This window comes from Sorangium sp. So ce1014 (assembly GCF_051521505.1).
Lineage (GTDB): Bacteria > Myxococcota_A > Polyangia > Polyangiales > Polyangiaceae > Sorangium.
In genome coordinates this window covers 6,267,914-6,325,584 of record NZ_CP150356.1, presented here as the reverse complement: position 1 = coordinate 6,325,584, position 57,671 = coordinate 6,267,914, and the positions used below count along the sequence as shown (strand labels likewise).

At 70.8% G+C, this 57,671-nt stretch carries 41 protein-coding genes and 2 tRNA genes (2 of these 43 running past the window's edge); 20 read left to right on the top strand and 23 right to left on the bottom strand.

Annotated features, from left to right (window positions below; translation table 11 throughout):
- On the top strand, positions 1-413 hold the end of the coding sequence (locus WME75_RS23805; RefSeq protein WP_437475614.1) for a serine/threonine protein kinase. 1,147 nt of this gene lie to the left of the window's left edge; only the last 413 of its 1,560 coding nucleotides appear in the window; its start codon lies off the left edge, out of view; its stop codon occupies positions 411-413.
- Positions 414-578: 165 nt separating this feature from the next.
- On the opposite strand, the gene infC is transcribed toward WME75_RS23805, so the two are convergent.
- The 3 genes from infC to WME75_RS23790 form a co-directional block, all read right to left on the bottom strand.
- A complete protein-coding gene (gene infC, locus WME75_RS23800) occupies positions 579-1,307 on the bottom strand; it encodes a translation initiation factor IF-3 (protein ID WP_437475613.1) in 729 nt (242 codons plus the stop codon).
- Positions 1,308-1,545: 238 nt separating this feature from the next.
- The gene (gene thrS, locus WME75_RS23795) at positions 1,546-3,612 is read right to left on the bottom strand and encodes a threonine--tRNA ligase (protein ID WP_437475611.1); all 2,067 of its coding nucleotides are present in this window, start codon (positions 3,610-3,612) and stop codon (positions 1,546-1,548) included.
- A gap of 33 nt (positions 3,613-3,645) precedes the next feature.
- Positions 3,646-3,717 (bottom strand) — tRNA-Val (locus WME75_RS23790).
- A 466-nt stretch (positions 3,718-4,183) separates the two neighbouring features.
- On the opposite strand from WME75_RS23790, the gene WME75_RS23785 reads away from it, so the two are divergent.
- The 9 genes from WME75_RS23785 to WME75_RS23745 all read left to right on the top strand — a co-directional run bounded on the left by WME75_RS23785 (position 4,184) and on the right by WME75_RS23745 (position 15,222).
- The gene (locus tag WME75_RS23785) at positions 4,184-5,326 is read left to right on the top strand and encodes a transketolase (protein WP_437475609.1); all 1,143 of its coding nucleotides are present in this window, start codon (positions 4,184-4,186) and stop codon (positions 5,324-5,326) included.
- Positions 5,327-5,537: 211 nt separating this feature from the next.
- Complete coding sequence (gene yajC / locus WME75_RS23780; protein WP_437475607.1) at positions 5,538-5,972, top strand: preprotein translocase subunit YajC; 435 nt, start codon at positions 5,538-5,540, stop codon at positions 5,970-5,972.
- Positions 5,973-6,027: 55 nt separating this feature from the next.
- Positions 6,028-8,181, top strand: coding sequence for a protein translocase subunit SecD (secD, locus tag WME75_RS23775; RefSeq protein WP_437475605.1), 2,154 nt, complete (start codon positions 6,028-6,030; stop codon positions 8,179-8,181).
- A gap of 73 nt (positions 8,182-8,254) precedes the next feature.
- Complete coding sequence (secF, locus tag WME75_RS23770) at positions 8,255-9,496, top strand: protein translocase subunit SecF (RefSeq protein WP_437475603.1); 1,242 nt, start codon at positions 8,255-8,257, stop codon at positions 9,494-9,496.
- 84 nt (positions 9,497-9,580) lie between these two features.
- Positions 9,581-11,356 carry a single-stranded-DNA-specific exonuclease RecJ gene (recJ, locus tag WME75_RS23765; RefSeq protein WP_437475601.1) on the top strand — a complete coding sequence of 592 codons (1,776 nt, stop codon included), beginning with the start codon at positions 9,581-9,583 and terminating at the stop codon, positions 11,354-11,356.
- Between the two features lie 40 nt (positions 11,357-11,396).
- Positions 11,397-12,176 (top strand): ABC transporter ATP-binding protein, encoded by a 780-nt coding sequence (locus WME75_RS23760; protein ID WP_437475599.1) that lies wholly within the window; start codon positions 11,397-11,399, stop codon positions 12,174-12,176.
- A gap of 35 nt (positions 12,177-12,211) precedes the next feature.
- The gene (locus tag WME75_RS23755) at positions 12,212-13,327 is read left to right on the top strand and encodes an MlaD family protein (protein WP_437475597.1); all 1,116 of its coding nucleotides are present in this window, start codon (positions 12,212-12,214) and stop codon (positions 13,325-13,327) included.
- 237 nt (positions 13,328-13,564) lie between these two features.
- On the top strand, positions 13,565-14,764 hold the full coding sequence (locus WME75_RS23750) for a pyridoxal phosphate-dependent aminotransferase (RefSeq protein WP_437475596.1): 1,200 nt from the start codon (positions 13,565-13,567) through the stop codon (positions 14,762-14,764).
- A gap of 386 nt (positions 14,765-15,150) precedes the next feature.
- Positions 15,151-15,222, top strand: a tRNA-Val gene (locus WME75_RS23745).
- A 264-nt stretch (positions 15,223-15,486) separates the two neighbouring features.
- Here the strand turns inward: WME75_RS23745 and WME75_RS23740 are convergent.
- Both WME75_RS23740 and WME75_RS23735 read right to left on the bottom strand, forming a co-directional pair.
- A complete protein-coding gene (locus tag WME75_RS23740) occupies positions 15,487-16,452 on the bottom strand; it encodes a hypothetical protein (RefSeq protein WP_437475594.1) in 966 nt (321 codons plus the stop codon).
- Positions 16,453-16,491: 39 nt separating this feature from the next.
- Positions 16,492-18,063, bottom strand: coding sequence for a TIGR02266 family protein (locus WME75_RS23735; RefSeq protein WP_437475593.1), 1,572 nt, complete (start codon positions 18,061-18,063; stop codon positions 16,492-16,494).
- 252 nt (positions 18,064-18,315) lie between these two features.
- Between WME75_RS23735 and WME75_RS23730 the strand changes: the two genes are divergently transcribed.
- Positions 18,316-18,681, top strand: coding sequence for a PilZ domain-containing protein (locus tag WME75_RS23730; protein WP_437475591.1), 366 nt, complete (start codon positions 18,316-18,318; stop codon positions 18,679-18,681).
- Between the two features lie 92 nt (positions 18,682-18,773).
- Here the strand turns inward: WME75_RS23730 and WME75_RS23725 are convergent, their stop codons facing one another.
- The 6 genes from WME75_RS23725 to pilB all read right to left on the bottom strand — a co-directional run bounded on the left by WME75_RS23725 (position 18,774) and on the right by pilB (position 25,966).
- Complete coding sequence (locus WME75_RS23725; RefSeq protein ID WP_437475589.1) at positions 18,774-20,384, bottom strand: hypothetical protein; 1,611 nt, start codon at positions 20,382-20,384, stop codon at positions 18,774-18,776.
- Between the two features lie 246 nt (positions 20,385-20,630).
- Positions 20,631-21,785 (bottom strand): OmpA family protein, encoded by a 1,155-nt coding sequence (locus WME75_RS23720; RefSeq protein WP_437475588.1) that lies wholly within the window; start codon positions 21,783-21,785, stop codon positions 20,631-20,633.
- Between the two features lie 8 nt (positions 21,786-21,793).
- Positions 21,794-22,072 carry a DUF4398 domain-containing protein gene (locus tag WME75_RS23715; protein ID WP_437302040.1) on the bottom strand — a complete coding sequence of 93 codons (279 nt, stop codon included), beginning with the start codon at positions 22,070-22,072 and terminating at the stop codon, positions 21,794-21,796.
- A 153-nt stretch (positions 22,073-22,225) separates the two neighbouring features.
- Entirely contained in the window at positions 22,226-22,918 is a 693-nt protein-coding gene (gene lexA / locus WME75_RS23710) for a transcriptional repressor LexA (protein ID WP_437475586.1), read from the bottom strand.
- A gap of 204 nt (positions 22,919-23,122) precedes the next feature.
- On the bottom strand, positions 23,123-24,262 hold the full coding sequence (locus tag WME75_RS23705) for a type IV pilus twitching motility protein PilT (protein WP_437475583.1): 1,140 nt from the start codon (positions 24,260-24,262) through the stop codon (positions 23,123-23,125).
- Positions 24,263-24,265: 3 nt separating this feature from the next.
- Positions 24,266-25,966, bottom strand: coding sequence for a type IV-A pilus assembly ATPase PilB (pilB, locus tag WME75_RS23700; protein ID WP_437475580.1), 1,701 nt, complete (start codon positions 25,964-25,966; stop codon positions 24,266-24,268).
- Between the two features lie 105 nt (positions 25,967-26,071).
- On the opposite strand from pilB, the gene WME75_RS23695 reads away from it, so the two are divergent.
- Both WME75_RS23695 and WME75_RS23690 read left to right on the top strand, forming a co-directional pair.
- Entirely contained in the window at positions 26,072-27,298 is a 1,227-nt protein-coding gene (locus tag WME75_RS23695) for an FHA domain-containing protein (RefSeq protein WP_437475577.1), read from the top strand.
- Entirely contained in the window at positions 27,295-28,629 is a 1,335-nt protein-coding gene (locus tag WME75_RS23690) for a serine/threonine-protein kinase (protein WP_437475574.1), read from the top strand. Before WME75_RS23695 ends, WME75_RS23690 begins: the two co-directional genes overlap by 4 nt.
- A gap of 13 nt (positions 28,630-28,642) precedes the next feature.
- Here the strand turns inward: WME75_RS23690 and WME75_RS23685 are convergent, their stop codons facing one another.
- Positions 28,643-28,939 carry a hypothetical protein gene (locus WME75_RS23685; protein WP_437475571.1) on the bottom strand — a complete coding sequence of 99 codons (297 nt, stop codon included), beginning with the start codon at positions 28,937-28,939 and terminating at the stop codon, positions 28,643-28,645.
- A gap of 150 nt (positions 28,940-29,089) precedes the next feature.
- Here WME75_RS23685 and WME75_RS23680 point away from each other — a divergent pair, with 150 nt between their 5' ends.
- Positions 29,090-31,891, top strand: a complete 2,802-nt coding sequence (locus tag WME75_RS23680) for a tetratricopeptide repeat protein (protein WP_437475569.1) — start codon at positions 29,090-29,092, stop codon at positions 31,889-31,891.
- Between the two features lie 61 nt (positions 31,892-31,952).
- Here WME75_RS23680 and WME75_RS23675 read toward each other — a convergent pair whose 3' ends face one another.
- Both WME75_RS23675 and WME75_RS23670 read right to left on the bottom strand, forming a co-directional pair.
- Positions 31,953-34,103 carry a M3 family metallopeptidase gene (locus WME75_RS23675; protein WP_437475566.1) on the bottom strand — a complete coding sequence of 717 codons (2,151 nt, stop codon included), beginning with the start codon at positions 34,101-34,103 and terminating at the stop codon, positions 31,953-31,955.
- A 234-nt stretch (positions 34,104-34,337) separates the two neighbouring features.
- Complete coding sequence (locus tag WME75_RS23670) at positions 34,338-35,870, bottom strand: hypothetical protein (RefSeq protein ID WP_437475563.1); 1,533 nt, start codon at positions 35,868-35,870, stop codon at positions 34,338-34,340.
- Positions 35,871-36,311: 441 nt separating this feature from the next.
- On the opposite strand from WME75_RS23670, the gene WME75_RS23665 reads away from it, so the two are divergent.
- A complete protein-coding gene (locus WME75_RS23665) occupies positions 36,312-36,584 on the top strand; it encodes a hypothetical protein (RefSeq protein ID WP_437475560.1) in 273 nt (90 codons plus the stop codon).
- 86 nt (positions 36,585-36,670) lie between these two features.
- Here WME75_RS23665 and pruA read toward each other — a convergent pair whose 3' ends face one another.
- Positions 36,671-38,311: an L-glutamate gamma-semialdehyde dehydrogenase gene (gene pruA, locus WME75_RS23660; protein WP_437475557.1), complete on the bottom strand. Its 1,641-nt coding sequence runs from the start codon at positions 38,309-38,311 to the stop codon at positions 36,671-36,673.
- 170 nt (positions 38,312-38,481) lie between these two features.
- On the opposite strand from pruA, the gene WME75_RS23655 reads away from it, so the two are divergent.
- The gene (locus WME75_RS23655) at positions 38,482-39,486 is read left to right on the top strand and encodes a DUF2804 domain-containing protein (protein WP_437475554.1); all 1,005 of its coding nucleotides are present in this window, start codon (positions 38,482-38,484) and stop codon (positions 39,484-39,486) included.
- Between the two features lie 18 nt (positions 39,487-39,504).
- Here WME75_RS23655 and ligA read toward each other — a convergent pair whose 3' ends face one another.
- Together ligA and WME75_RS23645 are read right to left on the bottom strand one after the other, a co-directional pair.
- Complete coding sequence (gene ligA, locus WME75_RS23650) at positions 39,505-41,523, bottom strand: NAD-dependent DNA ligase LigA (RefSeq protein WP_437475551.1); 2,019 nt, start codon at positions 41,521-41,523, stop codon at positions 39,505-39,507.
- Between the two features lie 13 nt (positions 41,524-41,536).
- Positions 41,537-42,022: an NUDIX hydrolase gene (locus WME75_RS23645; protein WP_437475548.1), complete on the bottom strand. Its 486-nt coding sequence runs from the start codon at positions 42,020-42,022 to the stop codon at positions 41,537-41,539.
- Positions 42,023-42,173: 151 nt separating this feature from the next.
- Between WME75_RS23645 and WME75_RS23640 the strand changes: the two genes are divergently transcribed.
- Positions 42,174-42,875, top strand: a complete 702-nt coding sequence (locus WME75_RS23640; protein WP_437475545.1) for a hypothetical protein — start codon at positions 42,174-42,176, stop codon at positions 42,873-42,875.
- Positions 42,876-42,934: 59 nt separating this feature from the next.
- Positions 42,935-43,753 carry a carbon-nitrogen hydrolase family protein gene (locus WME75_RS23635; protein ID WP_437475543.1) on the top strand — a complete coding sequence of 273 codons (819 nt, stop codon included), beginning with the start codon at positions 42,935-42,937 and terminating at the stop codon, positions 43,751-43,753.
- 183 nt (positions 43,754-43,936) lie between these two features.
- Here WME75_RS23635 and WME75_RS23630 read toward each other — a convergent pair whose 3' ends face one another.
- The 3 genes from WME75_RS23630 to WME75_RS23620 form a co-directional block, all read right to left on the bottom strand.
- On the bottom strand, positions 43,937-44,533 hold the full coding sequence (locus WME75_RS23630; RefSeq protein WP_437475540.1) for a helix-turn-helix domain-containing protein: 597 nt from the start codon (positions 44,531-44,533) through the stop codon (positions 43,937-43,939).
- 403 nt (positions 44,534-44,936) lie between these two features.
- The gene (locus tag WME75_RS23625) at positions 44,937-46,874 is read right to left on the bottom strand and encodes a DNA gyrase/topoisomerase IV subunit B (RefSeq protein WP_437475538.1); all 1,938 of its coding nucleotides are present in this window, start codon (positions 46,872-46,874) and stop codon (positions 44,937-44,939) included.
- 2 nt (positions 46,875-46,876) lie between these two features.
- Complete coding sequence (locus tag WME75_RS23620; RefSeq protein WP_437475535.1) at positions 46,877-49,279, bottom strand: DNA gyrase/topoisomerase IV subunit A; 2,403 nt, start codon at positions 49,277-49,279, stop codon at positions 46,877-46,879.
- Between the two features lie 623 nt (positions 49,280-49,902).
- On the opposite strand from WME75_RS23620, the gene bamA reads away from it, so the two are divergent.
- Both bamA and WME75_RS23610 read left to right on the top strand, forming a co-directional pair.
- The gene (gene bamA / locus WME75_RS23615) at positions 49,903-52,239 is read left to right on the top strand and encodes an outer membrane protein assembly factor BamA (protein WP_437475532.1); all 2,337 of its coding nucleotides are present in this window, start codon (positions 49,903-49,905) and stop codon (positions 52,237-52,239) included.
- 263 nt (positions 52,240-52,502) lie between these two features.
- Complete coding sequence (locus WME75_RS23610; protein ID WP_437475530.1) at positions 52,503-53,264, top strand: rhomboid family intramembrane serine protease; 762 nt, start codon at positions 52,503-52,505, stop codon at positions 53,262-53,264.
- Positions 53,265-53,315: 51 nt separating this feature from the next.
- On the opposite strand, the gene WME75_RS23605 is transcribed toward WME75_RS23610, so the two are convergent.
- From WME75_RS23605 to dnaG, 3 genes are all read right to left on the bottom strand, one after another.
- Complete coding sequence (locus tag WME75_RS23605) at positions 53,316-53,540, bottom strand: hypothetical protein (protein ID WP_437475527.1); 225 nt, start codon at positions 53,538-53,540, stop codon at positions 53,316-53,318.
- 213 nt (positions 53,541-53,753) lie between these two features.
- On the bottom strand, positions 53,754-55,673 hold the full coding sequence (gene rpoD / locus WME75_RS23600; protein ID WP_437475524.1) for an RNA polymerase sigma factor RpoD: 1,920 nt from the start codon (positions 55,671-55,673) through the stop codon (positions 53,754-53,756).
- A 118-nt stretch (positions 55,674-55,791) separates the two neighbouring features.
- Positions 55,792-57,671 carry the 3' portion of a DNA primase gene (gene dnaG, locus WME75_RS23595; RefSeq protein WP_437475521.1) on the bottom strand. 70 nt of this gene lie beyond the right edge of the window, so the window shows 1,880 of its 1,950 coding nt (coding positions 71-1,950); its start codon lies off the right edge, out of view; the stop codon is at positions 55,792-55,794.

The following is a 57,671-nucleotide window of genomic DNA, read 5'->3' as shown; positions in this document are numbered from 1 at the left end:
CGGTCGAGGCGGGCAACCTCGCCGCGCTCGAGGAGCCCGAGGAACCCGAGGAGGCCGAGGAGCCCGAGGAGGTCGCTTCACCCGCCACGCTGCCCGCGTACTCGGCCGCGGAGCTGCCGCACGCGCCGCCGCTCCCCGTGCGTCAGCCGCACGCGCCGCCGCTCCCCGCGCGTCAGCCGCTCGAGAGGAGGGCCGAGCCGACCCTGGCCTCTCCGCAGCCCGTGCCTGCGCCACAGCCCCCTGCGCCGCCCGCGCGCGTGCTGGCGCCGCCCGCCACGGCCGCGCCGCGCGACCTGGAGCCGGAGCTCCGTCCACTCAGGACAGGGGGAGGCGCGGTGAAGGCTGTGCTGCTCGTCGCCGCGCTGGCGGTCCTCGCCGCGGGGGCGTGGCTCGGCGGCTTGATCCCGCACTGAGCCGGCGGCGCGCGAGCGCCTCGCCGCGCCCGCGGCCGTTCGAGGGAGAGGCCGCGCCCCCGCGACGCAGAAGGGAGCGCGGCACGCGAGCACCCGCCGCGCGGCGCGATGCGCGCCCCGCCGCAGCCGCGGCCGCCGTCGTGGCGCGCGCTCTCCCCGGGCGGGTTACCCGGTCGCTCCCTCGGCCTCGTCGTCGTCGTCGTCGTCGTCTTGCTCTTCGAGCTGCCTCTCGAGCTTCTCGATCTCCTCGTCCTCTTCGTCCCCGGCGGGAGCGGCGCGCCCTTCCTGGAGCGCCTTCTGGCGGGCCCTCTCCGCGGCGACGCGGGCCTGGGCCACCTTCTGCAGGATGGCGGGCTTGGGCGCCATCATCAGCGTCATCGTGCGCTGCTCCATCATCGGGCGCACCTCGACGTTCGCGATCTCCTCGCAGTGCTGGACGATCCAGTCGAGCTGCTCCTGCGCCTTCTCCGGGTGCGTGATCTCGCGGCCGCGAAAGCGGACCGTGAACTTCACCTTGTGACCTGCGCCGAGGAACCGATGCGCAGCCCGGGTCTTGAACTCGAGATCGTGGTCGTCCGTCTTGGGACGGAGCTTGATCTCCTTGATCTCCACCACACTCTGCTTGCGCTTCGCCTCGCGGGCCTTCTTCTTCTCGTCGTACTTGTACTTGCCGAAGTCGAGGATCTTGCAGACCGGAGGATCCGCCTTCGGGTTGACCTCGACGAGGTCGAGCCCCTTCTCCTGTGCTCGGCGCAGCGCCTCGTGGGTCTGCATGATGCCGAGCATCTCGCCATCATCGCCGATGACGCGGATTTCCGGGACGCGGATGCGCTGGTTGATGCGGATCTGCGGCCCCCGCTGGGCCTGCCGAGGGTCGAAGCGTCTCATCGCCATGTGGTATTTCGCTGCCTCCTTGTGTTCTGTGATTCTGAAAGCGACGGACCGCCGCTTCGCGACCGAAGGTAGTCGCGGCGACCATCACCACGCCAATGTCGCCTGACTCCGCGCCGCAGGCAACGGCAGCAAGCACGACGGCCGCCGCCGCGCAGGGGCGCTCGGGAGCCCTGAGCTGTCGGGCTCGACGGGGGTAGGGAAGGGCCTGCCGGCGAGAAGGGCCAGCCGGAACGGCTGGTCACGAAGCGGAGGCGCTCACCGCGAGGCGAGGAGGCTTCGACTCCGCGGCGAGCCGGTCGGCGAAGTCCTCGAGCGGCATCGCCCCGAGGTCCTTGTTGAGGTCGCGCGACCGGGGGGCGACCTTGCGGCCCTCGGCCTCCTTGTCGCCGACCACGACCACGTACGGGACGCGCGTCAGCCGCGCCGCCCGGATCTTGGCGCCGAGCTTGTCGGAGCTGAGGTCGGCCCTCGCCCGGAGCCCGCGGCCCCGGAGGTGCGCCACAACTTCCTGTGCGTAGGCGGCCTGCTTCTCGCTGACCGTGACGATGACCGCCTGCTCCGGGGCCAGCCAGGCCGGGAAGGCGCCCCCGATGTGCTCGAGGTACACCGAGAAGAACCGCTCGAGCGAGCCGAGGATCGCCCGGTGGAGCATCACCGGGCGGTGGGCGCCGCCGTCGGCGCCTGTGTACTCGAGCTCGAAGCGGTCGGGCAGCGCGTAGTCCACCTGGATCGTGCCGAGCTGCCAGCTCCGGCGCAGCGCGTCCTCGACGTGGAACTCGAGCTTCGGGCCGTAGAACGCGCCCTCCTCGGGCGCGATCTCGAAGGGGAGGCCGGCTTGCTTCAGCGCCTCCGCGAGCGCGCCCTCCGCGGCGTCCCACTGCGCGTCGGTGCCGATGCGCTTCTTGGGCCGGGTCGCGAGCTTGATGTCGATCTTGGCGAACCGGAACGCGGCGTACACCTCGAGCAGGAGCCGCAGGAACGCCTGGATCTCGCCCTGCATCTGCTCCGGAGCGCAGAAGATGTGGGCGTCGTCCTGGCAGAAGCTCCGCACCCGGGCGAGGCCGTGGACGACGCCGCCGCGCTCGTACCGGTGGAGCCGCCCGAAGTCGGCGAGCCGCCACGGCAGCTCGCGGTAGCTGCGCCGCCGCTGGCCGAAGATGAGGCAGTGGCTCGGGCAGTTCATCGGCTTCTGGGCGAGCCGCTCGAGCTCCGCGAGCTGCTCCAGGACCGCGGCGTCGCGCTTCTTGTCCGCTTCCTTGTAGATCGCCGCGTCCGCCTCCCCCGGAGAGACCCCGAGACGGAGCGCGAGCCGCGCCGCGTCCAGGTGCTCCGCCGTGACGGGGAGGTACATGTTCTCGCGGTAGTTCGGCAGGTGCCCGCTCGTCTCGAACAGGCGCTTGTCGAAGATCTGCGGCGTGATGACCTCCTCGTACCCGTAGTCGACGTAGAGGTCGCGCATGTACTGGACGAGCGCGTTGTAGACGTGGGCGCCGCGCGGCAGGAGGAACGGCATGGCCGGCGCGATCTCGTGGAACATGAAGAGCTCGAGCTCTTTCCCGAGCTTCCTGTGGTCGCGCTCCTTGGCCTCCGCGAGCAGCTTCATGTGCTCGTCGAGCGCCGCCTGGCTCGGGAACGCCGTGCCGTAGATGCGCTGGAGCATCGGGTTGCGCTCGTCGCCGCGCCAGTAGGCGCCGGCCACGCTGACCAGCTTGATGGCCTGGAGCAGCGAGGCGTCCGGCACGTGCGGGCCCTCGCAGAGGTCGACCCACTCGCGCTCGCCGTCGCTGTGCCGGTAGAGCGAGACGTCCTCGCCCGCCGGGATCGCGTCGATGATCTCGCGCTTGTACGTCTCGCCCATCTGCGCGAAGAGCTCGTGGGCCGCCTCGCGGTTCACCACGTCGCGCCGGAACGGGCGGCCCGCGGCGATGATCTCGCGCATCTTCGCCTCGATCTTGGCGAGATCCTCGTCCGTGAAGGGGCCGCTCGGCTTGTCGAAATCGTAGTAGAAGCCCGCGTCGATGGCGGGGCCGATCGTGACCTTCGTCCCCGGGAAGAGGCGCTGCACGGCGTCGGCCATGATGTGCGCCGTCGAGTGCCGGATGATGCGCAGGCCCTCCGGATCGCTCGTCCGCACCGGCTCGATCCGGGTCGAGCTGTCGCGCTGAAATGGGGTGTGGAGATCGACGAGGCGCCCGTTGACGCGGGCGCCGATGACGGTGCGGTCCTTGGCGATGTCGTCGGCGAGAGCCTCGCGCACCGTGGTGCGGGCCGCCGGGGCGGCCTGGGCTGTCTGATCGAGGGCCATGAAACCTCGCAGGCTAGGTCTCCTGCTGATTTGTAGGCGCGGCCGGTTTCGAACCGGCGACCCCTACCGTGTCAAGGTAGTGCTCTACCACTGAGCTACGCGCCTATGTCCCGCTCGCTCGACGCGATGCCGACGAAACGGAGAGCGCCTCCTAGCAAGGGCCTGAGGGTCCGTCAAGCGATCTGTTTTTCGGGATCGCTTTTCTCGGGAGCGCAATCGGTCGTGATGCCCCTGCGCGGAGGCCTCCCGCGTCCGTGCGCCAGGTCGATGCGCCAGGTCGGTGCGGCGTCATCAGGTCGGTGCGCCGTCATCAGGCCGGTGCGGCGTCATCAGGCCGGTGCGCCGGGCCGAGCGCGCGGGGCAGCCACGATGGAGGCTGAGCTTGGCCAGGCGACCCCGCTCGACGGCCGCGTGAGACAGGAGCTTCACCTCGAGATGAAAGCCCCCTTTCTCGGAGTTACGTCCAGACATGGATGAGCGCGATCGCTGCACCGCTTCGGTCCGGTCGTCGCGCGCAATCCGATCGCGCTCGCGCTTGACCTCGCGTGCGGCTCGGGCGACGAACGGCTGGATGGCAGGGCCTGACGGTCTAGGGTCGCCGCCGGATCCGGCGGCGGTGATCGCACATGTCGAGGTGGCCGCGGGGAGCGCGCTCTTCGCCGCGCACGCGGCGGTGCCCGGCGATCTGCCGATCGAGCGCGCCGCGTCCGCGGCCGAGGCGATCCGCGGCGCCGCGGCCCGCACGCGCGCCGGGCAGCGGGCCAGCGTGGTGCTGGGCGCCCACGAGCTCGTCGGGGCGCTCGCCGCGCTCGGCGAGGCGGCGGCGGTGCGGACGCCGGTCACCGTGCACGTCATCGAGCGCCGCGGCGGGCTCGCCGTGGGGCGCGATGAGCTCGCGCCGGCGCTCGACGTCGGCGCGGGGGTGCTCGTCACCTGGAGCAGCCAGGAGGCGGCCGACGTGGCGCTCGTGGCGCGGCGCGCCGCCGAGGACAGCGAGACGCCGTTCCTGCACGTCGTGGACGCGCTGCCCTCGGACGTGTCCGCCCTCGGCGCCACGCGCGATCTCGCCGCGCGCTTCCTCGGTCCGGAGCGGAGCGTGCCGACCTTCACCGACGCGGCGCCGGGCGAGAGCGACGGCGACGGGGGCCCGCGCCCGCAGGGCCGCGGCGTCGTGCGGAAGCGGGCCGAGCGGAGCTTCTGCGCGCGCGTGCCGTTCGCGCTCGCCAGCGCGATGCGGGAGCTCTGCGAGCTGACCGGGAGGCCGCTCGGCGCGATCGAGCGCGTCGACACCGCCGACGCGGAGGAGATCATGGTCGTCGTGGGCTGCGCGTTCCCGGCCGCCCGGGAGGTCGTGCGCAGCCTGCGCGCGCAGGGCCGGCGCGTCGGGCTCGTGGGCGTGCGCGCGCTGCGGCCGTTCTACGGCGCGGACGTGGTGAAGACCCTCGGGCGGGCCAAGGCCATCGTGGTGCTCGAGCCGCTCGACGTGCCCCTCGCGCCGCAGGGGCACGTCGCCGCCCTGGTGAAGGCCGCGTTCGCGGACGCGCTCACGTGGGCCCCAGGCTTCCCGGGCGTCGGGCGCATCCCGCCGATCCTCTCCGCGACGTTCGCGACGATCGACGGCACGATCACCGAGCGTGACGTGCGCCTGTCGCTCGCCGAGATCGCGAGCGGCGAGCGGGCCCGCCGGCACATGGTGTTCGGGAGCGACGGCTGATCTCGGCCCTCTGGGTACCGCGTCCCGCACGGCGGGGTGGGGCGGGACCGGAAAAGGTCATAAGGCGGCATTCCCGGCGTGCCCGGGTGAGGCTGCCCGCCTAGCTCCTTGCGCGACCCTTGGATCCTGGGTATGGAGGCGGGCCCCGGGGGGTTGGGAGAGGCCTGCAATTTGCGGGCAAGCCCGTCGGGGCCCGGAGACACGCGTCACCTTGGCAAGCTCAAACTCGTTCCAGCCGAACGCCGCCCCCGGGCGCGCGGGCAATGCGCCCGCGACGCCGGTTGAAGGTCAACCGCCGCCGCCGTCCGGGGGGCAGGAGGCGCAACCTGCGCCGTTCGGCGGAGGGGCCTTCTCGTTCCTCATCCTGGCGCTGCCGCTGCTGCTCATCTTCGTGATGACGCGGAGCCAGAAGAAGAAGCAGCAGCAGATCGAGTCGAACCTCAAGGTGGGCGACCGGGTCGTCACCCAGGCCGGGCTCCTCGGCAAGATCACCGACATCAGCCCGAACTCGGCCCGGGTGAAGCTGGAGATCGCCCCCGGCGTGAACGTGCAGATCCTGAAGAGCGTGATCCAGGGCCACGACCCGGGCGAGGTTGCGGCGGCGGACGCCAAGGTCGCCGACGCCGCGAAGGACAAGAAGTCGTAGGCCGGCGCTCGGCCCAACAGGAAGCTCTTTACCGCCCCTCGCGGCGCCCCACTCCATGCTCCTAAACATCTTCCAGTACGGGTTCGCCGGCGTCGCCGGTCTGTGCCTCCTCGGCGCGTGGCTCAGCCGTTCGCGGCGCAGCGTCTTCGCCTGGGCGGCGCTCTCCGCCGGCGCCGCCGCGTTCGCGGCCCACTACCAAGTGTTCTGGGCCCTCGCGACGTTCGGCCTGATGGTGCCGTGGGCGCTGCTCTGCACCGGGCCGTGGATCGATTTTGCGTGGCGGGCGAAGACGGGCTTCGTGCTGTTCCTCGCGCTCGGCGCCGCGCTCTGCATCTACCCGACCTACCACGACGAGCGGTTCGGCCGCCCCGATCACACCGGCGTCCCGTCGGAGGAGCTGTCGGAGCAGGAGACCCAGGCGAAGCGGGGAGAGCTCGGGTTCAGCCGCTTCCTGACCTCGAACATCCCGTTCCGGCTCGTGCGCGGGCTCGATCTGAAGGGCGGCCTCCGCCTGGTCTACACGGTCGACGTCGACGAGGCGATCAGCGACAAGCGCGACCGGTACTACGACGACCTGCGCGCGGCGCTCGCGACGTCGTTCGGGTTCCACGAGGGCGACAAGCCGCCGACGATCGAGGAGATGCAGAAGCTCCAGACGAAGCTCCGCATCGAGAAGTCGCGCGAGCAGGCCGACACGATTGTGATCACCTTCAACGACCCGGCGGACGCCGAGAAGATCAACAGCGATTTCCTCGCGAAGTTCCTCGGAGAGATGCAGCTCCAGCGCTCGGCGGACCGCAACGTCGCGAGATTCCGGATCCGCGACGAGGTCGCGAGCAGCATCCGCGAGCGCGCGGTGACGCAGGCCAAGGAGACGGTGCTCCGCCGCGTCGACGGCCTCGGCCTCAAGGAGGCGAGCGTCTCGGCGCGCGACGAGGACGTGATCATCGAGGTCCCCGGCGACGACGAGAGCTCCTTCAACACGATCCGCGAGATCATCAGCCAGACGGCGCGGCTCGAGTTCAAGATGGTCGACGACGACCAGGACTTCTTCGAGCCGATCGCGAAGAGCGCCAAGGAGGAGGATCTCCCGAAGGGCCTGACGTTCTCGATCGAGAACGCGCCGGTCGGCCCCGGGAAGACCAAGCCGGTCCACTTTGCCCGGATGGTGCGCGCCGAGCACGAGGAGCTGCGCGACACGCTGAAGCGGCTGCGCGAGTGGGTCGGGACGCTCCAGGTCCCGGCGGACAACGAGGTCGGCTACGGCAAGCTGTACGAGTACAACGAGGAGAAGGACGTCATCGAGGAGATCGGCTGGCGGACGTACTTCCTCTTCAGCAAGGCCGAGGTCACGGGCGACATGGTGCGCGACGCGCAGGCGCTCCCGGATCAGAGCGAGGGCGGCCTCGGCGGCTGGTACGTGTCGATGGAGTTCACCCCGACCGGCGCCGACCGGTTCGAGGACATCACCGGCCGGAACGTCAAGCGGCGGTTCGCCATCATCCTCGACGAGAAGGTCGAGAGCGCGCCGGTCATCCAGACGAAGATCGGCGGCGGCCGCGCGCAGATCACGATGGGCTCGCAGAACCCCGACCAGCAGCTCCAGGACGCGCGCAAGCTCGAGCTTGTGCTCCGGTCGGGCGCGCTGCCGGCCCCGATCTCCCCGTCGAACGAGCAGCGCATCGGCCCGTCGCTGGGCAAGGACGCCATCCAGCAGAGCATGAAGGGCGCGATCGCGAGCGGGCTGCTCGTGGTCGTGTTCATGGTGGTGATCTACAGCCGCGCCGGGCTCATCGCGGACGCCGCCGTCATCTTCAACCTCTTCCTGCAGATCGCGGTCCTCGCGATGTTCGGCGCGTCGATGACGCTGCCCGGCATCGCCGGCCTCGTGCTCACCATGGGCATCGCGGTCGACGCCAACGTGCTGATCAACGAGCGCATCCGGGAGGAGCTCAGGAACGGCAAGAGCCCGCGCGCCGCGGTCGACGTCGGCTACGACAAGGCGTTCAGCGCCATCCTCGACGGCCACGTGACCACGCTGATCTCCGGGCTCATCCTCGCGCAGTACGGCACCGGCCCGATCAAGGGCTTCGCGATCACGCTGATCGTCGGCATCGCCATCAGCTTGTTCACCGGGGTCGTGTGCACTCGCCTGATGTTCGACTGGGCCGTCCGCGGCCGGAAGATCAAGACGCTCTCGCTCGGCTGACAACGGGGCCGCGAGAGCGGATCTCCGACCTTTGAGGGAGAACGCGAGAGCGGTCTCCGATTGAGACACGACGATGGAACTCATCAAACCTGGCCGTCAGTTCGACTTCATGAGCAAGCGCTGGCTCTTCATCGGGCTCAGCGGGGTGCTGCTCCTCCTGTCGATCATCTCGTTCATCGTGCCGGGGCCGAAGCTCGGGACCGATTTCAAGGGCGGCACCGAGATCGAGGTCGCCTTCAAGGCTCCGGTCTCCAGCGCCGAGGTGCGCGAGGCCGTCTCGAAGTCGGGCTTCGACTCCCCGGACATCGTGTCCGTCGCGGACCAGTCCAACCCGAACCGCTACCTCATCCGGGTCCACGAGGTCTCCGCGCTGTCGGAGCCGCAGAAGGCGGCGGTGCGCGAGCGGATGTGCCTGGCGCCCGAGGACGGCTCCGTCCCAGAGGACCGCTGCCCGCAGGCGGTGCGCGCCACCGAGGTCAAGTTCAGCCCCGGCGGCGACAAGATCTCCGCCCGCTACGACGTCGCGCCCGACCTGGAGGGCCTCAAGAAGCAGCTCGAGGGCATCGAGGGGGTCGATCTCAGGCCCAGCGCGAACAACCCGCTCGTCGTGAGCGAGCGCGACAACAAGGTCGAGCTCTACCTGAAGTCCAAGGGCGACCAGCTGATGGACGGCCTCCGGGAGCACCTTGGCGCGGACAAGGTGCCCGACCAGGCGCTCCGGGTCGAGTGGATCGGGCCGAAGGCCGGCGCGCAGCTGCGGGACGCGGCCATCAAGAGCGTCCTCATCACGATCTTCTTCATCATGGCGTACATCGCGTTCCGGTTCGACATCCGGTTCGCGCCCGGCGGCATCCTCGCGCTGGTGCACGATGTCGGCATCGCGCTCGGCGCGATGGTGATCACGCAGCGGGAGATCACCCTCTCCACCGTCGCCGCGCTGCTCACGATCGTCGGCTACTCGATCACGGACACGGTCGTCGTCTACGACCGGATCCGCGAGAACCTGGGGAAGCACCGCGACATGAGCTTCGCCGCCGTCATCAACTTCTCGCTCTCCGAGATGCTCGGGCGCACCATCCTCGTGTCGTTCACGACGTTCCTGTCGCTCGTCATGTTCCTCTTCTACGGAACGGGCGTCATCCGGGACTTCGCGTTCACGCTCGTCGTCGGCATCGTCGTCGGGACGTACTCCTCCATCTACGTCGCCGCGCCGCTCACCGAGTGGATCGACCGCAAGTTCTTCGGCTCGAACTCCAGCAAGCGCAAGAAGGTCAACCGCGTCCGCACGCAGAAGCGCGCCGACGCGGTCGTCTGAGCGCCTCGCCGTGATCGCGGCCGCTCGCGCAGCCCGGACCCAGGCCGTGGACGCCGCCATGGCGCCGATGTACCGCCTCTGACGATGACGAGCACCTCCACGGAAGCCTGGAAGGAGCTCCCCGAGCGCGAGGCGCCGTCCCCCGCCTCGCGCGCGGCGCGGGACGGCGCGGGCGCGTCCGAGCGCATCGCGGACCCGGGCGAGGCGTCGCCCGAGGCGCTCGCGATGGCGCGCGAGCTCGGGCTGTCGATCACGGTGGCGGACATCCTGCACCGGGCGGGCCGGGCTCCTGACGAGGCGACCCGGCGCTTCCTCGATCCGCGGCTCTCGCACCTCACGCCGCCCGACGCCATGGCCGATCGCGAGGCGAGCGCCGACCGGATCGCGCGCGCCGTGCGCGCCGGCGAGCGGATCGCCGTCTTCGGCGACTACGACTGCGACGGGATCACCGCGACCGCCATCATGACGGGCGCGCTGCGCGCCCTCTCCGGCCAGGTCGTGCCGCTCCTCGCGACGCGCGCCGAGGGCAGCTACGGCCTCTCGGCGCCCGCGCTCGAGCGCGTGATGCGCGCCGGCCCCACGCTGCTCATCACGTGCGACTGCGGCTCCAGCGATCACGAGCGGCTGGCCGCCGCGCGCGCGGCCGGCATCGACTGCGTCGTCATCGACCACCACCTCGTGCCGGCCGAGCCGCTCCCCGCGCTCGCGTTCCTGAACCCGCACCGCGCCGACTGCGGCTTCCCGTACAAGGGGCTCGCGTCGTGCGGGCTCGCGCTCACGCTGCTCGCCGCCGTGCGCAAGAAGCTCGGCTCGTCGCTCGATCTCCGCCCCTACCTCGACCTCGTGGCCATCGGCACCGTCGCCGACGTCGCGCCGCTGACCGGTGACAACCGCGCGCTCGTGCGGGCCGGCCTCGGCGTGCTCCAGACCGGACCCCGGCCCGGGCTGCGCGCGCTCGCGGCGCTCGCCAACCTCGATCTCGGGCGCGGCGCCTCTGCCGAGGACGTCGCTTTCCGGATCGCGCCTCGCCTCAACGCGCCCGGCCGGCTCGGCGATCCCGACATCTCGCTGGAGCTCCTGCTCGCGCACGACAGCGTGACCGCCTCGGCGCTCGCCGCCACGGTGGAGCAGGCGCAGATGAAGCGGCGCGCCATCCAGGACGAGATGCTCGTGTCCGCGCTCGCCGAGATCGAGCGCGCCGGCTTCGAGCGGGATCCCGCGATCGTCATCGCGCGGGAGGGCTTTCACCCCGGCGTGGTCGGCATCGTCGCGGGCAGGGTCACCTCCCGCTTCGGCAAGCCCACGATCGTCATCGCCCTCGAGGGCGCGAAGGGGCGCGGCTCGGTCCGCGGTCCAGCCGGCGCGCGGCTCCACGACGCGCTCTCTCTTTGCCGCGCCGAGCTCGTCGGCTTCGGCGGCCACCAGGCGGCGGCCGGCGTCGAGGTGCGCGCCGACCGCGTCGAGGCGCTCCGGGCGGCGTGGTGCGACGCCTTCCGTGAGCAGGACCTCCCCGCCGCCTCGGCGCTCGCGGCCGCCCACGTCCGGCTCGACGATCGCGACGACCTGGCGGCCGTGGCGCGCGATCTCGAGAGGCTCGAGCCGTGCGGCGAGGGGAACCGCCCGGCGTACGTCCTCCTGCCGGGCGCGGCCGTGCGCTCGGCGAGGAACCTGAAGGGCCACCTCAAGCTGGAGCTCACCTTCGCCCGCCGCGAGATCTCGTGCTTCGGGTTCGAGCTGGGCGAGCTCGCGCCGCGGTTCACCGGCCGGAGCGTCGATGTGGTGGGCCGCCTGCGGCGCGACGCCTGGCGCGGCGGGGACGCCGTCGAGATCAGGATCGAGCATGTCGCCGCGGCCGACTGAGCGTTCGCGGCGGGCCTCGGCGGCGTGCTAGCGTGGGCGCGTGGCTGAGCCGCTGATCCGGTTCTCGCGTGTGCGCAAGGCCTTCGGTCCGAAGGTCATCTACCGCGACCTGAACCTCGATGTGTATCCGGGCGAGACGCTCACCATCATGGGCGGCTCGGGCGTCGGCAAGAGCGTCATGCTCAAGCTGCTCATCCGACTGCTCGACGTGGACGATGGATCTATCCAGTTCCACGGTGAAGAGATCACGCGCGTGAGCGAGGCGCGCATCTCCGGGGTGCGCCAGCGCATCGCGATGCTGTTCCAGGGGGGCGCCCTGTTCGACTCGATCTCGGTCGGCGGGAACGTCGCTTACGGTCTGCACGAGCACTTCCGCAAGGAGATGACCGAGGCGCAGATCGCCGACCGGGTGAACTGGGCGCTGTCGCTCGTCGGCCTGCCCGGTATCGAGCAGATGCGCCCGGGGGACCTGTCCGGCGGCATGAAGAAGCGCGTCGGCCTCGCGCGCGCCATCGCGGTGCAGCCCGAGGTGCTGCTCTACGACGAGCCGACGACGGGCCTCGATCCGATCAACACCGAGCGCATCAACCACCTCATCAAGGGGCTCAAGCAGGCCCTCAACGTCACGAGCATCGTGGTGACGCACGACATGAAGAGCGCGTTCTCGATCTCGGATCGGATGGCGATGATCTACCGCGGGGAGGTCATCGCGACCGGCACGCCGGACGAGTTCCGGGCGTCCAGAGATCCGCATGTCGCCGATTTCATCACCGGGACCGCCCCGGTGAATGAGGACGTCCAGACGCTTCTCGGCACGTGACGATCCCTCCAAGATCGCGCAAGATGCCCGTCTGCATGGGCAGAGCGCGTGATCTGAAGGTCGGACTCTTTGTGCTGGCGGGCCTTGTGATGTCCGCCGTCGTCATTTTCCTGATAGGCGACGAGCGGCGGCTCTTCGACGCCTCCGTCGAGTTCACGACGAACTTCGGCGATGTGCAGGGTCTGAAGCCGGGCGCGCCCATCCGCATGGGCGGCATCGACATCGGTCACGTCGCCGAGGTCGCCTACGGCCCGGACCCGAAGGACACAAAGATCTATGTGAAGCTCGAGGTCGTCGAGAGCGAGTCGAGCCGGATCAAGACCGACAGCGTGGCCCAGATCGCGAACAAGGGCCTGCTCGGCGACAAGATGCTGGAGCTCACGAAGGGGCAGAGCCCCGATTCGGTGCCGCCGGGGGGCCACATCCCGGGCGAGGTCCCGACCGACGTGATGGGGAAGGTGACCGGGATGGCCGAGAAGGCCGAGGCGACGCTCGACAACATCCAGAAGGTCTCGGAGAGCATCGCCGACGAGCGGCTGCACAAGGACCTCCGCGAGACGGTCGCCTCGGCGAACACGCTGATGAAGCAGGTGACCGAGGGGGAGGGGTATCCCCACCGCCTCCTGACCGATCCCGAGGAGGCCGAGCGCATCTCGCGCACCCTGCAGAGCCTCGACCGCGTCGGCACGGAGCTCGCGAGCACGCTGCGCGAGGTGAGGGGGGTCGTCTCGCGCGTCAAGGAGGGGCCGGGGTTCGCGCACGACGTCATCTACGGCGACGGCCCGCAGAAGCAGGTCCAGCAGTTCGGGAACGCCGCGGACGAGGTCGCCATGACGCTGCGGGGGATCCGCGAGAGCGACAGCCTCGCGCACGACGCGCTCTACGGCGGCAAGGGCGACGGCGCCGAGGCGCTCGCCAACGTCACGGCGATGACCGGCGACCTTCGGGCGATCGTGCACGACATGAGGGCGGGCAAGGGGACCCTCGGCGCGCTCCTCGTGGATCCGTCGATCTACGAGGACATGAAGAGCCTCCTCGGCAATGTGCAGCGCAACGACGTGCTCCGCGCGCTCGTGCGCTACTCGATCAAGCAGGACGAGCAGAAGCCTGCAGTCCAGGTCGGCGGCGCCACGCCGGCACCCTCTCCCTAGGGCCGCGCGTCAGGCGTCCGGCCGTGCGTGGCCGGGCTGCTGCGCCGCTTCGCGGCGGCTCGTTCGCCGGCTCTTCCGGGAGGCGTCGAGCGCCGCGCCTGTCGCGTGGCGCGCGACGCTCGGGGCGCACGGCGGCGGAGCCCGCGCGGCGCGAGGCACATCCGGGCCGCCTGCGCAACCGCCAGGGGGGTAGCGCCTTGCGTTGTTCCGGGCCCCCCTTTATTCCTCATTGTCCCCATGCCCACGAAGCTCGCTGACCGTCTGTCGGCCGTCGCGCCCAGTGCAACGCTCGCCATGGCGGCGAGGGCCGCGCGGCTCCGCGCCGAGGGACACGAGGTCTACTCCTTCGGCGTGGGCGAGCCGGACTTCGACACGCCCGAGCCGATTCGCAGCGCGGCGAAGGCCGCGCTCGACGCCGGCGCCACCCATTACACGGCCGTGTCCGGTACAGCCGAGCTGAAGTCGGCGATCTGCGCCGCGACCGAGCAGCACCGCGGATGGCGGCCGCTGCCGAGCCAGATCACCGTGAGCTGCGGCGCGAAGCATGCGCTGTTCAACCTCGCCGCCGCGCTCTTCGATCCGGGGGACGAGGTCGTCATCCCGGCGCCTTACTGGGTGAGCTATCCCGAGCAGGTGCGCCTGTTCGGCGCCACGCCGGTCATCGTCGAGACCACCGAGGCGACGGGCTTCCGCCTCACGGCGGACGCGCTCCAGGCCGCGCTGTCGCCGCGGGTGAAGGCGCTCGTCCTGTGCACGCCCTCGAACCCGACCGGCTCGGCGTACGCGGAGGAGCACCTGCTCCCGTTGGCCTCCGTGCTGCGGCGCCACGACTGCTGGATCATCATCGACGAGATCTACGCCGACCTCACGTACGACGGCTTCCAGCACGTGTCGCTCCCCGCGCTCGCGGAGGACCTCGCCCCGCGCGTGATCGTCGTCGACGGGGTCAGCAAGACCTTCGCCATGACCGGCTGGCGCGTCGGCTGGAGCATCGCGCCGACCGAGGTCGCGAGGGCGCTCGACGTGGTCCAGGGCCAGAGCACCACGAACGCAGCCGCCGTGTCCCAGGCCGCCGCCGTCGCCGCCCTGAACGGCCCGCGCGACGCTGTGTTCGCGATGCGCGCGGCCTTCGCCCGGCGGCGCTCGCTCATGGTCGAGGGCCTCAACGCGGTCCCAGGGGTGCGCTGCCGGATGCCGGAGGGGGCCTTCTACGCGTTCGCCGACGTACGGGGGCTCTGCGGGCGCTCTTTCCAGGGGAAGACGCTCGCGAGCGACGAGGACGTGGCGACGTGGATGCTGGAGCAAGCGCACGTGGCCGCGGTCGCCGGCACCCCCTTCGGTGCGCCCGGCTATCTTCGGTTCTCCTACGCCTGCGACGAGGACCACATCGACGCGGGCCTCGCCGCGCTCCGTCGCGCCGTCGCGGCGCTCGATTGACGGATCGCGGACCCCTGGGCCGACCCCCGGGGCGCGGCTTCGAAGCTGTGGCGCCGGCCTCGCCCGATCGAGGGCGCGACCGAGCAGGGGCGCGGTCGAGGGGGTGGGATCATTTGAACATGAAGGCGGGAAGGCGGGAAGAAAATCATGAATGATCTCCATGTCTTCTCGCCTTCCCGCCTTCATGTGAAACCTCTCTGGGCAAATGCCCCGCCACCCGGCCGAGCCTCTCGCCGGAGCCGTAAGGGGCGGCCCGCTGGCGCCCGGTTCGCCGAGCACCGCGAGGAAGTTCGCTGTCGGCAGCGAGTTCTTCTTGTCGAACGCCGATGTCTGGGTTAAAAGCGCCACGTCTTTCCGAAACGGCCGGGTGACAACCGGCTGGCATCGGGCGCATAACTCAGCGGTAGAGTGCGTCCTTCACACGGACGAAGTCGCAGGTTCAAGTCCTGCTGCGCCCACCCCGATTCGCCCCCCGCGCGAGCTGGTCCAACGCATCGAGTCGCCCGCGCGACGGTGCCGCCAGCGGCAGGCGCTGGGCAGCTGGGCCGATGCGTCGTGTCGAGCGTGGTGCGGCACGCGCCATGGGCCTCCCGTTCGCGCCGGGGGACGTGCCGTCGCGACCCGTCGCGCGTTGCCAGGCGACGCCCCTGGCTGTCGTCGCGACCTCGGCGACGACAAGGCCCGCAGGCCGACGCCCGTGTGCCCGAGGCGAGGCGCAGACGTCAGGGCGCAGGGGTCGCCGCGGGCGGGGTTGCTGCCGCCTTGTCGTTCTTGCGCCTCTCGATGACGCCGGCCGTGGCGCGCAGCTCCTTGGCGATGGCGCCGCACTTGATGCAGCGGCGCGCCCGCTGGCCCGCGCAGCGCTGCGGGGTGAGCAGCTGCTTGATGTAATGGAGCGAGCGGACATCGCCCTCCTCGCGCATCCTGGCGATCAGCGCCTTGGTGGGGCACCCCGTGAGCCGGCGCAGGTCGTCCGCGACGAGCAGCGCCGGCGACGCGAGCTGACGCACGCTGCTGTCGAGCAGCAGCGTGCTCGCGTGGTCCCTGGGCCAATCGCCGAACTTCGGCGCGGTCACCACCTCGTAGAGCAGGTCGGGCCCGCGGCCTCCCATGTGCTTGGCCATCAGATCGAGCGCCGTGAGGGCGACGTCCGGGGTGCCGTTCGCGGCCCTCAGGATGACCTGCTTGAGCTCGTCGTTCCCGGTCTCCTCGGGGGCGATCTCGAACAGCCGCGTCGCCGTGAGCAGCGCGGCCGCCACCGTCGACTTCTCGCGCCCTTGCGCGAGCGCGAGCGCCCGGAGGACCGCGGGGTCTTCCGGATACCGCTGCGCGAGCGCGCCGAGCGCAGCGACCCCCGTGGCCTGGGCGCGCTCGAGCTCCGCGGGCTGCGCGCGGGCGGGCTCCGCCTTCGCGGGGGCCTCGGGCTCCGCAGGATCGAGCGCGGCCGCCGGCTCGGGCGCCGGTACGCTGGCGCGGCCGCTGCCGCTGGGGGCGGCGGTCGGCACGGGTCTCCGCGCACCGCTGAGCTCCCCTTCGAGCACCGTCACGGCCGTCGGGTTGCGGAGCGCGACCGCGCCGCAGACGAGGCCGGTGGCGGCCAGCAGGCCCAGCGCGGCCAGGGGGGCGGCCGCCTTCGGGCGACCCAGCCCCGGCCCCGGTTCATCGACGTGACTGCCCGAGCCGCTCATTGCCGCCGCCTCTCCCGCGGGTGACCCACGGCCTCGTCCTCAACCGTAGGGATCGTCGTTCTTCGGCGGCTTCGGCGCGGCCGGCCTCGGCCTGGGCGCCGGCCTGGGCGCCGGCGTGGCCGCCGGCTTGGGGGCGGCGGGCTCTGGGGTCGCCGTGGGCGCTGCCGGCTCTGGGGTCGCCGTGGGCGCTGCCGGCTCGGCGGTCGCCGTGGGCGCCGCCGTCGCCTTGGTGGGGGCCTCGACGGTGGGCGTGGGTGTAGGCGCCGCAGTCACCTCGGGGGTCGCTGCGGGCGCAGCCGGCGCCGTGGGCGCGCTCGTGTCTGTTGCTGCGGGCACGAGCTCGGTCGGCCGTGGCTTCTCCTCCGGAACCTCGGGCTTCGCCGCGGGCTGCTCCGGCGCGGGCGCGGCCGGCGCGGGTGCGGTCGGCTTGGGGTCGCTCTGGCCGAACACGAGCCAAAGCGCGCCGCAGAGCGCCGCCGCGACAAGCAGGATCGTGAGCAGCCGTCCGGTTCCGCTGCTCTCCTCTTCCTGCGCGAGCGGGGCCTTGCCCGTGGCTGCGGCCTTGGCGGCGACCGCCTTGTCGTCCTTCGGCTTGGCGGCCACAGGCTTTGCCCTGGCCGGCTCGTCGGCCGCCTTCTCTTCCTGGCGCGCGGGCTTGCCGTGCAGCTCCTCGGCCGGCGTCCTGTCCGCCTCCTCCGCCGGCCTCTTCGCCGCGGAGACCTTGGCTGCTCTCGCCTCGGCCGCGGGTAGATCGTCCCGCGTTTCCCTCTCGTTCGCCAGCTGCGCGACCGCCGCGACCGGAACGGCCGCTGGCTCGGCCAGCGGCTTCGCCCGCTCCTGCTTCGGCACCGGCGCGGGCTCGGCCTTCTTCGGCGGGGTGGCGATGAGCGGCTCCTTGGACGCGCCGATCTCATCCAGCGAGCCGCCGGCCTCGGCGAGCGCCTGCTTCAGCAGCTCGGCCGCCTGCTTCATCATCGTCCGCTCGTCGGGCGGCGGCATCTCCTTCTCGGGGTTCGTCTGCGGGAAAAAGCCGCCGGCCTCCACGGGGTCGGCCTTCTTCATCGCGTCGCCCTTGCCCGCGTCGCCCTTCGAGGTCGCCCCGATCGAGCCGAGCCCCAGCATCGTCGACGCCCGCTTCACCTGCGCGGCCTTCGCGGCCGCAGTCTCGGCCTGCGGCGCGGGCGCCGTCGCCGTCGCCGTCGCCGCCGCGGGCTCCGGCGCCTCGTCGCCCAGGTCGGTGATGCCGGCCTCGAACGCCGATCCGGCGCCCTGCTGCGCGTCGACCAGGCGGGTGATGACGGCCTTGGACTTCTCGTCGATCTTGATGAACTTCACGCCCATGCCGGACGGGTGCGCGTCGCTCCCCTGCGCAGGCTCCCGCTTCCATACGACGCGACCGACGCCGGCGATGACGGCCTGCTCGTCCAGCAGACGGATCTCGAACTTGAGCAGCGTGCCGGCGGGGAAGGGCGACGGCGTCTTGATGAAGATGCCGCCCCGGCTCACGTCATGCGAGTGGTGCTCGATGAACTCGTCGACCGTGGCGCTCTTGTAGCGCACGGTCATCTGCAGCACCCTCGCTCGCGGATCTTTGCGTGTGTCCTGGGCCATCAGGGTAGAACTCCCGTCTACTTCGCGACTCGCTCCTGCGGATCTCGTCCGCATGTTACCCAAGGTTCGCCGCGAAGCCCAAAGGCTAACACGTGACGGTCGCTTTACCGAACGCGGCCATGGGCCACCGGGCGAGCACGCTGTTCGTGCGCGCGTGCTCGCGCCCGTGCCCCTGCGTTGCAGGGCTTGGTGAACCGAGCCTGTGCGCGCGCCTCTCGTGATATGTTCGCGCCGACTGGAGAATGCGCCGGGATGGCAGTCCGGGACCACTTTCGCGCTCATGCGCGGCGACGCGTCGATCTTGGGGCGACGCTGCGCGATAGGCAGTCGTTCGAGGAGCACGGCGTTCGCATCCGCGATCTGGGGCTGGGCGGCGCCGGCATCGAGCTGTCCGAGGCTCAGCTCGCGTCCGAGCTCCTGGATCCCGAGGCCTCGGTGACGCTCGAGGTCACCACCCCGAACCTCTGGGACCCGCTGAGCCTCCGCGGCCGGATCGCCTGGATCCGCCGCGGGCCGGCGGGGAGACCGGCCCGCGGGGGCGTTCGCTTCGAGCATCACGACGCCGGGGCGCTCTACGCGCTCTACCAGCTACTCGGCACCGAACGCTTCGACCTCTAGCGCCGGGGGGGGAACGGGGGAGGCTTGGCGTCGTGGCGGAGCGCGCCTGCGTGGCGAGAAGGTCGCTGCGGGGGCGGGAATGGCGCGGGGGGCTAGAGGGCGAAGACCGGGCCGATGGTGGGCGCTAGGACGAGGCCGAGCGTCGGCCACATCAGCATGACCTTCACCTCGGCGGACACACCGAAGTGCGGGGTGATGCCATAGACCACGCCGGCACCGGCCGCCGAGAAGTTCCGACCGGTGATCTGGTAGGCGTCGAGGTCCTCGACGAAACGGGTGTCCGACGGACACCTGTTGCTGCCGCTCCCCTCCTGCAGCGAGCCGTCCTCCCTCCGACGATCGCACACATCCACTGGCACCGAGGCGTTCACCTGGGCCAGACCAATGGGCGACAGGAACCCATACGGGCGGAATCCACCCTTCTCGACAATCCGATCTCCCAGGAGGAAGTACGTGGCGCGGAGCTCCCCGTGGAGCGGCAGGAAGCTGAGCGCCTGGAGATGCGGGTTCTGCGCCCCTCCCCACGACGTCGGCTCTTCCGCGGAGGTCGGCGAGCCGCCGAAGGCAAATCCAACCCGCACACCCACGAGCAGCGGCAGGCTCGCGAAGAGCTGCCGGTCGTAGGACAACATCACACGTCCGCCAGCGAGGCTCAGGCCACCCTTGACCCCGTTCGTTCCGGGGAGATCCGCCGGCTCGCCGTAGAACTGCTTGCCGTCGCTGCCCGGATAGAAGCAGGCGTAGGCGGCGTCGCTGCCCGAGCAGACGTAATCCGTGCCGCGCACGAGGAGCAGGTCGAGCCCACCCCAGAGGCCGATCACGTTGCGGTTGCCCTTGCCCTTGCCGCTGGCGGCTTCACCGCCCCCGCCTTCGGTCCCCTGCTCGCAGGTCCCGTTCAGGCAGACGAGCCCGGACTGGCACTCCACGGTCTCCTCGCAGGCCGAACCCCAGTCCTTGTCCCCACGCTCACCGCCGGCCTCGGGGCAACCGGGCAGGCCAGGGGGGCAATCCTCTTTCGCGGCGCACCGCTGTGGCGGCTCCTGGCCGGGGAGAGACGGCTCCTGATCGATCTCGTTCTTGATCGGCACCCGGTGCGGCGCCTGCATCGAACCGGCGGTGCCCACCGGGTCGCCCGCCTCGTCCCGCAGGATCACGAAATACCGGAGCTCGCCGGTCGTCGTGGCATCCTCGCAGGGGATCTCCGCCCCGAAGCCGCTCGCCATGCTCGTCATCTCGAGCGACTTCCACTTGGGCGAGCCGAACGGCTTGTACCGCACCGTCGCCTTGGACGCGTCGATCTCCTCCGGGATCTCGACATAGACGGGCACCGGCGTGTTCACCGCCTGCTCCGCCACCGGCGTGTGCGGAACATCCCCCGCGGCGGCCTTCGCGGGCCTGCCGCCCTCGCGCTGCGCCTCTTTCTGGGCGTCCTTGAACGCCTGGGCCAGCTCGGTCGTCGTCAGCGCGTCGATGAGCGCCGCCTTCGGGTCGGCCCGGAGCGCCAGCACGAACTCCGCCTTGGCCTGATCCAGCTTGTCGCCGCCGCCGTACACCGTGCCGAGCGCGATGTGCAGCTTGCCGATCACCGGCTTCGAGCACGCGCTCTTCGCGCACTTCTTCAGGGCGTCTTTGAGCTTCTTCTCCGCCTTGTCGAACTCGACAGAGAGATAGTCGTCGTCCATCGCCTGGTTGTGCAGCTTCATCGCCTCCGCGTCCCTCTCACCGGCGGCGCTGGCCGCCGCCGGCGCGCCGAGGACGAGCAGCGAAGTCAGTGCGAACGCGAGGCGAGCGCGGCGTGAGCGACAAAGAGACACGGGTTCGAACCTCCAGGAAATGCTGGGGAGAAGCTCTTGCTTTTCAGGATCCGAGCCGGGTCCCCGGCTCCAGGACGGCGCGGTCGAGATCGCGCGTACCCCGACACGCCGGGCGGCGCGCCAGCAGCTGCTTGACTACTGCGCGCCACCTTCCGTGCGGACGAACTGCACGCGCCGGTTCAGGGCGCGGTTCTGATCGGACGTGTTCGGCACGATCGGCTGCTCCATCCCGTAGCCCTTCGACGTCAGCCGGGCCTCGTCGACCCCCTTGGCCACGAGGTACTTCTTCACCGAGGCCGCGCGCCGATCCGACAGCTTCTTGTTGTACGCCGCGGCGCCCTTGTTGTCGGTATGCCCCTGGATCTCGATCCTGATCTTCGGGTTCTGCTGGAGGACCTCCACCACGGCGTCGAGGATCGGGAAGCTCTCGGGCCGGATCTTGTCCCTGTCGAACTCGAAGTGGATCTGCTGCGTGATCTTGATCTCCTTCTCGGTGACGATGACCAGGCTCGGCTTCTTCGGGCAGCCCGGCTTGTCCCCGCCGACCACGCCTGGCTCGTTCGGGCACTGGTCCTCGAGATCGACCACCGTGTCCTGGTCGTTGTCCGGCTCCGGGCAGCCGTCGGCGTCCTCGTAGCCGTCCGGGTCCTCCGGCTCGTTCATGCAGTTCTTGCCGGTGCTGTCCTTGTCGTTCAGGTCGGGGACCGTATCGAGATCGTTGTCGAGCTCGGGGCAGCCGTCCTCGTCGAGGTAGCCGTCCTTGTCCTCGGGCAGGAGCACGCAGCTGTCCTTGCCGTCCGTGATGCCGTCGCCGTCGGTGTCCGGATCGTCCGGGCAGCCGTCGTCGTCCTGGAAGCCGTTCCACGTCTCGGCGTCGCAGGGGCACTTCTTGTCCTGCGGATCGAGCAGCCCGTCGCCGTCGCAGTCGCCGGGCGTGGGCGGCGCCTCCTCGATGAACCCGCGCTCGGCGCACTTCTGCGGCGGCGAGAGATCGTAGGCGGCGTGCGTGTTCGCCTTCGCGATGTCGAGGTGCTCCTTGGCGCGGGCGAAGAAGCCCTGATCGAGCTCGACCTTGGCGAACGACAGGTGCGACTTCGCCATCGCCAGCTCGCGCGGCGCGCAGCGGAGCGCGCCGTTGCGCTCCGCCTGCTTCGCGATGGTGCTCAGCGCCTCGATGTCGCCGCGCATGACCGGCACCTGCGCGCACGAGAGCGCGGACCCCGCGATCATCACGACGGCGATGGCGCCGGCGCCGGCGCGACGAGCGCGGTGGGAAGGTCGACGCTTCATCCGAATGCTCATCGACCCGCGCCCTCGTGTGCCTGCTTCGCCAGGGTGATCGCCTTGTCCGCGTACTCCTCCGCGACGTCGGCGAAGTCGATCGCGTCGCCGTAGTCGGCGGCCGCGGCCTCCTCGCGCGCCTTCCAGAGGTGCTCTCGCGCGGTGTAGTACTCGTACGGGGCGTACTTCGCCGCGCCGAGCGCCTCCGCCGTCTCGAGCTTGCTCGAGGCCGAGTTCGCGGTGAATGCGTAGATGGCGCCGCCGCAGCCGCTCGTGAGAGCGGCCGCGAGCACCATGCCCGCGCCTGAAATCCAAATCCCGAATCGCCGCCCGTGCGTCGTCACGATCGCGTTCTTTCTGGAGCGGGCCCTTGGACCGTCCGCCCGGTCGTCGCGACGCTATCAAGGGCGCTCGGCGCGCGTCAACCGGCTCGGGAAAAGGAGAGGAGGTTAGAGCTTCCGGTAGACGCCCACGACCACGCCGAGGAGCATCGCGGGCTTGAAATCGCTCGCCCGGACCAGGATGGGCGCCATCGCCGCGTTGGCCGGCTGGAAGCGCACGTAGTCCTTCTCGGGGAAGAAATATTTCACGGTCGCCTCGTCGCCGATCAGCGCCACCACGATGTCGCCGCGCTGCGCGGTGAGCTGCCGGCGCACGAAGATGTAGTCGCCGCTGAAGATGCCCGCCTCGATCATCGAGTCGCCCGTGACGCGCAGGCCGAACACCTCGCGCCCGCCGCGCACGAGCGTCCGCTCGATCCGGACCGTATCGAGGACGTGCTCCTCGGCGAGGAGCGGCAGGCCCGCGGCGATCCGGCCGACGACCGCGATTTCGACGAGAGAGTCGTCCTGGTCGTTCGCAGGGGCGTCGTTGCCGCCGGCCACCAGCGCGCCGCGGAGCTCGGCGCCGCCGTTCGTGCCGCCGCCGTCGAGGTCGCGCGGCCGGAGGGCGCGCGACTTCATGTCCTCGCGGGTGAGGTAGCCCTTGCGCTCGAGCGCCCGGAGATGATCGTTCACCCCGTTCGTCGAGCGGATCCCCATATGCGCGCCGATCTCACGGAGCGTCGGCGGGTACCCGCGCTCGGTGATCGACTGCCGGATATAGTGAAGCACCTGCTGTTGCCGCTCGGTGAGCCCCTGCATCGGGCGGAACCTACTGAACGGTTGGGTAGATGTCAAAAAAGTGTGGAGGTCTCTCTCCACAGGGCCGAATTTGCCGCGATCTTCGGGGAGCCGGCGCGGCGCGCGGGCGCGGGTGACCCCGTGGCGGCGGCCGCGCGGTGAGCCGGGGGGCGCGTCGAGCGTGCAGGGTGAACCGAAGGGCAGGGGCCTCGGATCACGTCGGCTTCAGGTCGGCTTCGGGAGGTTGTTCCGCGAGCTCATGGCCTGGCGGGGCTCGAGCATCGCCCGGATCTCGTCTGCGTCGGTGGCGGCGGCGAACATCTCCTCCAGCGTGATCATCCGGCGCTGGTAGAGGGAGATGAGCGACTGCGCCATCGTCTGCATGCCGCTGCCGGACTGGCCCACCTGCATCTGCGAGTAGATCTGGTGGAGCTTGTCCTCCCGGATGAGGTTCCGGATCGCGGCGTTCGGGATCATGACCTCCATCGACATGACGCGCCCCGGGCCGTTCGCGCGCGGCAGGAGCAGCTGCGTCATCACGGCGACGAGCGTGAACGACAGCTGCTGGCGCACCTGCGACTGCTGGTGCGGCGGGAAGACGTCGATGATGCGGTTGATCGTCGAGATCGCCGAGTTCGTGTGGAGCGTGGCGAACACGAGGTGGCCCGTCTCGGCGATCGTCAGCGCCGACTCGACCGTCTCCAGGTCGCGCATCTCGCCGACGAGCACGACGTCCGGATCCTGACGCAGGGCGTAACGCAGGGCGTCCTTGAACGAGGCGGTGTCGGAGCCGATCTCGCGCTGGTTCACGAGCGAGAGCTTGTGCGGGTGCAGGTACTCGATCGGATCCTCGATCGTGAGGATGTGGAGGCGCTGCTCGGAGTTGATCTTGTCGATGATGCTCGCGAGCGTGGTCGTCTTGCCCGAGCCGGTCGGGCCGGTCACGAGCACGAGGCCGCGGGGCTTGGCGGTGATGTCGAGCACGACCGGCGGCAGGCCCAGCTCGTCGAAGTTCATGATCCGGAAGGGGATCTGCCGGAAGGCGGCCGCCACGGCGCCGCGCTGCATGTAGATGTTCGCGCGGAAGCGGGCGAGCCCCTTCATGCCGAACGACAGATCGAGCTCGCTGCGCTGCTCGAACGTCGCCACCTGCTCCTCGTTCAGCACCGAGTAGCAGAGCTGCTTCGTGTCGCTCGGCATCAGCGGCGGGAGCTTGAGCGGCACCACCGTGCCGTCGATGCGCAGGAGCGGCGGCGTGCCGCTCGTGATGTGCATGTCGCTCGCGCCCTTCTCCACCATCGCGCGGAGGAGCTGCTGGAGCGTGTACCTGAGGCCCTCCTGCTGTCCGACAAGCTCGGTGGTCATGCGCTAGTCCCCCATCGTCACGCGGCCGACCTCCTCGGTCGTGGTGACGCCTGCCAGCACCTTCTCGATCCCGCTCATCCGGAGCGTCAGCATCCCGCCCTTGATGGCCGCGGCCTTGAGCTCGGCCGTGGACGCGCCCTGGAGGACCATCTCCTTCAGCGAGTCGGTGAAGCGCATGACCTCGTAGAGCGCGACGCGGCCCTTGTAGCCGGAGCCGTTGCACGTCTTGCAGCCCCCGCCGCGGACGAGCTCCGCGCGCGCCACCTGCTGCTCGGTGAAGCCGAAGTCGAGGAGCACCGACGAGTCCAGGCGCAGCGGGACGCGGCAGTCGGTGCAGATCTTGCGCGCGAGGCGCTGGGCGAGCACGAGGTTCACGCTGGCGGTGATGAGGAACGGCTCGACGCCCATGTTGAGCAGGCGCGAGATCGTCGAGGGCGCGTCGTTCGTGTGCAGCGTCGAGAGCACGAGGTGGCCGGTGAGCGCCGCCTTGACGGCGATCTCGGCGGTCTCGAAGTCGCGGATCTCGCCGACCATGATGATGTCCGGGTCCTGCCGGAGGAAGGAGCGCAGCGACATCGCGAAGTTGAGCCCGATCTCGTCGTGCATCTGCACCTGGTTGATGCCGTGCAGGTTGTACTCGACCGGATCCTCGGCGGTGCTGATGTTCGAGCCGATCTGGTTCAGGTCCGAGAGCGCCGAGTAGAGCGTCGTCGTCTTGCCGGAGCCGGTCGGGCCGGTGACGAGGACCATGCCCCACGGCTGGCCGATCGCCCACTTGAAGTCCCCGAGCGGCTTCGGGTCGAAGCCGAGCTTCGCCATGTCGAGCTGCAGGTTCCCCTTGTCGAGGAGGCGGAGGACGATCTTCTCGCCCCAGATCGTCGGGAGCACGGAGACGCGGAAGTCCATCTCCCGGCCCCGGCCCATCTTCAGCTTGATGCGGCCGTCCTGCGGGAGCCTCCGCTCGGCGATGTCGAGCGAGCTCATGATCTTGAGGCGGCTCGCGATCGCGTTCTTCAACTTGATCGGCGGCTGCATCTCCTCCATCAGCACGCCGTCGATGCGGTAGCGGACGCGGAGCTTCTTCTCGTACGGCTCGACGTGGATGTCGCTCGCGCCCTTCTTGATGGCGTTCAGGAGGATCGCGTTGACGAGCCGGACCACGGGCGCGCCCTCGGCCGCCTTCTCCAGCTCGAGGACGTTCAGGTCGTCGGCCTCGACCTGGAAGCCGACCTCCTCCTCCCCGAACTCGCTCAGCACCTCGTCGTAGGAGGGCCCGACGTTGTAGGAGCGCTCGATCGCCTCCGTGATGCCCGTCTCGGACGCGACGACGGGCTCGACGTTGAAGCCCGTGAGGAACTTGATGTCGTCGATGGCGTGGAGGTTCGTCGGATCGGCCATCGCCACGACGAGCGCCGTCCCCGACCGGGAGATCGGGATGATCTTGTGCTTCTCGCAGACGTCCCGCGAGACGAGGCGCGAGACCTCCGCGTCGATCTCGTACTCGTCGAGGGCGACGGCCGGGACGCGGTACTGCGTCGAGAGGAAGCTCGTGATCTCGCCGTCGGAGATGTACCCGAGCTTGGCGAGGGCGTAGCCGAGGTTCTGACCTGTCTTGCGCTGCTCCTCCTGGGCTTGCCTGAGCTGCTGGAGGCTGATGAGCTTTTCGCGGACGAGCAGTTCGCCGAGGCGGTTGGTGGTCGACATCGAGGCCGCAAATCCTGCGGGTGGCGAGGGAGGGAGTCAACGCTGGCGGTTGGGGCCGGCGCGCATCAAGGGTAGGATGGGGGCTGGTGGTGAGGATGGCGCTGCGTGAGTCTCTTTGAGTGGTTCGGGCTCAAGCGGGGGGACAGCCGGCGCCGGGCGGCAGAGGCCAGGGAGCTCGCCGGCGATCTCGCGGGGGCGGTCGAGCTGTATCTCGAGGCCGGGATGCCGGACGACGCCGCCCGGGTCCTGCTCCTCCGCGCCGACGCCGAGCGGAGCGTCGAGAAGCGGATCGCCTTCTGCGCGTCGGCGTTCCGCACGGCGGAGAGCCCCGAGCTGAAGCGCGCGGCGCTCGGGCGCAAGGCGATGCTCGCGTTCGATCTGGTGCGCGCGCGGGAGGCGAGCGCGATGCGGAGCGAGGTGCTGGCGGTCGCGCGCGAGCTCGAGGCGGCGGGTGAGCTCGAGCGAGCGGCGGACGCGTACGCCCTGGTCGGCGACGCCGAGTCGGAGACGCGCGTGCTGGCCGCGGCGGGCGCGATCGACCGGCTCGAGGAGCGGCTCCGCGTCTCGATGACGACCGAGAGGGACCAGCGCGAGCTCGCGGCGGCGCTGACGAGGATCGCGGATCTCGACCGGATGGCCGAGCGCCGCGAGGCGATCGCGGTGGCCGAGGCGTGGGTCGGCGGGGGCCGCGGCGGTGAGCAGGTGGCCGACGCGCTGCGCGCGATCCGGGCGCGGCTCCTCGCGGGGCCGCTCCTCTCGATCGAGCTCGGCGGCGCCCTCGTGCGGTGCGCCCTCGGTGACGAGGTCACGATCGGCCGCGGCGAGGCGACCCTCGTCATCGCGTCCCGCGCCGTCAGCAGGACGCACGTGCGGATCCGGCGCGGCCCGTCCGGCATCGAGGTCGAAGATCTGGGGACGCGCAACGGCACGACGCTGGCCGGCGCGCGGCTCACGACGCCGCTGCCCGTCGGCCGCGGCGTGCAGATCCTGCTCGGCGGGGAGGTGCCGTGCGCGATCGCGCCCGGGATCGGGCAGGGCTGCGTGGTGGAGATCGCGGGCGAGCGCTTCACGGCGCCGCTCGGCGATCTGCCGGTCGGGCCGTGGCGGCTCCGCCTCGATCGGGCGGGCGCTTCGGCGTTCGTCGCGCTGAAGACGCCGCCGGGGGCGCCGCCGCCGTTCCTCGGCGACTACCAGCTCGCGCCGTCCGTCGAGCTCTGCGCGGGCGACGCGATCGCCGCGTCGCGCGGCGGGACGCCGGTCTTCCGGCTGCCCGCGGCGGGCCAGGCCGCGTCGATGCGGCGCGACGGCGGCGCGGAGGGCGGGCCGGCATGAGCCTGTGGCGGCGGCTCAAGGAGCGGCTCGGCGGCGGCGGCGCGGCGGAGGGCGGCGCGCCGCCGCCCGGCGGCGCTGCGCCGGACGCGCCGGACGCCGAGCGCGGCGCGCACCCGGCGCGGCCGGCGGCGGACACGCGGGGGCGCGCGACGCGCGAGGACGGCGGCGACGACATCGCGCGCCTGCGGAGCTCCGGCAGGCGGGACGCGCCCTCGACGGACGAGGTGATCGCGATCCTGCGGCGCGCGCGCGGGACGCTGCGGGAGGCCGAGGCCGTGGCGCACCTCGTGGCGGCGATGGCAGAGCGGGTGCTGCCGGATCCGATCCGGGTGGCGTGCGCCGACCTGCTCGCGGCCCGGGGCGACGAGCTGGGCGCGCTCTCCGTGCTCGAGGGCGCCGCGTCGCGCGAGCGCGGCGGCGCGTCGCGCGCGCAGCCGGTGTCCTCGACCGAGGGGCTCGTCCTCGCGGCCGACCTCTACGCGTCTCTGGGGCAGCTCCCGCGGGCGGTCGGCGCGATCGAGCGGGTGCTCGCCCGGGAGATCGACGCGCCCGGCGCGCGCGAGCGCCACCACCGCTGGCGGTCGGCGCTCGGCGCGGAGCGGCCCGCGGCGGCCCGCGTGGAGGACGTGACCGTCGTCGCGCCCTCGGCGGGCAAGACCCCGTTCCGCCTGCTCCGCGAGGTGGCGCGCGGCGGCGCCGGCGCCGTCTACGAGGCCGAGGACGAGGTGCTCGGCCGGCGCGTCGGGTTCAAGGTCTACCACGGGCGCGGCGGCGACCGGTCGCACCTGACCCGCGAGGTGCGGCTCGTCGCGGCGCTCGCGGGCCCCGGCGTGGTGCGGGTGTTCGACGCGGACCCCGACGAGGGGTGGATCGCGCTCGAGTGGATCCCGCGCGGCTCGGTCCGGGACGTGCTTCGCGCCGGCGACGCGGCGGCGCTCGCGCCCGTCGCGCGGTGGGCGCGCGCGCTCGCCCGCGCGCTCGCCCGCATCCATGAGCGCGGCTACGTCCACGCCGACGTCAAGCCGGCCAACGTGCTCCTGCGCACCCTCGCCGAGCCCGTGCTCAGCGACTTCGGGCTGGCCCGGCCCCGCGGCGCGCCGTCGGCCGGCGGCAGCCCGGGGTACGTCTCGCCGGAGCGGCTCGCCGGGCGGCCGAGCGACCCGCGCGATGATATCTATGGCTACGGCCGCGTGCTCGAGGACGTCCTCGTGCGTCTCGAGCCGCTCGGGGGCGAGGGGCTGGCTCCCTGGAAGGAGGTCTCGCTGCGGTGCCTCGGCCGGGACGACGAGCGGCCGCAGGACGGCGCGGCGCTCGTCCGGGCCGTCTGCTGAGCTCCGCGACGCCTCAGCACGTGTCGAGGCAGCGCGTGTACCGATCGCGCGCGGCCGCGTCCGTTCCGTCGAACGCGCCGCAGGGCACCTCCGCGGCGCAGGCCGACGCGCAACGGACGGGGCCCTCGCACGACGCCTCGCTGGAGAGGTCGCTGCCCGGGAAGCCGCACTCCTCCATGTGGTCTTCGGCCTCGTCGCACGCGCCCCCACAGCCCGAGGCGAGGGCGACCGCGAGCGCGAATGACGCAGCGCGAGCTCCTCCGGAGCTGCCGGGTACTTCCGTCCACCAACGACCCCTGCCTTTGCTCATGCGTGCTCTCTCCCGGCGGGTTGTCTCGTACGGGGGGACCTTGCGCCGCGTCGGAGTTGCACGCCGGGTGGCAACCTTCTTCGCTTCGGGCGCGGCCCTGGGTAGATTGCTCGCCTGCATGCGCGTACGCAACGAGGAGAGGGCGCCCTGATGCGCTTGGCGGTCGTCGCCACGCCCAGCTTGCACCGCGATCAGCGGCCGGCGCCCGGCTCGCTGGACGGTGATCTCATCCGGGCCCGCCTCTCGCTGGACGACGCGGGCTTCCGGGTGATCGACGTCGATCCCGCGCGGGATCTCGCGGAGCAGCTCGACGCGCTGTTCGACGAGCTCGTCGCGACGCGGCAGACCCTTGTCGACGCGGAGGACGCCGCGCGCGACGAGGCCTCCACCCTGTTCCTCTTCTACGCCTCCTGCGCGGTGGCGCTGTCGCCGGACGGGGAGCTCTTCCTCTGCCTCGACCCCGAGAACCCCGGCGTGGGTGACGCGCTGGGCGACATCGCCGCGGTGTTCCGCGATCGCGCGCGCGGCGAGGTGCTCTTCGTCCTCGAGTGCCACCACGGCCCCGGGGCGACCTCGCGCGCCGTCGTCACCGCCGCGGAGCAGGCGGCGGCGTCCCCCGTGACGGGGGTCGAGCTCCTCGTCTCGGCGCACCCGATCGGATCGCTCGACGCCGACCTGCCGTCGGTGTTCACCCGCGCCTTCGTCGAGCACCTCGACGAGGCCGATCTGGAGAGGGGCCTCACCGCGGAGGAGATCTTCCGCCGCGTGCAGGAGAACCCCGGCCTCGCCGGCGCCATCCCTTGCTTCGCGCGGATGGACGGGCGGGGTTCGTTCGCGGTGCTCGTCCCGCGCGGCGGCGCTCCGGGCAGGCGCCTGCGGAGGGAGCCCGAGGCTGCGCTGCTCGAGAGCGCGGGCGAAGGCGGCGCCGCCACCACGCCTGCGCCCGCGCCGGACGACCCTGTCGCGCAGTACCTCGTGGCCGGCGACACGCTCGCCGCCGCGTCGGACCTCGACGGGGCGCTCACGGCGTACAAGAAGGCGCTCGCGCTCGTCGGGGTCGTGCAGCGGGATGCGCGCGCGGAGGTGCACCTGCGCATCGCCCACGCGCGGTGGCGCCAGGAGCGGCACCGCGAGGCGATCGAGGGCTTCGAGAAGGCGCTGGCGCTCGCGCCCGAGCACCGGCCCGCGCTCGAGGCGCTTGTCGAGCTCCACCTCGCCGAGCGGGACTTCGCCAGGCTGCGCACCGCGGAGGAGCGGCTGCTCACGCGCGTCGAGGGGGACGCCGATCGCTTCGCGCTCCTCGTCCGGTTCGCCGAGCACTGGGAGATCGTCGCCGGGGATCCGGAGCGGGCGCAGCAGCTCCTGGAGCGGGCGAGGGAGCTCGACCCGGACGACGCCGCGGTCCTGCGCAGCCTGGGCCGGCTCTACCAGGCGGCGGGCGACCTCGCGGCGTCGCTCGACGCGCGCCGCTGCCTCGCCGAGCTCGTTCCGGACCCGCGTCAGAGGGCGGTCGCGCTCCTGGAGCTCGCGCGCGCCGCGATACAGGGCGAGGCCCGGGCCACCTTGACCGAGGTCACGCGCGAGCAGGATGGAATCGATCTGCTCGAGCGCGCGCTCGACGCCGATCCCACGTTCCTCGATCCGCTCGCGCTGATCGCGATCCTCCTCTCGGCGCGGCAGGAGTGGGGCGAGCTCGAGCTCGCGTACCGGCGCATGCTCGACCGGGCGCAGCGCATCCCCGGCCTGCGCGTCCGGAGCGATGTCACCTGGGAGCTGTGCCGCCGCCTCGGCATGCTCTTCCGCGACCACCTCGAGGACCCCAGCTCCGCGCTGGAGGCGTTCGAGGGCGCGGTGGCCGAGCGGCCGGACGACGTCCCGGGGCGGCTCAGCGCGGCGTCGCTCGCGCGGAGCGCCGGCCGGATCGAGCGCGCGGCCGCGCACCTCCAGGCCGCGGCGGTGCTCGACCCGGGCAACGTCCAGGTGTTTCACGACCTGTTCGACACCTTCCAGAAGCTGAGGCGCGTCGACCAGGCCTGGGCCGCGGCGAGCGTGGCCGTTTACCTCGGCGCCGCCGAGGAGCGGGAGCGCTTCATCTTCGAGGAGCACCGGCCCGCGGGCCTCGTGCAGCCCGCGCGCGGGCTGGGCCCCGGGAGCTGGGATCTCCTGCGCGCGGCCGATCGCGATCGCGCGCTCGAGGAGATCCTCGCGTCGGTCGCCGACGCGGCGATCCGCGCGCGGTTCGCCCAGCGCGCACGGGAGAAGAAGGCCCCCCACGTCGATCCGGCCGCGCGCGCCGACGCGGAGCGGAACGCGGCGGGCGTGGTGCGCCTGTTCTCGTGGGCGAGCCGGTGCCTCGGGATCGCCGCGCCGGCGGTCTATCTCCGCAAGGACGCGCCGATCGTGGTCGCGGCCGTGACGGTCGAGGAGCCGAGCGTCCTGGTCGGCGGCGAGGCGCTTCGCGGGCGGACGGCCGCCGAGCTCGCGTTCCTGGTGGGCAGCCACGTCGCGTACCACGTCGGCCCGCACCGGCTGCTCCTCCATTTCCCCTCGCTCGAGGAGCTCGGTGTCTGTCTTGCTGCGGCGGTCAAGGTGGCGCGGCCGTCGGAGCCTGTTCCTGCCGAGCTCGAGGGCGCGGTGCTCGCGCTGATGCCCCTGCTCGACGAGCGGCTGACGGAGCGCGAGCGTGACGCGCTGGAGGCCGCGGTGTTCGAGCTTTACGAGATCCGCGCGCCGCTGGATCTCGCCCACTGGGCGGGCTCGGTGGAGCGGTGCGCTGCCCGGGTCGGCTACCTGCTGACCGGCGAGCTCTCGGTCGCGGCGTCGTCGCTCTCGCGCGGGGATGCGCCTGGCGTGCTGACGGCGGAGGAGAAGATCGGCGATCTCCTCTCGTTCACCGTCTCGGACGCCTATCACGCGTTGCGCGAGGAGCTCGGCGTCGCGATCGAGCCGTAGCTCCGCGGGGCAGAGGTCCTTCCCGAGCCCCGCCGCTATTCGGAGCGCGGCCGAGGCGCGTTCACTCCTTGCCCTGGAGGTAGGCGAGGTACGCATCGTGGCGCGGCGGTCGGCCGAGGAAGCGGGCGACGAGATCGCTTGCCTCGACGCCGCCTCCCTTGGCGAGCACCTCGTCGCGGAAGGCGCGTGCGACGACGGGGTTGAGCAGGCCCTCCTGCTTGAAGCGGGTGAGCACGTCGCGCGAGAGCGACAGGGCCCACTGGTAGCCGTAATAGCCGGCGTCGTACGTGATGAGGTGCCCGAAGCTCGACTGCAGGTGCGTCCCCTTCACGAAGGCGAAGGACTCGTTCGCGCGCTGCGCCTGCGCCACGACCAGGGTCGTATCGAAGCCCGGCTCGCGGGAGTGGAGCTCCAGGTCGATCGACGCGAGGGTGAGCTGCCGCTGCGTCGCGAGCGCTCGCCCGAAGCCCCGCGCGCGGGTCATCGCCTGGAAGAGATCGTCCGGGATCTTCTCGCCGGTCGCGTGGTGCTTCGCGAACAGATCGAGCACCTCGCGCGACCACGCCCACTCCTCGAACATCTGGCTCGGCGCCTCGACGAAGTCGCGGACGGTCGCGGTCCCCGAGTAGGAGGCCAGCTCGGAGCGCGTGAGGAGGTGGTGCAGCACGTGCCCGAACTCGTGGAAGAACGTCACCACGTCCTCGTGGGACATGAGCGCCGGCTGCGCCCCCGGCTTCGGGAAGTTGCACTCCAGCGCCGCGACGGGGGTCTGCCACGAACCGTCGTCGAGCAGCTTTGCCGTCCGCACGGCGAACATCGCCGCGTGCTTGTACTTGTCGGGCCTGCTGTAGAGGTCGAGGTAGAACTTCCCGATCGCCTTGCCCTCGGAGCGCACCTCGTACGCGGTCACGTCGGGGTGCCAGGCCTTGGCGGGGACCTCCTTGTACTCGACCCCGTACATCCGCGCCGTGATGTCCATGAGCCCCTGTTTCAGCGCGCCGATCTCGAGGTAGTCCGAGAGCGCCTGCGAGTTGAACTGGTACTTGGACGCGCGGACCCGATCCTCGAGGAAGTAGCGCTCGGAGGGCGGGAGCCTGTCGGTGGGCTTGCCTCCGAGCCGCACGTGCTCCTTCATCAGCTCCGCGAACTCGGCCTTGGCGGGCTCCTTCAGCGCGGTCTTGACCTGGTCGAGGAAGGCGCGCACGGCGCCGCTCGTCTTGGCCATCCGCGGCTCGATGGCGTAGTCGGCCCAGCTCTTGTAGCCGAGCATCTTCGCCTTCTCGGAGCGGAGCGCGAGGAGGCGATCGAGCAGCTTCACGTTCTTCTCGCCGCCGCGGTTGGTGAACAGAACGTAGAGATCGAGCGCGGCCTTGCGGTCCTTCGCGTAGGTGACGAACGGGAAGAAGTCGGGGTAGTCGGTGCCGATCTCGACCTTGCCGTTCGCCGTGGGCGGGTGCTTCGCCACGTACTCCTTGGGCAGCCCCTGGAGCGAGGCGGGCGCGATCTCGATCGAGGCGGTCGACGCGGACAGGTTCGCCATGAACTCCTGTCCGATGCGGGTGATTTGCTCGTTCACGTCGCGGAGGCGCTGCTGCCGGTCGGGCGGCAGCGACAGCCCGTTGCGTCGGAAGTCGCGGAGGACGTCGGAGAGGAGCCGGGCACGCTCTCCTTTCAGCGTCTCGCGCGCCTCGCCCGTCTCGGCGTATGCCTTGATGACGGCGGCGAGATCGGCGTCCAGCCACATCGCGGTCGTGAACCTGTCGACCTTCGGCTCGCAGAGCCTGGCGGCCTCTCGCACGGCCGCGTCCGGGTGCGCGACCCCCATCAGGTACGGGAAGTCGCCCGCGGTGTTCACCTCGAGCACGGCGTCGTCGAACCGCCGGAGGGTCGCGGGGTAGGTGAGCTTCTCCGGCGGCGCGTCGCGGAGCGCCCTGATCGCGTCGAGGTGCTCCTGTGCCGCGCGCAGGTGATCGTCGCAGAGCTGCTTCACCCCGCTCGCGGTGATCCCGTGCGGCACGGGGTCGAACTCGGCGCGCGCCGGGGCCTCCTCGGACGGCGGCGTCATCGCCGGACGCGAGGTCTTCCCCGGCGGGGCGGCGCCGCGGGGCCCGTCCGGCGGCGCGACCGCGCCGGTCCGGGGGCCGGCGCTGCAGGCGACGAGCAGGAGCAGGGAGAGGAGCCCGGCGCGCGCGGGCGTGTGGCCGACCTTCATGTCGGTCCGCCTATACCACGGGGTCTCGGGGGGTTCGGGCGGGAGCGCCGGCGATGCCGCGGCCTGGAGCCTGCAATGAAGAGGCAAGAGGCAACAGGCAACACCCAACGGGCGGCAACCGGAGGAGCGCGCGGCCCAGGCCTTCCGGCGCTGTCCGACGGTGCGCGCTCCGGAGCGCCGAGCGGCGTGAGCCCCCGGAAAACGGGAGCTCGAGCCGTGCGGTGCTTCAGACCCTCAGTCGGTCGCCGGCGGCAGATAGGCGAAGAGGCAGTTGTAACCGCGGCTCGTCACATCGGCGGCCGGGGTGCCGGCCGACACCTTGACGAGCAGCCGGTTGCCTTCGGGGGCCTCCGGGAGCGCGACCTTATCGATGAACAGCTCTTCCGCTTCGGTCTCCGTGGCCGAGTGGGTGGTGGCGTCGATCGGGGTGCCGTCTCCGTTCAGCACCTCGGCGCTGAGCTCGCGGACCCCGGAGCCGTGGCGCTGGGCTCCGCAGATGACCGAGATCGTCCAGCCCGCTTCCACGTCGTCGAGGGGGACCTCGTAGACGTCGACGTCCGCGCCCCCCTCGATGTCGGCGAGCTTCCCCTCGATGGCGAAGCTGACGCCGCCCCCCCCGTTGGGGAAGGAGACCAGGCCGCCTTCCGGCGTCGTCACGTCACCGTTGGTGAGCTCCGCGGCTTCGAGCGGCTCGGAGCTCGCCCGGTTGTTCAGCAGGATGTAAAAGTCGTTCTTCCCCACCGCTCCTGCGGGGCGCTTGACGAACACGAGGTACTCTTGCCCGGCCTCCACAGGAACGGCGATATCGCCGCCCTTGGACGGATCGACCTTCGCATAGGCGCTCGTCAGGTCGGTCGCGTTGAAGACGGCGACCTCGCTGACCTCCACCGTCGAGCCATTGCCTTCGGGCCCGCCCGGGCCGGAGAAGGTGAGCTCGGCCAGCTGCGCGTTGTCGACCTCGGGGGTCGCCGGCGGGGTGAACGAATACACGTCGACGTCGGTCTCGCTCGCGAAGCTGCCGAACACGAACGTGGTGTAGTAGGCCGATTCGTCCGCTGTCAGCTGATACGGCATCGGCACGGCCTGCTCGGCGTCCTCGTTGGGCTCCGTCTCCCCGACGAGGCTGTCGGTGTCGCTGGCTGCCAGATTGACGGGAAGGAACCGCAGCGAGTAGTCGAAGCTGACGACCTCGGTCGGGTCGAAGCAACCCTCCGGGAAGGCGAACTGCGGGAAGGCCGCGTTGCAGTCCTGGACGACCACAAAATACTCGCCGTCTGCGGGCAGCACGGTGACCAGCTCGCTGTCGTTGGTGAGGCCGTCGACCGGGTCGTCGTTCTGCGCGATCTGGTTCCCGTCGGCGTCGAGCAGCGTGATGACCGTATCGGGGAAGGTCGGATCCCTCTCGGCGTCCTCCGGCTTCGCGTCGCTGATGAGGAAGACCGGCAGGCCTTTGGTTCCGGTGAACCGATAGTAGTCCGCGTCCTCTTCGAGCGGCTCGAGCGTCCCGTCTAGCCCGTTGTTGCCGGCGGGGATCTCCTCTGCTTCATCGATGCTGTCGTTGCCGTCGTCCACGTCGCCCGAGCCCGTGGAGGTGCTCGTGACGCCGCTGGTTGTGGTGGTCACGCTCGACGTCGCGGTGGTCCCGGCTCCCCCCTCGCCGCCGCTGCCGCCGCTGCCGCCGCTGCCGTCGTCATCACCACCGCAGCCCGCAGCCGTCGCCGCGATCGTGCCAAGCACGAAGAAACCCAAAAAATACATCGACCTCATGGCACCTCCAACACGTTTGCTGTCCCACAGCAGTATTTGGTGTGGCTACGTGAGAATAGTACACCTACACTCCTGCTCGTCGTGCGCGCCATGAGAGCGCACGGTTTTGACGGTCCAAGATCTGGACAAACCGTGGCGATTGGGGGCTGCTCCACAGATAAAGCCTTCAGAGGCCGGAGCGAGCTGTGGAGCTCGGTGAGCGGTGCCGGGAGGGTGATCCGTCGGGCCTGAACTCTCGTGGAGCGACCTGGTCTTCGCCCGGGCGCTCGGCGCGGCGGATCGAGCACGGCTCTCGCCGGTTAGCTCACCTCCGGCGCCTCCGCTGTCGGGGCGCGCTTCCATCCTGGTCTTCCGGGCAGGCTGACGGCGCGCGGCCGTCCTCCTGCTCGCCTCTCGCCGCCGGCTGCGTCGCGTGCTCCGATGGCCGCTGGAGCTTCCGCCATGCCCCGTCCCGCGCTCGTCTTTGCCCTGCTGCTCTTCGCTTTCCCGGCTGGCTGCTCGGGCAGCGACCCCTGCGAGGTCGTCTGCGCCAAGAACGCCGAGTGCCAGCCCGACAGCCCTGGCAAGGACGCCTGCATCGCCATCTGTCTCGGCGAATCCGACCGCGCGTCCTATGCCATCGCCATCGAGCGTCAGGCCGAATGCTACGAGGAGGAGAGCTGGTCCTGCGCCGACCTCGCGGCCGGCGCCTGCGACTACTCGCCGGAGGATTGACCGACGAGGCCCGCCACCTCGTCGTCGCCGCGCCGCCGCGCCGCCGCGCCGCCGCGCCGCGTGCCTCCTGGCGCGCCGCGCGCGTCCTACTCGGCTGCCATGAACGGGTAGGCGACTGCGTGCGGTGGGGCGAACGCCTCCTTCACGACCCGCGGCGAGACCCACCGGAGCAGGTTGAACAGGCTGCCCGCCTTGTCGTTCGTGCCGGAGGCGCGCCCGCCGCCGAACGGCTGCTGCCCGACGACGGCGCCCGTCGGCTTGTCGTTGATGTAGAAATTGCCCGCCGCGAAGCGGAGCGCGTCGCTCGCTGCCTCGATGAACGCCCGGTCCCGCGCGAACACGGCGCCCGTGAGGCCGTACGGTGACGTCTCGTCGCAGAGCGCGAGCGCCTTGTCCTCCTCGCCGTCGGGGTAGACCCAGACCGTCAGCACCGGACCGAACAGCTCCTCCGTCATCAGGGCGTGGCGCGGATCCGTGGTCTCGATCAGCGTCGGCTCCACGAACCAGCCGTCGCTCCCGTCGTGGGCGCGCCCGCCGCCGCCGCACACGACCGAGCACGCCGGGTCCTTCTTCGCCGCGGCGATCCGCTCCGTGAGCCGGGCGTGCGAGCGCCCGTCGATCACCGCGCCCATGAAGTTGCGGAAGTCGGCGACGTCCCCCATGCGGATCGCCTGGATGTGGCCCTCGAGTCGGCCCTTGAGCGCCGGCCAGAGCGAGCGGGGGACGTACGCGCGCGACGCGGCGGAGCACTTCTGCCCCTGGTACTCGTAGGCCCCCCGGACGAGCGCCACGGCGAGCGCGTCGACGTCGGCGCTCGCGTGCGCGAAGACGAAGTCCTTGCCGCCGGTCTCGCCCACGATGCGCGGGTAGCTCCGGTAGCGGCCGATGTTCTCCCCGATGCGGCGCCAGATCGACCGGAAGACAGCGGTCGATCCCGTGAAGTGGATGCCGGCGAAGTCCGGGTGATCGAGGCAGGCGTTCGAGACGAGCTCGGGCGGGCCCATGACGAGGTTGATGACGCCGCGAGGCAGGCCCGCCTCGATCAGGAGCTCCATCACGACGTGCGCGGAGTAGAGCGCGTTCGCCGACGGCTTCCAGACCACCGTGTTGCCCATCAGCGCCGGGGCCGCGCACAGGTTGCCCGCGATCGCGGTGAAGTTGAACGGCGTGGCCGCGAAGACGAAGCCCTCGAGCGGGCGAGGCTCGGCGAGGTTCCAGATGCCGGGCGCGCTCGCCGGCTGCTCCGCCGCGATCCGGTGGGCGAAGTGGACGTTGTAGCGGAAGAAATCGATGAGCTCGCAGGCGGAGTCGATCTCCGCCTGGAATGCCGTCTTGCTCTGACCGAGCATCGTCGTCGCGTTGAGCACGGGGCGGTACCGGGTCGCGAGCAGTTCGGCTGCCTTGAGGAACACAGCGGCGCGCTCTGTCCACGGCGCCCGCGACCAGGCGCGCTGCGCTCGCCGGGCGGCTTCGATCGCGCGCGCGACGTGCTCGGCGCCGCCCTGATGGGCGTGGGCGAGGAGGAGGTCGCGCCGGTGCGGCGCGCGGACCTCGTCGAGGGCTCCGGTCCGGACCGCCTCGCCGTCGATGACCATCGGGATGTCGATCGTCTCCCGTGCCCGGCGATCGAGCTCCGCCTTGAGGGCCGCGCGCTCCGGGCTGCCAGGGGCGTACGCGAGGACGGGCTCGTTCTGGGGGCTCGGGGGCGTGGCGATGGCGTCGATCATGACGCGAGTCTAGCGGGGGAGATGCGGGCGCGCAGCGCGCCGGCGCCGCCGTTCGCGACCGCCGGGTGAGCCGGATGGCCGCGCAGGGCAGCGCTCACCGCATTTCGCGGATGTCATGTTCAGGCCTCGCCCGCCTTGGGCAGCGCCCGCGCCGCCGCTACGCTCGTGCGATGCGCGAGCTCATCACGCCGCCCGATTCGATCCTCGATCCGAGCACGGGAGCGGCGCGCGCCGGGTCCTACCGGGGCGAGCTCCCGCGCGTCGACCTGAGCCCGTTCGCCCTGCGCAGGCTCGACCGGCTGCTCAGGCACAAGCGGTGGACCTACGTGGCGATCGCGTCCGACGAGGTCTTCATCGCCGTCGGGGTCGTGCACCTCGGCTACCTCGCGCTCGTGTTCGGCGTCGTCTTCGACAAGGCGGGCCGGCGGCTGCTCGTGGACCGCTCGACGTTCGGCCCTCCCTTCGCGGCGAGCGTGGGCGACGTGGGCGGCGAAGGCAGCTCCGCGCGCGCGTGGCTGCCGCGCGCGCAGGTGCGGATCGAGCGCCCGCGCGGGGAGTCGAGGGTCGCTGTGGCCGCCGCGTTTCGCGGGCTCGCGCTGGAGGCCCGGCTGGACAGCCGCGCGGCTCCGCCGGCGCTCTCGGCGATCGCGCAGGCGCCGCGCGGCGCCCTGATCGCCACCGAGAAGCGGCTGCTCCTCGGCGTCGAAGGGGAAGCGTCGGTGCTCGGCCGCCGGATCTCGCTCGATGGAGCGCTCGCCAGCTACGACTACACGAGCGGCCTCCTGCCGCGCCGCACGGCCTGGCGCTGGGGCCTCGCGCTGGGGCGCGCCGAGAGCGGCGAGCGCGTCGGTTTGAACGTGGGCGAGGGGTTCATCGGCGATGCCGAGTGCGCGCTCTGGATCGATGGCGACCTGATCCCGCTCGCAGAGGGCCGGTTCACCTTCGACGCGGCCCGGCCGCTCGACCCGTGGCGCGTCCGGACCGCGGACGGCGCCGTGGATCTCCGGTTCGTCCCCGGCGCGGCGCACTCGAACCACACGAACCTCGGCCTTGTCGTCTCGGAGTTCCTGCAGCCGATCGGCCTCTACTCCGGCACGATCCGCGTCCCGGACGGGCGGGTCCTCGAGCTCCGGGACGTGCTCGGCGTGACGGAGGACCAGGACATCACCTGGTAGCCCCGGCGGCTCCCTCGGTCAGCCGCCGCGGCGCTCGGTGATGAGCTTGTCGAGGTCGTCCTCGGTGATGAGCTTGGTGCCGTATTTGCGCGCCTTGACCGCCTTGCTCGACGCGGACGCCACGTCGGCGAGGACGAGGTAGTTGAGCTCCTTCGTGACGCTGTTCAGCACCCGGCCGCCGTTCGACTCGACGAGGTGGGTGAGCTCGCCGCGGGGGCGCACGGCCGCGCCGGTGAAGCAGAAGGTGAGGCCGGCGAGCGGCCCCTCGGCCTCGGGGGCCACCGGGACGATGCCGGCGGCGAGCAGCCGCGCGATCTCGTCGCCGCGGGCGCGCAGCCCTCGAACGATGCTCGCGGCCTTGATCGCGCCGAGCCCCGGGATGCCGGCGAGCTCGTCCTCGCCGGCCGCGAGCAGCTTCTCGATCGTCGTGTAGCCGGCGGACACGAGCAGCCGCGCGGTCTGGATCGCGAACCCCTCGATGCCGAGCGCCGCGAGGAAGACCGGCAGCGTGAGCGGGAGCCGGCTCTTCAGCTGGTCGAGGCACTTCGTGGCGCTCTTTTCCCCGCGCCGGTCGAGCTCGGCGATGTCCTTCACCGTGAGCTTGTAGAGGTCGAGCGGCTCGCGCACGAGGCCCGCGGCCACCACCTGCTCGATCAGCTTGTCGCCCCACTCCAGCGCGCCGATGGCGTCGATCCAGTTGTGGATGCGCCCCTCGATGAGGGCGCGGCACGCGGCGTTCCGGCAGAGGAGGTACTCTCCCTCGACGACGAGCGGCGCGCTGCAGACCGGGCAGAGCGACGGGGGGACCGCGACGGGGCCGCGCTTCTCGACGACCTCCTCGACGTACGGGATCACGTCGTTGCGGCGCGAGACCAGCACCTCGTCGCCCACCCCGATGCCGAGGCCGCGCACGTTGGCTGCGTTGTGCAGGGAGGCGCGCCGGACGTTGGCGCCCGCGAGCTCCACCGGCTCGACGATCGCCACCGGGGTGACGCGCCCGCTCGGCCCGGTGTCCCACTGGATCGCCACGACCGTCGTCACCTTGGCCGGCGACGCGAACTTGAAGGCGACCGCGCCGCGCGGCCTTCGGTTGACGTCGCCGAGCATGCCCTGGAGGTGGAGCGAGTCCACGTAGACGACGAGCCCGTCGATCTCGTAGTCGAGGCCCGCGCGGAGCTCGCTCGAGTAGCGCCGATAGAGCTTCACGACGTCCTCGACGTTGCCGTGCGCGGTCTGCGGCGTCGCGAAGCCGAGGTCGCGCAGCCACGCGAAGCGCGCCCGGCACGTCGGGATCTCGAGGTGATCGGCGACGTCGTAGAACAGCACCGTGCAGTGCTCCGCCCCCTGGCCGTCGAACCGCTTGGCCGCGCCCGCGGCCATGTTGCGCGGGCTGGTGACGCCGGGGAAATAGCGCTTCATGTCCGAGAGGCGGAGGATGATCTCGCCGCGCACGGACAGCCGGCCCCGCTCCCGGATCCTCGAGGGGACGCCCTTCATCCTCGCGACGTTCGCGGTGATCCGCTCGCCCCACTCGCCGTCGCCCCGGGTGATCGCGTCGACGAGCTTGCCGCCCTTGTAGATGACCTCGATGGAGATGCCGTCGAGCTTCTCCGCCACGAAGAGGTCGTCCGCGACGCTCGCACCGGCGGAGCTCGCCGGCTGCGCGGCGCCGTCGCGCGCGTCCTTCGCGAGGAGCTCGTCGCACCGGGCGACCCAGGCCCGGAGCTCGTCCTCGGAGACGACCTTGTTGAGCGAGCCCATCGGGATCTCGTGCCGCGCCTTCTCCCACTCCGTGATCAGGGAGGCCGAGCCGACCCGGGCGAGCACCGGGTGCGCGGGATCGAGGGCGCGGAGCTCATCCTCGAGGGCGTCGAACGCCGCGTCCGAGATCTCCGGGTGCCCGGCGTAGTAGCTGGCCCTATATTTCTCGATGCGCTCGGCGAGCTCATCGATCCTCGCCTTGTGCGTCGGATCCGTCGCGAGCCCGCCCTGCAGCGGGTTGCGCGCTTCGGCCTCGTCGTGGTGTGCCTGCGTCATCGCTTGCCTCGGCTCACTCGAGCTCGGTGTCGCCGGCGCGCCGGGCGGCGGCGAGGAGGTCCCCCATGCCCATCGCGAGCTCGGCCGGGAGCTCGTCCTCGCGGAACAGCCTGGCCTCGCGGATCTCGAGCGGGTTCTGTGGCGGGCGTGTGGGTGCGCCGATCCGGGCGGCGACGACGACCGTCACGGCGTGGAAGCGGATGTCGCGGTCGGGCCGCGAGTACACGCCCACGACCCGCCCGAGCTCGACCTCGGTGACGCCGGCCTCTTCGGCGAGCTCCCGCACGATGCTGTCGCGGAGCGTCTCGCCCCATTCCAGGGTCCCTCCTGGGAGCGCCCAGGTTCCGGTGTCGCTGCGGCGAATGAGCAGCCACCGGCCGTCGGCGGTCTGTGCGGCGGCGGCGATCCCGACGACCGGCCGCCGGAGCAACGCGCGCGCGACCTCCTTGGCCAGGGCGAGCACGGAGCGCGGTAACAGCGAGAGGGGAGCGATTTCCATGAGAATTTTTGCGACGTGTCAGCAAAGCATAGGAGCGATCGGCGGCGGCCGGGAGAGGGTTCCGTGCGACCTCGGCCGATCCCTCGGGCGGCCGTGAGCGGCGCGGCTCGAGCTCGGCCCCGGGTGAGGGGCAGGCTACGCTCGCTCCATCATGTCGTTCGTGTGGAGGGCGCTGCGCGCTCCTGTCGGATCGTACGGCCGCGCTGTCCTCTGCGGCGCGACGGCGTGGGGGGCGGCGCTCGCGTTCGCGTCGACGCCGAGCTGCACCGAAGAACGGCTCCCGCCGCCGCGCGCTCATGCCGGCACGTCGAGCGGCGCGGGCGCAGCGGGGGGCGCGCCGTCCGATGCGAGCGTCGACGAGGGGCCTCGGCCGGCGAACCTCTGCGAGTGCGTCGTTGCCTATGGCGGCGAAGCGGGGCGATGCGGCGATTGCTTCAACGAGCACGCCTCCCGCGGTGCGCGCTGCGAGGAGCAGCTCTCCGCGTGCGACGGCGAGCCCGGGTGCAGGCAGATCAGCGTGTGCCTCAAGGGCTGCGGTCACAGCAAGGCCTGCCAGACCGCGTGCGTGTTCCCGGACGATGCGGGCGCCGCCCACCGGGCGTTTCAGCAGGTGCTCGCCTGCGTGTGCGCCGCGTGCGGCGCGAGGTGCGCCTACTACGACGCGCCGCTCGAGTGCGCTGAGGCGGGCGCCGGGTTGGGTGGTGCCGACGGAGCTGCGGGCGCCGGCGGGGTTGCGGGCGCCGGGTTGGGTGGTGCCGGCGGAGCTGCGGGCGCCGGCGGGGTTGCGGGCGTTGGCGGAGCTGGGGGCGACGGAGGAGCTGCGGGCGCGTCCGGACAAAGAGGAATCCGGTGAAGTCCGCGCGCTCTTCCATGCGCGGTCCGCTCCGGTTCCTCGTGCGGTAGGCTTGCCCCATGCAGAAACCGGTGATCTGGGCGGCCCTCCAGCTCTCCAGCCAGGAGAACGTGAGCGAGAACCTGGCGCGGATCGAGGCGCGCGTCGTGGAGGCGGCGGGCCGCGGGGCGACGACGGTCGTGCTGCCAGAGAACTTCGCGTACATGGGCAACGAGGAGGGAAAGCGCCACATCGCGGAGGACCTCGACGCCGGCGGCGGTCCCATCGCGCATCGTCTCGCCGACGTGGCGCGGTCCGCCCGGGTGACCCTCGTGGCCGGCGGCTTCCCCGAGCGCGCGCCGGATGCGGCGAGGCCGTACAACACCTGCGCGGTCTTCGGGCCCGACGGCCGGCTCACCGCCCGCTACCGGAAGATTCACCTCTTCGATGTCGAGATCGCCGATGGCACGAAGTACCGCGAGTCGGCGTCGACGACCGCCGGCGAGCTCCCTGTCGTCACCGAGATCGACGGCGTGAAGCTCGGGTTATCGATCTGCTACGACGTCCGGTTCCCGGAGCTCTATCGCGCGCTCTCGTCGGAAGGCGCCGAGGCCATCGTCGTCCCCGCGGCGTTCACGCTGCTCACCGGCAAGGACCACTGGCTGGTCCTGCTCCGCGCGCGGGCCATCGAGGCCCAGGCGTACGTCGTGGCCGCAGCGCAGTGGGGCAAGCACCCCGGCGGGCGGGCGACCTTCGGGAAGTCGTGCGTGATCGATCCGTGGGGTGAGGTGATCGCTCAGGCCTCCGAAGGGGAGGGGATCGCGATGGCGATGCTCGACCCCGCCTACCTCGATCGGGTCAGGACGAATCTCCCCTCGCTCAAGCACAGACGACTCTGATCACGCTGTCATGGGGGTAAGCACTTTGTCTCGCGCCAGGGCGGCTGGTGGTTCCGGCGCTTCGCGTGGCCGACGTCTTGCGTTGGATCACTCAGCCGATCACTCGGCCGATCACTCAGCCGATCACTCGGCCGATCACTCAGCCGATCACTCAGCCGATCACTCAGCCGATCACTCGGCCGATCACTCAGCCGAGGCGTCGCTCGCCTCCGCCTCGCCGGCCGGGGGCAGCGAGCCGCCGCGCTTCGACAGGAGGACCCGGAGCTCCGCCGGCCGGCGGAAGCCGATGCGGCGGGCGACCTCCCGCTCGGTGTGCCCCTCGCGTAAGAGCGTGCGGGCGCGTTCCGCGCGTACCTCGTCGTAGTAGACGTGCGGCGATAGCCCGAAGGCGGCACGGAAGAGCCGCGCGAAATGAAATTCGGACAGATCGAGTTGCAGTGCGATCTCGTAGGAACGGATCCTCTGTCCATCTTCTGCAGCGCTGCGGATGTGGTCGCGACCGAGCAGGAGCCGCTCCGAGGTGCTGCGCGGGAGCGGGACTGCCGGGCGCGGCGGAAGGGTGGAGCGCGAGCCAGCGCTGGTTGCAGCGAGCTCGTGCGGCGGCAGCGCGCTGTCGCTCGGCGCTGTGGCGTCGGACGCCGGGAGCGGCGTCGGCCGTGCGACCGACTCGTCGCTCGCGGCTGCGATGGGCGTGGCCGGAACCGACAGGGAGCATGCGGCCGGCGTGTTGTGGGACGAGGAGGGTGCGATCGGAGTCGAGATGGGAAGCGCAGTCGTCACGAGTACCTCTCCAGCGGTGAAAGGGCGATGTGCCGCGGTCATCGCGGCCACCGGCGCGACGTATTGCAACCAGCAGGCCGCAAGCTGACTCAGCGCTCCCGGCTCAGGTGAATCGGCGTTCAACAGCGCAAAACGCCGCGTTTGCGAGTCAACCTGCTCGCGATGTCATAGGGGGTGTGGCCCACAGTTCACGTGGCACAGCCGCCGGGGATCCCCCGTGCCTGGCACAACGTGTCTGTGCGGCGCGCACGCCGCACGCACGCCGCGGCGGTCGCACGGATCGCGACATCGTCGCGGCGATCTTGTGACTGTCAGGTGATGAATGTGAGCCGGCGATCCGGCATCCAACGAGATTCGCGCGCGCGCGAGGAGGCGCCGCGACCTCTGGGGCGAGGGGTCGATGTCAGACGTCGATCTCGGCGTTCGGCGCGCGCTCCATGATGAAGCGGAAGCGCGCCTGCGCGTCCTTGCCCATCAGCTCGTTCAGGATGCGATCGGTCTCGATCTCTCCCTCGATCACGATGCGCAGCGCGCGCCGGCGGCGGATGTCGAGTGTCGTCGCCTTGAGGTCCTCCGCGGGCATCTCGCCTAGTCCCTTGAAGCGAGAAATATCCGCCTTGGCCGTCTTCGGGAGCTTCGCGAGGATCCGGTCGCGTTCTGCGTCGTCGAGCGCCCAGTACGTCTCCTTGCTGACGTCGATCCTGTAGAGCGGCGGCTGTGCGAGGAACACGTGACCGCCGCGGAGCAAGCCCGGCAGGTGCCGGTAGAAGAACGTCAGCAGCAGCGTCGCGATGTGCTGGCCGTCGCTGTCGGCGTCCATGAGTAGAAAAATTCTGCCGTATCGCAACTTGGAGGCGTCGAAGTCCTTGCCGAAGCCGCAGCCCAGCGCGCTCACGATGTCCTGGAGCTCCTTGTTGCCGAGCACCTTCGAGGTCGAGGCCTGCTCCGCATTGAGCACCTTGCCGCGCAGCGGGAGGATCGCCTGGGTCCGGCGATCCCGGCCCTGCTTGGCGGAGCCGCCTGCGCTGTCTCCCTCGACGATGAAGAGCTCGCTCTCGCTGGGATCGGTCGAGGAGCAGTCGGCGAGCTTGCCCGGCAGGTTGAGCCGGTGCGACACGGGGGTCTTCCGCAGGACCTGCTGGGTCGCCTCGCGCCGCGCCTCCCTGGCGCGCGCTGCCAGGATCGCGCGGGCCACGATCGACTCGCCGGCCGTGCCATTGTGGAGCAGCCACTGCTCGAGCGCGGGCCGGACCAGGCCCTCGACCGCCGGTCCGGCCTCCGCGTTGTTGAGTCGATCCTTCGTCTGCCCCTGGAACTGAGGCTCCTGGATGTAGATCGACAGGACGCCCACGATCCCCTCGCGGATGTCGTCGGCCGTCAGCGTCACCCCCTTCGGCTGGATCTTCTTCGCGTCCATGAAGGCGCGGACCGCCTTCACGATCGCGGAGCCAAAGCCCGCCTCGTGCGCGCCGCCCGCGTGCGTGGGGATGCCGTTGACGTACGACTTCACGTAGTCGTCGGTCGACTCCGTCCACTGGAGCGCGGACTCGAGCCGGATCTCGCCCTCGCGCGCGACGTAGAAGATGGTCGGGTGCGTCACGGCCTTGCCGCGCTGGGAGACCAGCTTCGGCAGGAAGTCCGCGATGCCGTTCGGGTGAAGGAGCTCGATCGACTCCCCGGACGAGAGATCGCGGAACGCGATCGCGAGCCCCCCGTGGAGGTACGCCTTGGCCTCCAGGCGCTCGCGGATGGTGTCGGGATCGAACCGCCGGCCCTGCCCGAAGATCTCCGGATCCGGCCGGAAATGGATGCTCGTGCCGTGCTTGCGGGTGGGCGCGCCCTTCTTGAGCTTGCTGCTCGGCGCGCCGCGCGAGAACGTCTGCTGGTGCTCGAACCCGTCGCGGAGCACCCGGACCTCGACGAGCTCCGAGAGCGCGTTGACCACGCTCGAGCCGACGCCGTGGAGGCCGCCCGAGACCTTGTAGCTGTCGCTCCCGAACTTCCCGCCCGCGTGCAGCGTGCAGAGGATGAGCTCGAGCGCGGGGCGCTTGTACCGGGGGTGCACGTCGACGGGCATGCCGCGCCCGTCGTCGGTCACGGTCACGCCCTGGAGATCGGCGTCGAGCGTCACCTCGATCCGCTTCGCGTGTCCGTTGATCGCCTCGTCGACGGCGTTGTCGACGATCTCCCAGAGCAGGTGGTGGTAGCCCCTGACGTCGGTGCCACCGATGTACATGGCGGGGCGTTTGCGGACGGGCTCCAGCCCCTCGAGCACCTCGATGTCAGCGGCCGTGTAACGCGCGCCGGACGCGGCGCGGACCGGGGGATTCGTGGCGGCCATGTTCAGCTCACCTCCAGCGTCGGTACGACGACGGCCGGCGGCACCACGCGGATGAAGCGGTCGCGTCGCGCGATCGGCTCGCCCTGGGTGCCGCGCGGACCGGCGATCTTGCTCGCCGCGATCTCGAGCGTCTTGCCCTTCTCCGTCTCGACCGTGATCACGTCGTTCCGGCGGAGGGCGAGGGCGGCGCCGACCAGGCGCTCGCCCTCGGCGACCCGCATCACCACCGAGCCCTTGCCCGGTCCGGAGAGCAGCGCCAGCTCCTCCACGGCCACGCTGAGCGCCCAGGCGTCGCTCGAGGCGCAGAGCACCCTGTCGGCGCCGTCCACGGCGTGGACGAACAGCACCTCGTCGCCCTCGTTCAGCTTGGCGAAGCGGCGCCCGGAGCGCGTCGACGGGTCGCGGTGCGGCCGCAGCGAGAACCGGAAGCCGAGGCCCCCGCGGGTGATCGCGAGCGCGAAGGGAGGCTCCGGCTCGGCGGAGTCCGGGGTCTGCGCCGGGACGTCGAGCGCCCTCGGATCGAACGAGAGCATCGCGATCAGCCGCTCGCCGTCCGCCAGCTTGAACAGCTTCTGCACGGGATCGCCGTAGCCGGTCGACTGCGGCACCTCGTGGATGCGGCACACGTAGCACGCGCCGAGGTTCGAGAAGAACGCGACCGTCGACCGCGTCGAGCCGGCGACGACCGCGAGCACGCTGTCGCCCTCGCGGACGCGCGTCGAGGAGAGATCCCGCACCTCGCGCACGCGCTTCACCCAGCCCTGCGCCGAGAGGATGACGTTCGCGTCCTCGGCCACGATGAAGTCTTCCGCCTGGTACTCGGGCTCGTCGATCGAGCCGACCACCTTCGTGCGGCGCTTCTCGCCGTAGGATCCCTTGATCTCGACGAGCTCGTCGCGGACGATCCCCCAGCGCTTCACGTCGCTCTTGAGCAGCCCGTCGATCCGCTTCGCCTCGGCGCGCTTCTCGGAGAGATCCTTCTGCAGGAGCAGGATCTCGAGGCGCGCCAGCCGGTAGAGCTTGAGCTCGAGGATCGCGTCCGTCTGCTCCTCGTCCAGGGTGAAGCGCTTTATCAGCTTCTCGGCCGCGTCGGCCTTGCCCTCGCTCTTGCGGATGATCCGGATCACCTCGTCGAGCGCGTCGAAGATCTTCTCGAACCCCTCGAGGATCGTGATCCGCCGCCTCAGCTCGCCGAGCTCGAACTCGAGCCGCCGCGTCACGGTCGCGTAGCGGAAGTCGAGGAACTTCGTCAGGATCTCGTGCAGGCCGAGCCGCCGCGGCGCGGCGACGTCCGCGTTGTCGGTGGGCACGAGGCAGGTGAGGTTCACCTGCACGTTGATCGCGAGCGGCGTCTGTTTGTAGAGGTACGCCATCACGAGCTGCGCGTCGGCGCCGCGCTTCAGCTCCATCACGATGCGCACCTCGGCCGTCGACTCGTCGCGCACGTCCACGAGCGTCGGCAGCTTCTTCGAGAGGATCACCTCGGCGATCTTCTCGACGATCGCCTTCCGCTCGATCCCGTACGGGATCGAGGTGATCACGAGCTGCGGTACGGCGCCGCGCTTGCCGTCGCCCTCTTCCTGCAGCCACTCGCCGCGGAGCTTCAGCGAGCCCTGGCCGGACGTGTAGACGGCCTCGAGCTCCTTCTTCGTCGCGTGCAGCTGGCCCCCCGTCGGGAAGTCGGGCCCCTTCACGTACGACAGCAGCCGCTGCGTGGTGAGCTCGCGGTTCTCGATCAGCGCGACGCAGGCGTCGATCACCTCGCTCAGGTTGTGCGGCGGGATGCTCGTCGCCATCCCGACCGCGATCCCCTGCGATCCGTTCACGAGGAGGTTCGGGAAGCGGGCAGGGAGGACGATCGGCTCGAAGCGGGTGCCGTCGTAGTTCGGGCGGAAGTTCACGGTGCGCTGGCCGAGCTCGCCGAGCAGCTCCAGCGCGAGGGGGCGGAGCTTCGCCTCCGTGTAACGCATCGCCGCCGGGGCATCGCCGTCCGCGGAGCCGAAATTCCCGTGGCCGGCGATGAGCGGCGCCCGCATCACGAAGTCCTGCGCCAGCCGGACCATCGCGTCGTAGATCGCGACGTCGCCGTGCGGGTGGTACTTGCCCATCACGTCGCCGACGACCGCGGCGCTCTTCCGGTACTTCGCGTCCGGCCCGAGGTGCAGGTCGTGCAGCATCGCGTAGAGGATGCGGCGCTGCACCGGCTTCAGCCCGTCGCGCACGTCGGGGAGCGCGCGCGACGTGATGACGCTGAGCGCGTAGTTCAGGTACCGGCGCTGCGCCTCGTCGGCGAGCGAGGTGTCGGGCGCCGGGGGCGGCGGGGGCTCGCTATCACCGGGCCGGCCGCCACGGCGGCCCTTGCGAGGCGGCTCACCGTCGGACGGAAGGGAGGGGGTTCGAGACACGCGTTACTCCAGGGAATGCTCGGGCACCGGTTGAGCAGGTGTTCCGATGTTCAGGTGAACGCTGGCGAGCCTCGGCAATTACCCAGGGGCTCGCGCTCGGTCAAGGCTGGCCCGCGGGAATTTCTGCCTGCGCGTGCTCGCCTGCGTTCGTGCGGCCCCTGGCATAGCGTCAAGTGGCCGAGAGATCGACCCGCACGCAGGGGGCTCGCGGCGCGATCGGTCGGCGACGCCCTGTTTTCGGCGTCCGCCCTTGAGACTCACGGCGCACTGGGCTACGGGGTGGCGCCTTGTACGCGACAGGCACCCGTTCAATGCTTCGCCTCCCCGGCCGCTGGCAGCGGCTCGTCTGGCTCGGCCTCTTCCTGGTGTTCGTTGCGGCAGCGGCGATACGGCCCCGGCTTGCGGCAGCTCAGGTGCCCGGAGGTGCTCCGGACACGCAGGCGCCCGGGCGCGGCGCCCCGCCGGCTGCCGCTCCGACCGGTGCCGCTCAGCCGTCTGCAACGGCCAACGCGACCGGGGGAGCCCAGCCAGGCGCCGGTACACCTGCGCAGGGGGCCGCCGATACGGCCGAACCGACGCTCGACCTGGCACCCACGGAGGCTGAGCTCGCTCGCGGACAGCCGGTGGTCCAGGTCGTCATCGCCGGCAACCGGCGGATCTCGTCCGAGGACGTGCTCGTCTACCTCGGGCAGACGCGGGTCGGCAGGCCGTTCACCCCCGAGGGGCTGGCCCGCGACGTGCGCGAGCTCTGGGACTCCGGCCTGTTCGACGACGTCGAGGTCGACCTCACCCGCCGCGACGACGGCGTGAGCTTGCGGGTGCTCGTCCGCGAGCGCCCGAGCATCAAGGCCATCGAGTTCTCCGGCAACAACGAGATCGACAGCGAGGACCTCACCGAGGCGCTCTCGGTCGAGATCAAGACCGGCACGATCCTGAGCTACGCGGCCGTCCGCCGCGGCGTGCAGAAGCTCCGCGATAAGTACGCCGAGGAGGGCTACTTCCTCGCCGAGGTCAGCTACGAGGTCAAACCGGAGCGGGAGAACCAGGTCACCCTCAAGTTCACCATCAAGGAGCACGCGCCCGTCACCGTCCGGCGCGTCACGTTCATCGGGAACCACAACATCCCGGACGAGGAGCTCCGGGAGGTCATGCTCACGGGGCAGGGAGGGTTCTTCGCGTTCGGCACGGGCGGCCCGTTCCGCCAGGACATGTTCGAGCGCGACGTCCTCGTGATCAACGCCCTCTACTACGATCGCGGCTTCCTCGCGGTGCAGGTCGCGACGCCCCGGGTGATGCTCACGCCCGACCGCACGGGCATCGAGGTCACGCTGACGATCAACGAGGGGCCGCGGTTCCGCATCCGCTCGCTCCGCGTGTACGAGCGCGACGCCGACGGCCGCGAGATCGAGCCGCTCGGCGGGCGCCGGGCGCTGCGCGAGATGGTGCGGGCCAAGCCGGGGGACTGGTTTAACCGCGCCGAGCTGGCGAAGGATCTCAGCGCGATCCAGACGCTGTACCGGGACGCCGGCTATGCCAACGTCGAGGCCTCGCCCGACACCCAGCTCGACCCGGACAGGCGCGAGGTCGACATCACCGTCGGCATCCGCAGAAACCAGCTCGTCTACTTCGGGCGCATCGAGATCCGCGGCAACACGAAGACGCGGGACAAGGTGATCCGCCGCGAGATGGAGGTGGAGGAGCGGCAGCTGTTCAGCGAGACGAAGCTGGAGCGGTCGAAGCAGCGGATCACGGCGCTCGGCTACTTCGAGCGGGTCGACATCTCCACCGAGCAGGGCGAGGACGTCCAGCACATCAACGTCAACGTCGACATCGGCGAGAAGCCGACGGGCACCTTCCAGATCGGCGCCGGCTTCTCGAGCGTCGAGAGCTTCATCGCGACGGCGCAGGTGCAGCAGGCGAACCTGCTCGGAAGCGGCCAGTCGCTCTCGCTCCAGGCGCAGATCTCGGGGCTGCGGCGCCTCGTCGACATCCGCTTCTTCGAGCCGTACCTGTTCGACAGCCCGTTCTCCGCGTCGGTGAGCGTCTACAACCAGCTGCGGGCTTACACGCAGTTCTCGCAGACCTCCACGGGCGGCTCGCTCACGCTCGGCTACCCGCTCATCGAGCCGGAGCTCCGCGCGCAGCTGACCTACACGCTGGAGCAAGACGAGATCTCGTCCTCCACGACGACCGGCCTCGGCACGGCGGAAGGGCGGTCCACGTTTCAGCGGCTCCCGCTCTACAACCTCTTCAACGACGGGATCACGTCCAGCATCCGACCGGCGCTCACCTACGACACGCGCAACAACCAGCTCTTCCCGACCTCAGGCATCTACCTGCAGGGCTCGGTGGAGCTCGCCCACAGCGCGCTCGGCAGCCAGAACGAGTTCCTGCGGTATCGCGCCACGGGGCGGTTCTACTACCCGATCACGGACAGCCTGGTCCTCAAGCTGAACACCGAGGCCGGCATGGTGACGAGCCCCAACCCGGAAGGCGTGCCGATCTTCGCCCGCTTCTTCCTGGGCGGCATCCTCGACGTGCGCGGCTTCGAGATCCGGGACATCGGCCCGCGGCTCCCGCTCCGCGAGTCCCTCGATCCGAACTCACCGCCCATCGTGAACGGCGCGAACATCGGCGGCAACCTGATGTACTACCAGAACCTCGAGCTGGAGTTCCCGCTCATCGAGGCCGTGCAGATCAAGGGCGTGGTGTTCACCGATCTCGGCAACGCGTGGAATCTCGAGAAACTCTACTGCAACGCCGCCCCCGCTTCGCCGCACGACGCCACGAACCCGTGCTTTTCGATCGAGCGTCTCCTCGATGTCCGCACCTCGTGGGGGTTCGGGTTCCGGTGGTTCTCCCCGCTCGGGCCGCTGCGCTTCGAGTGGGGCTTCCCGTTCAAGCGGCTGCCCTACGAAGAGACGTACAAGTTCGAGTTCAACATCGGCAACTTCTTCTGAGTCGCCGGGCGCCGGACGCAGCAGGGACGTGAATGCTTCCCACCCGGGCGCGCCGCCCCGGTGGCTGGCGCGCGCGCTGCCCGGCGCCCCGCGTGCCGCCGGGCGTGCCCTGCCCCGGAGTGTCCAGGATGGCGCACGGCGAGCGTTGCGCTCGTCGCGCGGACGCTGGCCGGCGGGCGAATCGCAGTAAAGTAAGGGGGCAGCGGTTGCCCGGCGGGGGCGCGGCTGTTAGGTGGAAAGCTATGCGCCCGGAGCACAGCTCAATGGGGTTCCCCAAACCAGGCAAGGCCCTGCTGGGGATGATGATCGCGATCGGCTGTATCTGGGTGATGTTCACCCTCGGGCTGAACTGGGGGGGCGCGGGGGAAGGCGTGCTCGCGCCGTTCGTCGGCATGAGCGATCAGGTCCTCCACGGTCAGGTGTGGCGGCTGCTCACCGCGCCGCTCATCCACAGCCCGAGCGATCCCTGGCACTTCGTCATGACGCTGCTCGGCCTGTACTTCCTCGGCACCTCGCTCGAGGAGCGCTGGGGCGCCGGCCGGATGCTGGCGTTCCTGTTCGGCTCCGCGGCCTTCGCGTTCGCGCTCCAGGTGGCGGTGGGCGCGCTCTTCCCGAAGGTGGCGCGGCCCGTGTTCTACGGCGGGCTCGGGATGATCGAGGCGGTCGCCGTCGCGTGGGCGCTCGCGCACCGGCACACCACGGTCCGCCTCTTCTTCGTCCTCCCCGTGACGGGCACGATGCTGCTCGTCTTCATCTTCGCCATCTCGGTGCTCAACGTCATCTCCATGCGCGCGCCCCCCGAGGGGCTGATCACGCCGTTCGGCGGCATGCTGGCGGGCTACCTCTTCGGCGACTTCTCCCCGCTGCGCCGCTTCTACCTGCGGATGCGTTTCCGCCAGCTGCAGGCGCAGTCCGCCGCGCTCCGCCGCGTTCCCGCGGCGCGCGGCCGCTCCGGGGGCGCCTCGCTCCGCGTCATCCCCGGCGGCCAGAAGGACCCCCCGAAGGACAAGCGCTACCTGAACTGAAGTCGTCGCGGCGCGCTGTTCACGCCGCCTGTTCGGCGCGCGCGCCGGCGTTCACGGTGCGGCGCACCGACGGAGCTCTTCGAGTGTCTTCACGCGCGTGAGGCAGTCGATCTCGCCCGGGGCCACCTCGCTCCCGGTGAGCTCCCGCTTGCAGTCGGACGTCCACTCCGACGAGAGCCGCTCGCCCTCGCTCGCGAGCACCACCGTGGCCTTGCCCGAGCCCCCTGGCTCCGCCGGTCCCACCCGCTTCACCTCTGCTGCCCACGCGGCGCGCATGGCTTCGCCGATCCTTCGGCAGTCCTCCTCGGACATGGTCTTGCCGCAACCGGCGCCATAGAGCGCGCCCGCGACCACGAGGAAGGCCGCGACAGCGCGCTGCGCACCGAGCGGGCTCCTCCCCGCGCGAGCGCGCGGCTCGCCGGGGAGAGGCCGGCCGCGCGATGCGCGCGTAGAGGCTGCCATCGGTTGCCGAGCAGGCCAGCCCACGGACTAGCTGTCGATGAAGCTCTTGAGCTGCTTCGACCGGCTGGGGTGCCGGAGCTTGCGGAGCGCCTTGGCCTCGATCTGCCGGATGCGCTCGCGGGTGACCTCGAAGTCCTGACCGACCTCTTCGAGGGTGTGATCGCTCTTCTCGCCGATGCCGAAGCGCATCCGGAGCACCTTCTCCTCGCGCGGCGTCAGCGTCTTCAGGACCTTCCGGGTCTGCTCGGCGAGGTTCATGTTGATGACCGCCTCTGCCGGCGAGATCACGCTCTTGTCCTCGATGAAGTCGCCGAGGTGCGAGTCCTCTTCCTCACCGATCGGGGTCTCGAGCGAGATCGGCTCTTTCGCGATCTTCAGGACCTTCCGCACCTTGTCGAGCGGGAGCTCCATCTTCTCGGCGATCTCCTCGGGGGTCGGCTCGCGGCCGTACTCCTGCACGAGGTAGCGCGAGGTGCGGATGAGCTTGTTGATCGTCTCGATCATGTGGACCGGGATGCGGATCGTCCGCGCCTGGTCCGCGATCGCGCGGGTGATCGCCTGCCGGATCCACCACGTCGCGTACGTCGAGAACTTGTAGCCGCGCTTGTACTCGAACTTGTCGACGGCCTTCATGAGGCCGATGTTGCCTTCCTGGATGAGGTCCAGGAACTGGAGCCCGCGGTTCGTGTACTTCTTCGCGATCGAGACCACCAGGCGGAGGTTCGCCTCGACAAGCTCCGCCTTGGCGCGCTCCGCCATCCGCTCGCCTTCGCGGATGTTCTCGTAGGTGTCGCGGATCGCCAGGACGTCGATGTTGAGCTCTTCCTCGACCTTCTTCAGGCCCTTCTGGGCGTTCTTGATGGTCGACTCGAAGTCGTTGAGCTCCTCGCGGTTGACGTTGAGCTTCTTGGCGAGACGACCCTCGAGGGCGCGGTTGCCCTTCACCTTGATGAGCTCGCGCTTGAGCTCGCCCTTCGAGAGCCCCGTGCGGCGCTCCAGCTCCGTCGCGCCGGCCTCGGCCTTCTCGACCTTCGAGATGAGGCTCTTCAGCTTCTGGACGATCTTGTCGATCGTCCGCTTGTTGAGGCGCATCTCCTCGAGCGTCGTCACGAGCTCGGCTGTCGCCTGCGTGACCTCGACGTCGATCTGCTTGCGGCGGACCTCGGTCTTTACCTCTTTGCGCTCCTCGACGAGCTCCGCCTTCTTCTTGTCGACGCGCTTCACCTTGTCGATGAGGCGGATGATGCGCCGGTCGGCCTCTTCCTCGTCGAACTCCTGGTCGTCGTTCTCGGCGTCCTTGATGAGCTCCTTCACCCGGATCTTGTGCTTCCGGAGCTTCTCGCCGAGATCGATGATCTCGCGGACGGCGATGGGGGAGTCGAGGATCGCGGCGTTGACCTTCTGCTCGCCGATCTCGATCCGCTTCGCGATCTCGACCTCGCCCTCGCGGGTGAGCAGCGAGACGCTGCCCATCTTGCGGAGGTACATCCGGACGGGATCGTTCGACTTCGAGTAGTAGTCGACGTCCTCTTCCTCGCGGTCGGGCGTGACGACGAGCTTCTTCTCGCCCGCCTCCTCGTCCGCGATGCGCTTCGGCGCGATCTTCACCTGGGTCGCGCCGTCGACGATCTCGATGTCCTCGTCGCCGAGCGCGCCCACCACGTCGTCCAGCTGATCGGGCGCGACGTCCGCGGGGAGCGCGTCGTTCACCTCGTCGTAGGTGAGAAAGCCTTTGCTCTTGCCGGTCTCGACGAGTTTTTCCAGGGTCTTCCGGTCCTTCTCGGACCGCTCGGCTCGGTTGCCCGCGTCTCCTTTGTTGCTTGGGCGTGCCCCTGCCTCAGCGTGCCCGCGTGTCGATGCGTGCCGCGCGCCGTTCAGCGCGCCGCCCCCCGCCGCCCTTGCGACCCCGCCTGCCCGACCGGAAGATTGCTTGGCCTTGCTCGCCATTACCTCATGCTCCACTTACGGCGACCAGCTCGCCGCGACCGACAAGACACCAAATGATTCCGACAAACTCTAGGGATCACGCACGTCGGGTCGCCACGTAGGGGCGACACGGAACGCATCAAGGAAGACCGAGCCCCCCCGCTCTCCGCTGGAATAGCTCACGCAACAAAGCGTTTTCAGCATCGGCATCGACCGCGCTCTTCTGGAGCTGGCTCATGACGGCTGCCTTCTGTCGCGCCAGGGCCTGCCTGCTCAACTTTTGTGAATTCTCCAAGAGCGTCGCCTTGGCCGTTGAGGCCGCTTCGAAGACAGGCGAGACCAGCCGTCCAGCCGCGAATGAATGGATCGGAGCCGGGACTTGCGCAAGAAATTCGCCGGCGGCAAGACCCATTTCAAATGTGAAATTTTGACGCGCCGTGACAATCGCCAGGGCGACCTCGCCTTCGAGGCATTCCAGCGCGGTCTGCACCTCGTCGTCGGCCATGAGCTCGGGAAAATCGAGGATCGCGCCCAGGATCTCGAGGCTGACCTCCGGGATCTGCGCGCGTGAGCGCGCGTGCTCCCACGTCTCGGTCGTCTGTCCGGAGGGGGTCACCTCGCGGCTGGGCTGGTTCCGCGGCCGGGAAAGGGACTCCTCGACGACGCGCTCGAGCTGCCGGAGGTCGTCGGGTGAGCGACCGCCGATGACGAGCTTCGAGGAGACACGATCGGCGTAGAGCTTCGCCATCATCCTGAGGTTCGGATCGTCCTCGTCGGCGAGCAACGCGGCCACGGCGCGTACGCGAGCGAGCTGCTCGGGCAGCGACGAGCCGCCGAAGCTGTCGCCGTCGAGCGCCTCGTCGATGACGTGCTCGAGCAGGCCGCGCGCGCCCTTCAGGATGCGCGCGACCGCCTCCGGGCCGTGCTTGCGAGCGAGATCGTCGGGATCGACGCCGGCCGGCAGCACGGCGACGCGCGCGCTGAGCCCCGCCTCGCGGCACGGGGCGCGCGCCGCGCGCGTGGCCTTCTTGCCGGCCGCGTCGCCGTCGAAGAGCAGGATGACCACGGGAGCGAAGCGCTTGATGAGCTTCGCCTGTGCGGGCGTGAACGCGGTCCCGAGCGGAGCGACCGCGTGGCCGATGCCGCGCGCGTGGAGCGCGACGACGTCGAAGTTGCCCTCCACGAGGACCCCCTCGCCGCGCTGCCGGATCGCCTGGCGCGCCTGGTAGAGCCCGAAGAGGTGCTCTCCCTTCGTGTAGATCGGCGACTCGGGGCTGTTGATGTACTTCGCCGGCGCGCCGTCGGTCTGCGGCGCAGGGCCGGTGAGGCCGAGCGACGAGAGCTCCGCGGGGCTCGGATCGGGCAACGCGCGCCCGCTGAACGCGATCACCCGGCCCATCACGTCGGTCACGGCGAACATGAGCCGGTGGCGGAAGCGGTCGTAATGGCCGCTCCCCGAGGAGCGCGGCACGAGGAGCCCGACGCGCTCCGCGAGGACCGGGGAGATGCCTTGCTGCCGCAGGTAGGTGGCGAGCGCGTCCCAGCCGAACGGGGCGTAGCCGATCCGGAACGCCTGGAGGGCATCGGAGATCGGGTCGACGCCGTCATCGCCGTCGCGGAGGGGCAGACCGCGTCGCAGGAGCTCCTCGTGGGCGTAGCGCGCGAGCGGATGGGGGCCGCTGCCCGGGCCACCGCGGAGGCTGTGCTCGAAGAACGTCGCGGCGAGGTGGTTGACGGCGTAGAGGTCGTCCTTCGACTTGCGCGCCGCCTGCGCCTCGCGCCGCTCGGCGTCGGTCAGCGACTCCGCCACCTCGATGCCGGCGCGCTCGGCGAGCGCGCGCACCGCCTCGGCGAACGTCCGGCCCTCGAGCTTCATCACGAAGTCGATGGCGCTGCCGGTCTCCTTGCAGCCGAAGCAGTGATAAAACCCGCGGTTCGCGTTCACGTGGAAGCTGGGCGTCTTCTCCTTGTGAAAGGGGCAGAGCCCGGTGAAGGAGAGCCCGCGGCGCGTGAGGCGCA

Excerpts from the sequence above, each read along its gene's own strand:
- WME75_RS23680 (WP_437475569.1), top strand. The coding sequence starts at position 29,090 with ATGCGCTTGGCGGTCGTCGCCACGCCCAGCTTGCACCGCGATCAGCGG.
- WME75_RS23635 (WP_437475543.1), top strand. The coding sequence starts at position 42,935 with ATGCAGAAACCGGTGATCTGGGCGGCCCTCCAGCTCTCCAGCCAGGAG.
- WME75_RS23690 (WP_437475574.1), top strand. The coding sequence starts at position 27,295 with ATGAGCCTGTGGCGGCGGCTCAAGGAGCGGCTCGGCGGCGGCGGCGCG.
- thrS (WP_437475611.1), bottom strand. The coding sequence starts at position 3,612 with ATGGCCCTCGATCAGACAGCCCAGGCCGCCCCGGCGGCCCGCACCACG.
- WME75_RS23720 (WP_437475588.1), bottom strand. The coding sequence starts at position 21,785 with ATGAAGCGTCGACCTTCCCACCGCGCTCGTCGCGCCGGCGCCGGCGCC.
- pilB (WP_437475580.1), bottom strand. The coding sequence starts at position 25,966 with ATGTCGACCACCAACCGCCTCGGCGAACTGCTCGTCCGCGAAAAGCTC.
- WME75_RS23665 (WP_437475560.1), top strand. The coding sequence starts at position 36,312 with ATGCCCCGTCCCGCGCTCGTCTTTGCCCTGCTGCTCTTCGCTTTCCCG.
- recJ (WP_437475601.1), top strand. The coding sequence starts at position 9,581 with ATGACGAGCACCTCCACGGAAGCCTGGAAGGAGCTCCCCGAGCGCGAG.
- WME75_RS23740 (WP_437475594.1), bottom strand. The coding sequence starts at position 16,452 with ATGAGCGGCTCGGGCAGTCACGTCGATGAACCGGGGCCGGGGCTGGGT.
- WME75_RS23735 (WP_437475593.1), bottom strand. The coding sequence starts at position 18,063 with ATGGCCCAGGACACACGCAAAGATCCGCGAGCGAGGGTGCTGCAGATG.
- ligA (WP_437475551.1), bottom strand. The coding sequence starts at position 41,523 with ATGACGCAGGCACACCACGACGAGGCCGAAGCGCGCAACCCGCTGCAG.
- WME75_RS23730 (WP_437475591.1), top strand. The coding sequence starts at position 18,316 with ATGGCAGTCCGGGACCACTTTCGCGCTCATGCGCGGCGACGCGTCGAT.
- lexA (WP_437475586.1), bottom strand. The coding sequence starts at position 22,918 with ATGCAGGGGCTCACCGAGCGGCAACAGCAGGTGCTTCACTATATCCGG.
- rpoD (WP_437475524.1), bottom strand. The coding sequence starts at position 55,673 with ATGGCGAGCAAGGCCAAGCAATCTTCCGGTCGGGCAGGCGGGGTCGCA.
- WME75_RS23640 (WP_437475545.1), top strand. The coding sequence starts at position 42,174 with ATGTCGTTCGTGTGGAGGGCGCTGCGCGCTCCTGTCGGATCGTACGGC.
- WME75_RS23655 (WP_437475554.1), top strand. The coding sequence starts at position 38,482 with ATGCGCGAGCTCATCACGCCGCCCGATTCGATCCTCGATCCGAGCACG.
- WME75_RS23715 (WP_437302040.1), bottom strand. The coding sequence starts at position 22,072 with ATGGTGCTCGCGGCCGCTCTCACGAGCGGCTGCGGCGGCGCCATCTAC.
- WME75_RS23670 (WP_437475563.1), bottom strand. The coding sequence starts at position 35,870 with ATGAGGTCGATGTATTTTTTGGGTTTCTTCGTGCTTGGCACGATCGCG.
- WME75_RS23610 (WP_437475530.1), top strand. The coding sequence starts at position 52,503 with ATGGGGTTCCCCAAACCAGGCAAGGCCCTGCTGGGGATGATGATCGCG.
- WME75_RS23675 (WP_437475566.1), bottom strand. The coding sequence starts at position 34,103 with ATGAAGGTCGGCCACACGCCCGCGCGCGCCGGGCTCCTCTCCCTGCTC.
- infC (WP_437475613.1), bottom strand. The coding sequence starts at position 1,307 with ATGGCGATGAGACGCTTCGACCCTCGGCAGGCCCAGCGGGGGCCGCAG.
- secF (WP_437475603.1), top strand. The coding sequence starts at position 8,255 with ATGGAACTCATCAAACCTGGCCGTCAGTTCGACTTCATGAGCAAGCGC.
- WME75_RS23605 (WP_437475527.1), bottom strand. The coding sequence starts at position 53,540 with ATGCGCGCCGCGTGGGCAGCAGAGGTGAAGCGGGTGGGACCGGCGGAG.
- WME75_RS23725 (WP_437475589.1), bottom strand. The coding sequence starts at position 20,384 with ATGAAGCTGCACAACCAGGCGATGGACGACGACTATCTCTCTGTCGAG.
- WME75_RS23705 (WP_437475583.1), bottom strand. The coding sequence starts at position 24,262 with ATGACCACCGAGCTTGTCGGACAGCAGGAGGGCCTCAGGTACACGCTC.
- WME75_RS23685 (WP_437475571.1), bottom strand. The coding sequence starts at position 28,939 with ATGAGCAAAGGCAGGGGTCGTTGGTGGACGGAAGTACCCGGCAGCTCC.
- secD (WP_437475605.1), top strand. The coding sequence starts at position 6,028 with ATGCTCCTAAACATCTTCCAGTACGGGTTCGCCGGCGTCGCCGGTCTG.
- WME75_RS23785 (WP_437475609.1), top strand. The coding sequence starts at position 4,184 with ATGGCAGGGCCTGACGGTCTAGGGTCGCCGCCGGATCCGGCGGCGGTG.
- pruA (WP_437475557.1), bottom strand. The coding sequence starts at position 38,311 with ATGATCGACGCCATCGCCACGCCCCCGAGCCCCCAGAACGAGCCCGTC.
- WME75_RS23755 (WP_437475597.1), top strand. The coding sequence starts at position 12,212 with ATGGGCAGAGCGCGTGATCTGAAGGTCGGACTCTTTGTGCTGGCGGGC.
- WME75_RS23625 (WP_437475538.1), bottom strand. The coding sequence starts at position 46,874 with ATGGCCGCCACGAATCCCCCGGTCCGCGCCGCGTCCGGCGCGCGTTAC.
- WME75_RS23645 (WP_437475548.1), bottom strand. The coding sequence starts at position 42,022 with ATGGAAATCGCTCCCCTCTCGCTGTTACCGCGCTCCGTGCTCGCCCTG.
- WME75_RS23750 (WP_437475596.1), top strand. The coding sequence starts at position 13,565 with ATGCCCACGAAGCTCGCTGACCGTCTGTCGGCCGTCGCGCCCAGTGCA.